Source organism: Staphylococcus sp. HMSC34C02 (assembly GCF_001838705.1).
GTDB classification, from domain to species: Bacteria; Bacillota; Bacilli; order Staphylococcales; family Staphylococcaceae; genus Staphylococcus; species Staphylococcus borealis.
In genome coordinates this window covers 99,898-141,631 of sequence record NZ_KV838592.1, presented here as the reverse complement: position 1 = coordinate 141,631, position 41,734 = coordinate 99,898, and the positions used below count along the sequence as shown (strand labels likewise).

The 41,734-nt window shown below is 33.9% G+C and carries 39 protein-coding genes; 10 read left to right on the top strand and 29 right to left on the bottom strand.

The window, feature by feature from the left end:
• Window positions 1–158 precede the first annotated feature (158 nt).
• The 12 genes from HMPREF3239_RS09375 to zapA all read right to left on the bottom strand — a co-directional run bounded on the left by HMPREF3239_RS09375 (window position 159) and on the right by zapA (window position 13,410).
• Window positions 159–668, bottom strand: a complete 510-nt coding sequence (locus HMPREF3239_RS09375; protein WP_070855427.1) for a YfcE family phosphodiesterase — start codon at window positions 666–668, stop codon at window positions 159–161.
• The gene (locus HMPREF3239_RS09370; RefSeq protein WP_070855425.1) at window positions 665–1,249 is read right to left on the bottom strand and encodes an XTP/dITP diphosphatase; all 585 of its coding nucleotides are present in this window, start codon (window positions 1,247–1,249) and stop codon (window positions 665–667) included. The genes HMPREF3239_RS09375 and HMPREF3239_RS09370 overlap by 4 nt, the downstream gene beginning before the upstream one ends.
• 15 nt (window positions 1,250–1,264) lie before the next feature.
• Window positions 1,265–2,065 carry a glutamate racemase gene (racE, locus tag HMPREF3239_RS09365; RefSeq protein WP_070855423.1) on the bottom strand — a complete coding sequence of 267 codons (801 nt, stop codon included), beginning with the start codon at window positions 2,063–2,065 and terminating at the stop codon, window positions 1,265–1,267.
• 276 nt (window positions 2,066–2,341) lie between these two features.
• Complete coding sequence (gene sdhB / locus HMPREF3239_RS09360) at window positions 2,342–3,190, bottom strand: succinate dehydrogenase iron-sulfur subunit (protein ID WP_053029176.1); 849 nt, start codon at window positions 3,188–3,190, stop codon at window positions 2,342–2,344.
• Window positions 3,190–4,956, bottom strand: a complete 1,767-nt coding sequence (gene sdhA / locus HMPREF3239_RS09355) for a succinate dehydrogenase flavoprotein subunit (RefSeq protein WP_053029175.1) — start codon at window positions 4,954–4,956, stop codon at window positions 3,190–3,192. The genes sdhB and sdhA overlap by 1 nt, the downstream gene beginning before the upstream one ends.
• Before the next feature lie 124 nt (window positions 4,957–5,080).
• A complete protein-coding gene (locus HMPREF3239_RS09350; protein ID WP_053029174.1) occupies window positions 5,081–5,695 on the bottom strand; it encodes a succinate dehydrogenase cytochrome b558 subunit in 615 nt (204 codons plus the stop codon).
• A gap of 384 nt (window positions 5,696–6,079) precedes the next feature.
• Entirely contained in the window at window positions 6,080–7,867 is a 1,788-nt protein-coding gene (gene uvrC, locus HMPREF3239_RS09345; protein WP_049395075.1) for an excinuclease ABC subunit UvrC, read from the bottom strand.
• Window positions 7,868–7,963: 96 nt separating this feature from the next.
• A complete protein-coding gene (gene trxA, locus HMPREF3239_RS09340) occupies window positions 7,964–8,278 on the bottom strand; it encodes a thioredoxin (protein ID WP_011276093.1) in 315 nt (104 codons plus the stop codon).
• A 195-nt stretch (window positions 8,279–8,473) separates the two neighbouring features.
• A complete protein-coding gene (locus HMPREF3239_RS09335; RefSeq protein WP_016930708.1) occupies window positions 8,474–10,825 on the bottom strand; it encodes an endonuclease MutS2 in 2,352 nt (783 codons plus the stop codon).
• Window positions 10,826–10,834: 9 nt separating this feature from the next.
• Complete coding sequence (gene polX / locus HMPREF3239_RS09330; RefSeq protein WP_070855421.1) at window positions 10,835–12,547, bottom strand: DNA polymerase/3'-5' exonuclease PolX; 1,713 nt, start codon at window positions 12,545–12,547, stop codon at window positions 10,835–10,837.
• A 74-nt stretch (window positions 12,548–12,621) separates the two neighbouring features.
• Window positions 12,622–13,143 (bottom strand): CvpA family protein, encoded by a 522-nt coding sequence (locus HMPREF3239_RS09325; protein ID WP_016930710.1) that lies wholly within the window; start codon window positions 13,141–13,143, stop codon window positions 12,622–12,624.
• On the bottom strand, window positions 13,144–13,410 hold the full coding sequence (gene zapA / locus HMPREF3239_RS09320) for a cell division protein ZapA (protein ID WP_016930711.1): 267 nt from the start codon (window positions 13,408–13,410) through the stop codon (window positions 13,144–13,146).
• Window positions 13,411–13,687: 277 nt separating this feature from the next.
• Here zapA and rnhC point away from each other — a divergent pair, with 277 nt between their 5' ends.
• Window positions 13,688–14,620 carry a ribonuclease HIII gene (rnhC, locus tag HMPREF3239_RS09315; protein ID WP_016930712.1) on the top strand — a complete coding sequence of 311 codons (933 nt, stop codon included), beginning with the start codon at window positions 13,688–13,690 and terminating at the stop codon, window positions 14,618–14,620.
• A gap of 220 nt (window positions 14,621–14,840) precedes the next feature.
• Here rnhC and pheT read toward each other — a convergent pair whose 3' ends face one another.
• The 5 genes from pheT to HMPREF3239_RS09290 all read right to left on the bottom strand — a co-directional run bounded on the left by pheT (window position 14,841) and on the right by HMPREF3239_RS09290 (window position 20,422).
• Window positions 14,841–17,243 (bottom strand): phenylalanine--tRNA ligase subunit beta, encoded by a 2,403-nt coding sequence (gene pheT, locus HMPREF3239_RS09310; protein ID WP_016930713.1) that lies wholly within the window; start codon window positions 17,241–17,243, stop codon window positions 14,841–14,843.
• Complete coding sequence (gene pheS / locus HMPREF3239_RS09305; RefSeq protein ID WP_016930714.1) at window positions 17,243–18,301, bottom strand: phenylalanine--tRNA ligase subunit alpha; 1,059 nt, start codon at window positions 18,299–18,301, stop codon at window positions 17,243–17,245. Before pheS ends, pheT begins: the two co-directional genes overlap by 1 nt.
• 364 nt (window positions 18,302–18,665) lie before the next feature.
• Complete coding sequence (locus tag HMPREF3239_RS09300) at window positions 18,666–19,406, bottom strand: TrmH family RNA methyltransferase (protein WP_016930715.1); 741 nt, start codon at window positions 19,404–19,406, stop codon at window positions 18,666–18,668.
• 205 nt (window positions 19,407–19,611) lie between these two features.
• Window positions 19,612–19,785 (bottom strand): 50S ribosomal protein L32, encoded by a 174-nt coding sequence (rpmF, locus tag HMPREF3239_RS09295; RefSeq protein WP_002435373.1) that lies wholly within the window; start codon window positions 19,783–19,785, stop codon window positions 19,612–19,614.
• Window positions 19,786–19,867: 82 nt separating this feature from the next.
• Window positions 19,868–20,422, bottom strand: a complete 555-nt coding sequence (locus tag HMPREF3239_RS09290; protein ID WP_016930716.1) for a YceD family protein — start codon at window positions 20,420–20,422, stop codon at window positions 19,868–19,870.
• A gap of 126 nt (window positions 20,423–20,548) precedes the next feature.
• Here HMPREF3239_RS09290 and HMPREF3239_RS09285 point away from each other — a divergent pair, with 126 nt between their 5' ends.
• Window positions 20,549–21,691 carry a nucleotidyltransferase gene (locus tag HMPREF3239_RS09285; RefSeq protein WP_016930717.1) on the top strand — a complete coding sequence of 381 codons (1,143 nt, stop codon included), beginning with the start codon at window positions 20,549–20,551 and terminating at the stop codon, window positions 21,689–21,691.
• A gap of 101 nt (window positions 21,692–21,792) precedes the next feature.
• Here HMPREF3239_RS09285 and coaD read toward each other — a convergent pair whose 3' ends face one another.
• Together coaD and rsmD are read right to left on the bottom strand one after the other, a co-directional pair.
• Window positions 21,793–22,278, bottom strand: coding sequence for a pantetheine-phosphate adenylyltransferase (gene coaD, locus HMPREF3239_RS09280; RefSeq protein WP_016930718.1), 486 nt, complete (start codon window positions 22,276–22,278; stop codon window positions 21,793–21,795).
• Window positions 22,271–22,822, bottom strand: a complete 552-nt coding sequence (gene rsmD / locus HMPREF3239_RS09275) for a 16S rRNA (guanine(966)-N(2))-methyltransferase RsmD (protein ID WP_070855419.1) — start codon at window positions 22,820–22,822, stop codon at window positions 22,271–22,273. Before rsmD ends, coaD begins: the two co-directional genes overlap by 8 nt.
• A 69-nt stretch (window positions 22,823–22,891) precedes the next feature.
• Here rsmD and HMPREF3239_RS09270 point away from each other — a divergent pair, with 69 nt between their 5' ends.
• Window positions 22,892–23,281 (top strand): DUF7147 family protein, encoded by a 390-nt coding sequence (locus tag HMPREF3239_RS09270; RefSeq protein WP_070855418.1) that lies wholly within the window; start codon window positions 22,892–22,894, stop codon window positions 23,279–23,281.
• Window positions 23,282–23,379: 98 nt separating this feature from the next.
• Here the strand turns inward: HMPREF3239_RS09270 and HMPREF3239_RS09265 are convergent, their stop codons facing one another.
• Window positions 23,380–23,631, bottom strand: coding sequence for a DUF2129 domain-containing protein (locus HMPREF3239_RS09265; RefSeq protein ID WP_070855416.1), 252 nt, complete (start codon window positions 23,629–23,631; stop codon window positions 23,380–23,382).
• A gap of 166 nt (window positions 23,632–23,797) precedes the next feature.
• Between HMPREF3239_RS09265 and HMPREF3239_RS09260 the strand changes: the two genes are divergently transcribed.
• Window positions 23,798–24,727, top strand: coding sequence for a glycerophosphodiester phosphodiesterase family protein (locus HMPREF3239_RS09260; RefSeq protein WP_053029161.1), 930 nt, complete (start codon window positions 23,798–23,800; stop codon window positions 24,725–24,727).
• Between the two features lie 290 nt (window positions 24,728–25,017).
• Here HMPREF3239_RS09260 and HMPREF3239_RS09255 read toward each other — a convergent pair whose 3' ends face one another.
• The 4 genes from HMPREF3239_RS09255 to cyoE form a co-directional block, all read right to left on the bottom strand.
• Window positions 25,018–25,455, bottom strand: a complete 438-nt coding sequence (locus tag HMPREF3239_RS09255) for a YlbF/YmcA family competence regulator (protein WP_070855414.1) — start codon at window positions 25,453–25,455, stop codon at window positions 25,018–25,020.
• Between the two features lie 25 nt (window positions 25,456–25,480).
• Window positions 25,481–26,539, bottom strand: a complete 1,059-nt coding sequence (locus tag HMPREF3239_RS09250) for a CAP-associated domain-containing protein (RefSeq protein WP_070855412.1) — start codon at window positions 26,537–26,539, stop codon at window positions 25,481–25,483.
• Window positions 26,540–26,834: 295 nt separating this feature from the next.
• The gene (locus tag HMPREF3239_RS09245) at window positions 26,835–27,296 is read right to left on the bottom strand and encodes a DUF420 domain-containing protein (protein ID WP_053029158.1); all 462 of its coding nucleotides are present in this window, start codon (window positions 27,294–27,296) and stop codon (window positions 26,835–26,837) included.
• Between the two features lie 29 nt (window positions 27,297–27,325).
• Window positions 27,326–28,237 (bottom strand): heme o synthase, encoded by a 912-nt coding sequence (cyoE, locus tag HMPREF3239_RS09240; protein ID WP_053029157.1) that lies wholly within the window; start codon window positions 28,235–28,237, stop codon window positions 27,326–27,328.
• A gap of 235 nt (window positions 28,238–28,472) precedes the next feature.
• On the opposite strand from cyoE, the gene HMPREF3239_RS09235 reads away from it, so the two are divergent.
• Complete coding sequence (locus HMPREF3239_RS09235) at window positions 28,473–29,387, top strand: COX15/CtaA family protein (RefSeq protein WP_053029156.1); 915 nt, start codon at window positions 28,473–28,475, stop codon at window positions 29,385–29,387.
• 108 nt (window positions 29,388–29,495) lie between these two features.
• Here HMPREF3239_RS09235 and HMPREF3239_RS09230 read toward each other — a convergent pair whose 3' ends face one another.
• The 3 genes from HMPREF3239_RS09230 to HMPREF3239_RS09220 form a co-directional block, all read right to left on the bottom strand.
• The gene (locus HMPREF3239_RS09230; RefSeq protein ID WP_070855410.1) at window positions 29,496–32,945 is read right to left on the bottom strand and encodes a pyruvate carboxylase; all 3,450 of its coding nucleotides are present in this window, start codon (window positions 32,943–32,945) and stop codon (window positions 29,496–29,498) included.
• 348 nt (window positions 32,946–33,293) lie between these two features.
• The gene (ftsW, locus tag HMPREF3239_RS09225; RefSeq protein ID WP_016930720.1) at window positions 33,294–34,520 is read right to left on the bottom strand and encodes a cell division peptidoglycan polymerase FtsW; all 1,227 of its coding nucleotides are present in this window, start codon (window positions 34,518–34,520) and stop codon (window positions 33,294–33,296) included.
• Between the two features lie 318 nt (window positions 34,521–34,838).
• Window positions 34,839–35,117, bottom strand: a complete 279-nt coding sequence (locus HMPREF3239_RS09220) for an Fpa/YlaN family protein (protein ID WP_016930721.1) — start codon at window positions 35,115–35,117, stop codon at window positions 34,839–34,841.
• A 140-nt stretch (window positions 35,118–35,257) separates the two neighbouring features.
• On the opposite strand from HMPREF3239_RS09220, the gene HMPREF3239_RS09215 reads away from it, so the two are divergent.
• On the top strand, window positions 35,258–35,743 hold the full coding sequence (locus tag HMPREF3239_RS09215) for a hypothetical protein (protein ID WP_016930722.1): 486 nt from the start codon (window positions 35,258–35,260) through the stop codon (window positions 35,741–35,743).
• A gap of 1 nt (window position 35,744) precedes the next feature.
• Window positions 35,745–35,936, top strand: a complete 192-nt coding sequence (locus HMPREF3239_RS09210) for a YlaI family protein (RefSeq protein WP_016930723.1) — start codon at window positions 35,745–35,747, stop codon at window positions 35,934–35,936.
• 248 nt (window positions 35,937–36,184) lie between these two features.
• On the opposite strand, the gene typA is transcribed toward HMPREF3239_RS09210, so the two are convergent.
• Window positions 36,185–38,029, bottom strand: a complete 1,845-nt coding sequence (gene typA, locus HMPREF3239_RS09205; protein ID WP_016930724.1) for a translational GTPase TypA — start codon at window positions 38,027–38,029, stop codon at window positions 36,185–36,187.
• Window positions 38,030–38,126: 97 nt separating this feature from the next.
• On the opposite strand from typA, the gene HMPREF3239_RS09200 reads away from it, so the two are divergent.
• The gene (locus HMPREF3239_RS09200) at window positions 38,127–38,318 is read left to right on the top strand and encodes a DUF5325 family protein (protein ID WP_053029152.1); all 192 of its coding nucleotides are present in this window, start codon (window positions 38,127–38,129) and stop codon (window positions 38,316–38,318) included.
• 72 nt (window positions 38,319–38,390) lie between these two features.
• Here the strand turns inward: HMPREF3239_RS09200 and HMPREF3239_RS09195 are convergent, their stop codons facing one another.
• On the bottom strand, window positions 38,391–39,206 hold the full coding sequence (locus HMPREF3239_RS09195; RefSeq protein WP_053029151.1) for an inositol monophosphatase family protein: 816 nt from the start codon (window positions 39,204–39,206) through the stop codon (window positions 38,391–38,393).
• Between the two features lie 177 nt (window positions 39,207–39,383).
• On the opposite strand from HMPREF3239_RS09195, the gene HMPREF3239_RS09190 reads away from it, so the two are divergent.
• Window positions 39,384–39,995 carry a YktB family protein gene (locus HMPREF3239_RS09190; protein ID WP_016930726.1) on the top strand — a complete coding sequence of 204 codons (612 nt, stop codon included), beginning with the start codon at window positions 39,384–39,386 and terminating at the stop codon, window positions 39,993–39,995.
• 344 nt (window positions 39,996–40,339) lie between these two features.
• Complete coding sequence (locus HMPREF3239_RS09185) at window positions 40,340–41,680, top strand: Nramp family divalent metal transporter (RefSeq protein WP_016930727.1); 1,341 nt, start codon at window positions 40,340–40,342, stop codon at window positions 41,678–41,680.
• Window positions 41,681–41,734: the final 54 nt, after the last annotated feature.

Here is a 41,734-nt window from a genome sequence, read left to right as displayed (position 1 = left end):
AATAGCTTCATTATATTATTTTTGTCCCAGCCTCCAAAGTAGTTCGTTTTTACTTCTCAATCTAATACCTTCATCCTACATGACTTATTTAAGTTGAATTCTATCCTATCTAATAATTAAAACACTTAGGCAACGACTTTTGCCTAAGTGTTTCTTTGCTAAATTTCGAATTCTATTGTATCTATAATACGGTTGTCACGATTTCTAAAGTTTAAAATCGCATTCATATTTTGTTCATCGATGAGGAGTTCTGCAAATGTTTCTTCAATATTACTGCGGGATTGTGATATACTGCCTGGGTTAATAACGTGTACACCACTAAAGTGTTCATATTTTGCGACGTGAGTATGACCATAGAAAGCAAATTGACATCCAAGTGATTTAGCCTTCTCAGCTAAGTGCATGCGCGTTTGATTAACTGAATACAAATGGCCATGTGTATAAAAGGCTTTAATACCTTTAGCTTCCACAACTTCCTCATTTGGAAATTCAGGATAAAAGTCACAATTTCCTTTTACTCTTTTAAATAGACTTAACTCTGTGTCATTGTATTCGAATTCAGAGTCACCTAAATGTAGTAACATTTCAGCGTCTTTATGTGATTCATAAATATGGTATAAAATACCAGGTTCTGTATGATTGTCACTGACGATAAGCCACTTTGTCATATTGATTCACTCTCCAAATAAGCATTTAATTTCTTAATTGCATTACCTCTATGACTAATTTCACTTTTTTCTGTTGTTGTGAGTTGTGCCATGGTTTTACCTTTTTCAGGAACATAAAATACAGGATCATATCCGAAACCATGCTCACCTTGTCTCTCAGTCGTAATTACACCAGATACTGTTCCTTTGAAAGTTTGCGTCGGCTCATTAGGTGCACTCATACTAATGACACAAACAAATTGTGCCTCACGCTGTTCAATACCATCTAAATTCTTTAATAATTTATCAATATTAGCATCATCGCTCTTATCTAGACCGGCATATCGAGCTGAATAGACACCTGGTTCCCCATTTAATGCAAATACTTCTAATCCACTGTCATCTGCGATAACACGTTTATTTAACACTTTTGCAGCTTCTTCTGACTTTAACCGTGCATTTTCTTCAAAAGTTGTTCCAGTTTCCTCTACATCGAAATCTGCGATGAGCTCTGCTATACCTATCACATTATCGTGGGGAAAGATAGATTTAAAGTCATTAATTTTACCTTTATTGTTTGTAGCGATTACGATATCTGCCATTATAATTCCTCCTCACTAAGCATCTACACTGATGCGCTCAACTTCAACATCTAATTTTAACCATTGCAAAATTATATTTTTAATATGTACTGTATCTCCAGTAGCAAAGAATCGATGCTCTGGATGGCGCGTATAACTCGCGTGTTCATTACTAAACGTTAATAAAGCACTTACTTCACGCGCTGTCTCTAGTCCAGAGGAAATAACTTTCTTCTCTCCTCCAAAGTAATCATTAATTGGTTTATATAACAATGGATAGTGTGTGCAACCTAAAATTATTGTATCTGCATCTGTGTTTCTCCATTGTTTTAACGTTTGATGAATGACAATACTTGTAATGGTAGGATCATTGTAGCGCATTTGTTCAACTAACGGGACGAAACCAGGACAAGCTACGCCATATACATGCACATTAGGATTAATGCGTTTAATATGATGTCTGTACGCTTCAGATTTTATTGTCCCTTCTGTCCCAAGAATTAAAACTTTTTGATTCTTAGTTGTCATAATAGCTGTTCTGGAGCCTGGCTCAATAACCCCAATAACAGGAATAGGCAATACTTGTTGCAAATATTCTAATGCAACAGCAGTCGCAGTATTACACGCTATAACTAGCATTTTGATATCAAACTGCATTAGTTTGTTAGCGAGTTGTGTAGTAAATGCTTTTACTTCATCTCCAGGTCTTGGACCATATGGACATCTTGCAATGTCTCCTAAATAATATATTGTCTCATTAGGTAATTGACGCATAATTTCTTTTGCTACAGTCAAACCACCTACGCCTGAATCTATAACACCAATTGGTTTATTCATTTTCATTCATCCTTATAACACATAGTATAGTTATTTTACCATATACATGTTGAGAGTTTGACTAATCCGATTGAGTAAACGTTTTTACACATTTAAATGACAACAAGAAAGTAAGGGGTAGGACATAATTCTTTTGAATTCATTGCCCTACCCCTTACATATGACTAGAACTGAGAAAAGTTTGATTTAAACATTTTCTCAGTTCTATCAACTACTGTAAATTCGTTAAGTTGTCACTAATTATGATTTTTGCTATCTTTAACTATTTAAAAAGTATTAATCAACTTTATGGTCTGAACCGAAGAATGATTTAAACATATGGAATGTTGTTTCTCTATTCATAGCAGCGATTGACGTTGTCAAAGGAATACCTTTAGGACAAGCATTCACACAGTTTTGAGAATTACCACATTCTTGTAAACCACCGGCGCTCATTAACGCATCTAAACGTTCGTCTTTGGTCATTGCACCTGTTGGATGTAAGTCGAATAAACGAACTTGAGAAATTGCTTGGGCACCAACGAATTTATTTTTAGGTGTAACATTCGGACACACTTCTAAACAAACACCGCAAGTCATACATTTAGACAATTCGTAAGCGGTTTGACGTTTTTTCTCAGGCATACGTGGTCCTGGTCCTAAATCATACGTACCATCAATTGGAATCCATGCTCTCATACGTTTCAAGTTATCGAACATTCTTGTACGATCTACTTGTAAATCACGTATTACAGGGAATGTACTCATTGGTTCTAAACGAATTGGTTGTTCTAGGTGATCAACGATTGCTGAACATGATTGTCTTGCACGACCATTGATAACCATAGAACAAGCACCACAAACTTCCTCTAAACAGTTCATATCCCAAGTAACAGGTGTTGTTTTTTCACCTTTACTATTTACTGGGTTACGTCTAATTTCCATGAGACATGCAATCACATTCATGTTTTCTTTATAAGGAATGTCGAATGTTTCTTCATATGGTTTAGAGTCTTGATTATCTTGTCGTTTAATAATCAATTTAATTGATTTTTGTTTTGGCTTTTGTTGTTCTGTCTCATTTGTTTTACTATCGTTTTGGCGAAGTTCTTCGGGAGTTTCTTTTACTGATTGATTGTCAGCCATTATTTTTTACCTCCTTTAGACTTACTTGTATAGTCACGTTTACGTGGTGGAATTAAACTTACATCGACTGGTTCATAAGTAAATTTAGGTGCTTCTTCTTTACCTTGATATTCAGCTAATGTTGTTTTTAACCACTCATCATCATTACGATCAGGGAATTCTGGTTTGTAATGCGCACCACGAGATTCATTACGATTGTATGCACCAATTGTAATAACACGTGCTAAAACTAACATATTCCATAATTGACGAGTGAAGAATACAGCTTGGTTACTCCATGTTTGCGTATCTTCCATATCAATATTTTCATAACGTTTCATTAATTCAACGATTTTTTTGTCTGTTTCTAGTAATTTATCATTTTCACGTACAACTGTTACGTTCGCTGTCATAACTTCACCAAGTTCACGGTGAAGTTTGTATGCATTTTCAGTACCACGCATATTTAATAATTTGTCAAAACGTTCTTGTTCTTCATCAACACGCTTTTGGTAAATGCTATCATCTAATTCAGTATATGTTGTTTCAACATTTTCTACATATTTAATTGCATTAGGTCCTGCGACAGTACCACCATAGATTGCTGATAGTAATGAGTTCGCTCCTAAGCGGTTACCACCATGTTGTGAGAAATCACATTCACCAGCAGCAAATAGGCCTTTAATATTTGTCATTTGATCATAGTCTACATATAAACCACCCATTGAATAGTGAACCGCTGGGAAAATCTTCATCGGTACTTTACGTGGGTCATCACCTGTGAATTTCTCATAAATTTCAATGATACCACCAAGTTTAACGTCTAATTCATGTGGATCTTTATGAGATAAGTCAAGGTAAACCATGTTTTCGCCGTTAATACCTAATTTCTGATTAATACATACATCAAAGATTTCACGCGTTGCAATATCACGAGGAACTAAGTTACCGTAATCAGGGTATTTCTCTTCTAAGAAGTACCAAGGTTTACCGTCTTTGTACGTCCAAATACGACCACCTTCACCACGTGCTGACTCACTCATTAAACGTAATTTATCGTCACCAGGAATGGCAGTAGGATGAATTTGAATAAATTCTCCGTTTGCATATTTAGCACCTTGTTGGTAGGCAATTGATGCTGCTGATCCTGTATTAATCATTGAGTTTGTTGTCTTACCAAAGATGATACCCGGACCACCTGTTGCCATGATAACTGCATCTGATCCAAATGATTTAATTTCTGAAGTGGTCATGTTTTGAGCAACAATACCTCTTGCAGCATTTTCATCATCTTTGACTATACCTAAGAATTCCCATCCTTCATATTTCGTAACGAGTCCATCTACTTCGAATGAACGTACTTGTTCATCAAGTGCATACAATAGTTGTTGCCCTGTAGTTGCACCTGCAAAAGCGGTTCTGTGATAAAGTGTACCACCGAAACGTCTAAAGTCTAAAAGACCTTCTTTCGTTCTACTAAACATTACACCCATACGGTCTAATAAATGGATAATTGATGGTGCAGCTTCAGCCATAGCTTTTACTGGTGGTTGGTTCGCTAAGAAGTCCCCACCATAGACTGTATCATCAAAGTGAATCCAAGGAGAATCCCCTTCACCTTTGGTATTTACCGCACCGTTAATACCACCTTGGGCACATACAGAGTGCGAACGTTTAACAGGTACGATTGAGAATAAATCTACATGCGCACCTTGTTCTGCAGCTTTAATTGTTGACATCAGACCGGCAAGTCCTCCACCGACAACAATAATTTTTTTCTCTGCCATAGAAAAGTCACTCCCCTAAAATATATCGATAGCTTAACGTGTTTACGTAAGCTCATATGATAAGCACCTAAATCAATTACTTATCAAAAATTTCAACGTACTATATGTGATTACTATTTATGTTTTATACAAATGCGAAAATTGCTGATACACCAATGTATCCAAGAACTAAGAATACAACTAAAGAAATCCAAGTGAAAACACGTTGAGATTGTTTAGATTGTAAGAATCCCCATGTTACAAAGAATGACCATAAACCATTAGAGAAATGGAAAATAACACATAATACACAAACGATATATACAATGACCCAAAGTGGGTTTTCAAGTGTTTTGTGCATCAATTCAAAATCAACTGCTTTACCAAAGAAGTATTTTTGAATTGTCGTTTGCCATAAATGCATGAAGATAAATATAAATGTCACAATACCTGAGAATCTTTGTAATGCGAACATCCAGTTTCTAAATAATGAGTAATGGCCGATATTTTCTTTAGCTGTGAATGCAATGTGGATACCATATAGACCATGGTATAAAATCGGAATGTAAATTAATAAAAATTCAACTGCGAGTAAAAACGGAATTGATTCCATAAAGCCAGCCGCCTTATTAAAAGCCTCTGCCCCTTGTGTTGCTTGATGGTTCACAATTAAATGAACGATTAAGAATGCACCAATTGGAATAATACCTAGTAACGAGTGTACACGTCTAAGGTAGAATTCATTTTTAGACTTTGCCAAAAGGAGTCCCCCCTGTAAAACTATTAATTTAAATCGCTTATTTCTAAGAAAGTCAATTTAATCAAGTCCATATATCACATAACGATTTACTATTTTATTTAGTACTTGTCTTATTTAAGGATCCTGACATTTCTTCATCAAGAGTCGTTCCAATCAAAACTATGTAAACAAGTAGGACTTAAAAAAGTAAATTGAGTTCGTTATTTTTTAATGATAAATGCAATTATTACATTAATCATTTCTAAAAACACTTTGATGATAATGTTTCTCAATTAGAAAACGCTTCCATACTTTCTTAAAAAAATAAACTTTTTGTTAACTGTATTGTAACATTTTTTATATGTTTTTGGGCTATGAGAATAATTCTCATAGCCCTTTTTTTAATTAATTATCTAACAAAGCTTGTTGTAAGTTATGTGCAACCTTCTCAGGTAAACCTGCTTGTTGTAAGTCGGCAACACTTGCTTCCTTCATTTTCTTAATCGATCCAAACGTTCTTAATAAACGCGTCTTACGTTTACTTCCGATGCCGTCAACAGTGTCCAATACAGATTGTAAACCTGTTTTTTGGCGTGTTTGACGATGGAACGTAATTGCAAAACGGTGAACTTCATCTTGAATTCGATGTAATAAATAAAATGCTTGACTATTCTTTTTCAATGGTACAACGTCTGCTTGTGGTCCATAAAGTAATTCTGACGTTTGGTGTTTATCATTTTTTCTTAATCCAGCAACGGGAATGTCTAACCCTAGTTCATTCTCAAGGACATCTAATACACCTGACATATGCCCCTTCCCACCATCGACGATAATTAAATCAGGCAAAGGCAATCCTTCATTCAAAACACGCGTATAACGACGACGAACGACTTCTCGCATTGACTTGTAATCATCTGGTCCATCGACCGTTTTAATTTTATACTTACGATATCCTTTTTTATCTGCTTTACCGTCAACAAAAGTAACCATGGCTGATACGGGATCTACACCTTGAATATTTGAGTTATCAAATGCTTCAATACGGATTGGTGTTTGAATGCCCATTCGTTCTCCGAGCTCTTCAATTGCTTTTATTGTACGAGATTCATCTTTTGCAATTAGCTCGAATTTATTTTCAAGTGCAACTTCGGCATTATGATTAGCCAAATCTACCATTTCTTTTTTAGCACCACGCGCCGGTTGAACAATTTTAGTATCAACTACGGATTGAATCATAGTCTTATCTAAATGTTTAGGAACATGCACTTCTTTGGGCAGAATATGTTGATTTAAGCTATAGAATTGACCTATAAATGTATAGAATTCCTCTTCTTCAGTTTGTTGTTGTAAAGGAATCATTGTCGCATCTCTTTGTATCAAATTCCCTTGTCGAATGAAGAATACTTGAATACACATCCATCCTTTAGAAACACTATAACCAAACACATCTCTAATCGTGTTATCTGACGACATAATTTTTTGTTTTTTAGTTAAATTATGAATATGTTGTATTAAATCGCGATACTCTTTCGCACGTTCAAAGTCTAATTTTTCACTCGCATCCATCATACGATCCTCTAAATTTTTGAGAATGGTTTTATCTTCTCCATTTAAAAAGTCACTTATTTCACGAGTCATTTGTGCATAGGCTTGTTGATCTACATCATAAACACATGGTCCCATACATTGTCCGATATGGTAATAAAGACATAATTTATCTGGCATTTTGTCACATTTTCTAAATGGATAAATGCGGTCTAATAATTTTTTCGTCTCTTGTGCTGAATAAGCATTAGGATATGGTCCAAAATATTTTCCAGTTCCTTTTTTTACGGTACGTGTAACAATTAACTTAGGGTGTTTCTCTTTAGTGATTTTTATAAAAGGATAGCTCTTGTCATCTTTTAATAAAATATTATAGCGAGGTTGATACTGTTTAATTAAGTTTAGTTCTAAAAGTAGGGATTCTGTTTCACTTGAAGTGACTATAAATTCAAAATTTCGGATTTCTCCTACTAATCTTGTTGTTTTCGCATCATGTGCACCGGTAAAATAGGAACGCAATCTATTTCTTAAACGTTTCGCTTTACCAACATAAATCACTTGGTCATTCCGATCTTTCATTAAGTAACAACCCGGTTCAAAAGGAACTACACTTAATTTATCTTTTATTTTAGTTTTGTAGTCTGACAATGTATCCCCTCCTTCCTAAGAGATTGACTACATATAAAAAAGACGGAGCGATTACATTTATGTAATGCCCCAGTCTCATTTATGTTTAGATTGTTCTTATAGGTGTTTATCTAATACTTCAGCTAAGTTTTCTTTAGGTTGGAAACCTACTACTTTATCAACTGGTTCACCATCTTTAAATACGATTAAAGTTGGGATACTCATTACTTCAAATTTAGCTGCTGTTGATGGGTTTTCATCAACATCTAATTTTAAAATATCAGCTTTACCATCGTAGTCTCCAGCTAATTCTTCTAATACAGGTGCGATCATTTTACAAGGTCCACACCAAGTTGCCCAGAAATCTACTAATTTAACGCCTGATTGAATATTTTCATCAAAGTTTGAATCCGTTACTTTTACGATTGCCATAAATGCCAATCCTCCTTAAATTTTGAATGATGAGCAAATTATAACAGACTTTAGTGGCACGTGCATCGACGTTGCTCATTTACTAATGATCTGTCAATAATTATCAAATCTCATTCATCTTATTTTATTTTCACTGGCTTAATTGTACGTTATTTTCTAAAAAAATCAACAACACTGCTTAGACGTCAATGTAACTTATTTAAGTTCAGCAACTGTTACGCCAAAGCCGCCCTCACTTGGCATACCACCACGATACGATTTCACACTTTTATGTTTCTTCAAGTGGTTTTGAACGGCTTTTTGAAGTGCCCCAGTGCCTTTACCATGAATAATATAAACTTGTTCATAATTGCTGAGAACGGCTTGATCAATATATTGATCTAATTCGCCTACTGCTTCTTCATAACGATAACCACGTAAATCTAATTCTGTTTTAATCGTTTGACGATTTTGTCTAGTGACCATTTTAGATGGTTTTTCTTTTTTCTTTTTAGTCTTTTCAAGATCTTCAATAGGTAATTTCATTTTAATGATACCCATTTGAACCACTGCTTCTTCTTCACTTACGAGTTCTAAGACTTCACCTTTTTGACCATACGATAACACTTTAACCTCGTCACCTGCATGGATTTCATCATATTTTTGTTTTTGAACATTTTGTTTTAACGATTTTGCTTCATATTGATCATCTAATTGTTTCTTCTTATCGATAAGCTCATGTTCTTTAACGTCGGCACCTTTTTGATCACGTAATGTTCTTAATTCTTTTAAGATTGAATCCGCTTCTTTAGTCGCAGATTTGACACGTTGATTTGCTTTTTCTTTCGCTTCATCCATCAATTTCTTCTCGTAATTTTTATATTGTTCATATTGGTGTTCTAAATCATCATGCGTTGTTCTCGCTTCTTTTAACAGTCTATCTAATTCAATTCGTTGTTCATCGACACGTTTTGAATTCTTTTCAAGAGATTCAATCATTGAATTAATTTCTTGTTCGTCCGTCCCAATCATCGTCTTAGCTTTATTAATAATACCTAAGCTAAGTCCTAATTTACGAGAAATATCAAATGCATTTGAACGACCAGGTACACCCATCAATAATTTATAAGTTGGACTTAACGTATTAACATCGAATTCTACGCTAGCGTTCATCACACCTTCACGATTATAACTATATGCTTTCAATTCTGGATAATGTGTCGTAGCCATGACTAATGAGCCAATATCGCGAACGTGGTCTAAGATACTCATCGCTAACGCCGCACCTTCACTTGGGTCAGTACCTGCACCTAACTCATCAAATAATACTAAACTATTTTTATCAGTCTCTCGCAAAATTTCAACAATATTTTTCATGTGTGAAGAGAACGTTGATAATGATTGCTCAATGGATTGTTCATCACCGATATCACAATAAACATTTTCAAAGACACTTAATTGGCTACCATCTAAAGTAGGAATGAGCAACCCTGATTGCGCCATTACGATAATTAAACCAAGTGTCTTTAATGTAACTGTTTTACCACCTGTGTTAGGCCCTGTAATAATTACTGTTTCAATATCATCAATAAATTCAATCGTATTGGCTACAACCGTATCTTTATTTAATAGCGGATGGTAAGCATTCGGTAGGTAAACCGTTCTTTCTTTAAAAAATGTAGGTTTCGTTCCCTTTATTGAACGTGCATAACGCGCTTTAGCAGTTAAAAAATCAATTTGACCCATAACAGATTCAGCAATTAGGCAACCATCTGCTTCAGCAGCAACCATACCTGTTAATTCTGTCAGGATACGCTCACGTTCAACTGCTTCGTCATTTCGTAAACGGCTAATTTGATTATTCATTTCAACAATAGATGACGGTTCAATATAAAGGGTTTGACCAGAGGCAGATTGATCATGCACAATCCCTTTAAAATCTTGTCGGTATTCCGCTTTGACTGGAATAACATTACGATCATTTCTTACAGTAATAATCGCATCAGATAATTTCTTCTGATTAGCCTGACTCTTAACGATACGATCTAAATTTTGACGAATGCGTTGATTCGTACTTGAAATCTTGCTACGTATCCCTTGTAATGCATAACTCGCGCTATCATACAAATCATGTGTATCGCATTTTTCATTTATCTCTTGAAATAGATCTGACAAAATTGGTAATTGGTTCATTTTGTCATTCAAAATTGGATACTTAACAACGTTCTCATCTTCTTCTAACAATTGATTATAAAATGTTTTAAACTGGTTCTGAACTTGTATCAAACGTTTAACCAAATTAAGTTCTGTTACATTAAGTACACCGCCAATCGTTGCTCGATGAATTAATGGTGAAATTTTGGCTAAACCACTTAAACTTGGTAAACGATGTTTATTATAAATTTGTGATATTTCATCTGTCTCATTCATTTGAAATTCTACTGTTTCAAAGTCTGTGGCTGGAGACATCTTAGACACTTTTTCACGTCCTAAGTCACTGATTGTCTCAGAAGCAACAAATGACTTAATTTTATCAAATTCTAAGACGTCTAATGTTTTTTGTCTCATACAATCCCTCTATTTCTTCAACTTTTTATTATTCTCAACAAAATCTTTAAATGCTTGACGAGACATCGTGTTTATTACTCGTTCTTTGTTTACAAATCCTTTTTGAGCAGTTGCTACACCATATTTCATAAAGTCTAAATGGTCTACATGATGTGCGTCTGTATTGATTGTTAATGTGACGTTAGGATATTTCCTTACTGTTTCAGCATTTAAATCCAAGCGTTTAGGATTTGCGTTAATTTCCATTATCGTATTTGTTTTTTCTGCTAAATGCATTAATTTTTCGATATTCGGTTTGTAACCGTCTCGTCGACCAATAATACGTCCTGTTGGATGTGCAATGTGTCGAACATATGGATTTCGACATGCATTTTCCAAACGTTTCATAATTTCTTCTTCTGATTGGTTAAAACTTTGATGAATGGCTGCAATGACGTAATCAAGTTGTGCTAACACTTCATCATCATAATCTAACGAACCATCAGGCAAAATATCCATTTCTGTGCCTGAATATATATCTATTTCTGAATACGCTTGATTGAGTTTTTTGATTTCTTCATTTTGTCGTAATAAACGTTCTACTTGTAAGCCATTAGCGACTTTTAAGCTTTGTGAATGGTCAGTAATCACCATAAATTGATAGCCTTTTTTGATATTTGCCTCAATCATGTCTCGGATAGAATACGCACCATCACTATAAGTGGTATGCATATGAATATCTCCATTGATATCATCTAAAGTAATCATTTGACTTAAATCTTTATCAAATTCGCTGCCATCTTCTCTTAGCGCAGGTGCTATCCATTCACTACCGAAATGTTGATAAATCGCTTCTTCGCTCTCTAGCTGTAGTAATGACCCATCTTGCTGTTCAATGCCATATTCACTTACTTTTTCATTTCGCGCTTTGGCCATCTGTCTAATGCGAATATTATGCTCTTTAGAACCTGTAAAATGTTGCAATGTGTGGTAAAACGCAACTGGTTCGATAAGTCGGAAATCTACACCAATCGTTTCATCATCGTACGTCAACTCTAATGATACTTTGGTCTGTCCAACAGCAACATCTTTAACTTTATTAGGTATATTTAAAAGTTGTTGTTGTACTTTGTCTGGATGCTCCGTACTGATAATATAATCTAAATCCTTACTCATTTCTTTATATCGACGGAAACTACCCGCTTCGGAATATTTCTCGATATCATCTATAGTTTCCAAATAATCGATAATAATACGATTTAAACCACGCATTGTATCTATTGGGTAACGGTCTTTTTTAGCACCTAAAGCTTTAACTGCTTCAAGTATATTTTGTTCGGTTTTTTTAGCGAAACCACTCAGTTCGCTCACTTTCCCACTTTCACAAGCTGATTGTAGACTTTCTTTATCAGTAATATTCAGTTCTTTGTATAACTTAGCTATTTTTTTGCTACCTAATCCCTGAATCTTCATTAATGGTATTAAACCTTCTGGAACAAGTTGTTGCAATTCTTTCAAATAACTTGATTCACCAGTATTACGATATTCATTGATCACATCGCCTACACCTTTACCAATTCCTTTTAACTCAGTGACATCTTCTATTTCATCAAGTGGACGCTCATCAATTTCTAAACTTTGCGCCACTTTTCTATATGCTGAAACTTTAAACGTATTGTCTCCATTTAATTCCATATAGATAGCAATTTTTTCTAATAATTGAATTACATCTTTTTTTGTCATTCCAATCACTCCATAAAAAGAAGACCAGGACATTTAACAAAGTAGCCTTGTCCTGACCTTATATCAGTTTTGTATTATAAATTTAAAATGTAAGACGAGAAAAATGGTGTATGAAATAAGATAAGTTTCCCTATGTACGCATGTTGTAAACTATGTTGTATCCACTCAATCGGATACAATGCTAACACATAAATGAATAACTGAAGAATAACGACAGCCATGACTACACTAATTAAACTACCAAAGCGTCTACTCATTTGATTTATCATTCGATACGTCACTATATTATCAAAAGTAATTATAATAAGATATAAAATCAACTTACATATTGAGGCAATGAGTAAAAATGCCATCACTTTATCAAAACGTTGCTGCAAATCATTAAAATGAAATGCATACGCCATATCATACGCAATCGTCTTTGGAAACGGTAAAAAGACAATTAGTTGTTGACTTATACGTTGGTAAAATTGATGTGCTATGATAAATGACACGATCGTCGAAAATAAATGTAAACTATTTAACCATATTCCTCTTCTATACCCCATGATAAGACTATATACAATAATGATAATGATCGTTAAATCAATAATCATCTATTCTTCTCTTTGCTTTAATTGTTGTATTTCTTGTAATAATTTACGATTTTCTTCTTCTAGTTTAACCTTTTCATGCATAATGTTTACTGCAGTTAGAATTGATTTTCTAGTGGTGTCCAATCCGGTTGATTTACGTCCCATTTCTCTTAATTTTTCATCTACTAAATGTGCTACATAACGAATATGCTCCGGGCTGTCCTCACCAATGATGGTATAATTCTGATCGTTAATCGTGACATTGATTCGATTTTTAAATTCTCCCATAGCAATAACTCCTGACATTATTTATTCTTAAAGCTATCAATGGTTACACGTAGATAACCACATCGTCTCGTACTTCAATTGAATGCAATTCTTACATAATTTATAAAGTAGAATATCACAACTAATTATACATTAGGATATGTTGTTTGGTAAGTAGCGATTACGGAATCGTTATAAATAATACATCTAACACACGTTATCTATTCTGAAGTGTAATCATAATATGTTATGCTTATCTATGTTTTATTATATTTTGAAAAGTGAGGTCAACTAGCGTATGGCAAACGTCGTTCATAAATTATCAGAATCTGAAATCCAAGACTTATTACAACACATTACATTTGAAACATCACAATTACCTCCAGGCATGAAGGCACGGACGAAATATAATCAAGCTGTAATTAACATATATAATTCAGGTAAAGTCATGTTTCAAGGTAAAAATGCGGAAGCTGTCGCACAACAGTTGCTTCCAGGACATTCTACTTCTTCTACCAAACCAACAACGTCTCAACAATCATCTGCCCAAACATTGGCCTATAATCATTTTAATTGTATTGGTAGTGACGAAGCAGGTAGTGGCGATTACTTTGGACCTTTAACTGTATGTGCCGCTTATGTTTCAAAAGAGCATATTCAAATTTTAAAAACGCTAGGTGTGGATGATTCCAAAAAATTAAGTGATCAAAAAATAATTGAACTGGCCGAACAATTAATCACATTTATTCCGCATTCTTTATTAACATTAGATAATCCCAAATATAACGATAAACAAGTGATAGGTTGGTCACAAGTTAAAATGAAAGCTGTACTTCACAACGAAGCTATTAAAAATGTAACGCAAAAAATAGACTGCAATGACTTAGACTACATCGTGATTGATCAATTTGCTGTGCGTGGTGTTTACCAACGTTACGCTTTAAGCGCACTCCCCTATCCTGATAAAACAAAATTCGAAACTAAGGGGGAATCTAAATCATTAGCAATTGCAGCTGCGAGTATTATTTCTCGATATGCTTTCGTTAAACATATGGATCATATATCACATAAAATGAAACAAGTGATTCCTAAAGGAGCCAGCAATAAAGTAGATTTGATAGCCGCGCAAATCATCGATAAACATGGGATTGAAACATTAGATGCGATTTCTAAGAAACATTTTAAAAATCGTGATAAAGCGCAACATTTAGTGACTAAAAAGTATCAATAAACATTAAAAAGGCTGGGACAAACTAAGAAGATAAAGCTACTTTGAAAATGCACAGTAGCAGACTGATTTGAAAATGCGCTTAAATCAATTTTTCAAACCTAGTCATCATTCTAGCGAGGCCCCAGCAAAGAGAATTTCACTAAAAAATCATACACGCAAAGCAAGATGGGAGCGGGACAATGAATTGATTTAAATTTCTGTCCCGCTCCCTTTCCTACGATTATCTAATTGTAGCGCCCTGTGCTTGTAATGCTTCTAAAATCTTATCGTGAACTTTAGATACGCGTTCATCAGTTAATGTATCTTCAGTATCTAAATAATTCAAACGAATTGCTATTGATTTTTTACCTTCTTCTAAATGTTCACCTTCATAAACATCAAATACTAATGTACTTTGTAAGATATCCTCACCATTATCATGAATGGTTTGTTTCAATTCTGAAGATGGCACTTCATGATTGACTTCTAACGCAATATCACGTGTTACGCCAGGGAATCTAGGAATTGGCGCGTAATTAATGTATCCTACTGCTACGTCCATCATTGCATCATAATTTAATTCGAACACATACGTACGTTTTAAATCATTATCAGCAGCAACTTGTGGATGCAATTCACCAATAAAGCCAATTTCTTTGCCTTCTAACGACACAATTGCTGTGCGCCCTGGGTGTAAACCTTTAATTTCTCCTGCTTTATAGCTCAATTCTAAGTTTAATTTTTCAGCTACTCGGTCTACAACACCTTTGGCGATAAAGAAATCAATTTCTTCTTTTTTACCTTGCCAAGCATTAACAACATATTCTCCTGTTAAAATACCACTTAGATATTCAACTTCATCTGGAAGCTCTCCTTCACCATTGCCAAAGAAAACACGACCAATTTCATATAATCTCACATCTTTATTTTTACGTGCGACATTATATGCAGTTGCCTCAATTAAATGTGGTAATAAACTTTGACGTAACGTTGCGTGTGCTTCACTCATCGGCATTAATAAACTGATAGTTGGACGTTCTTGTAATGCAAAGTCTTTCGCATGTTCTTTAGACACTAATGAATATGTGATTGCTTGGTTTAATCCAGCACCTTCAAGCGTTTCTTTAACTGTACGAGTTTTATGTTGACGATCTGTTAATTCTCCACTTGTAACTTCTCCGAAAATCGGTAATGATGAAGGGATTTCATCGTAACCGTAAATACGTGCAACTTCTTCAATTAAGTCTTCTTTAATTGAAATATCTTTACGACGTGACGGTACATTAACCGTTAATGTATCATCATTTTGTTGCGTATCAAATCCTAATTGTTCAAAGATTGCTTTAATTTCATCGCTTGATAAATCAAAACCAATCGTTTGATTCACTTTATCAGCTGTAATATCAATTGGTGTCACAAATGAACCTAAGTCACCTGCTGATACTCTATCTTGTAGTACTTCACCAGAAGCATATTCTTGTAATAAGTAACATGCTCTGTCGACCGCTTCATCGACAAATTCTGTTGCAATACCTTTCTCGAAGCGACTAGAAGCTTCACTACGTAAATTTAAACGGCGTGAAGTATGACGAATTGAAACTGGATCGAATATTGCGCCTTCAATCACTACATTGGTCGTTTGGTCTGTTACCTCTGAGAAGTCTCCACCCATTACACCAGCTAATGCGATAGGTTCTTGCCCATTCGAAATAACGATATCAGTGTCCACTAATGTGCGTTCAGTATTATCTAATGTTGTCATTACTTCTTTATCTTTAGCTTGGCGTACGACAATGTCTTGAGAACCGATATGGTCTTGGTCAAACATGTGTAATGGTTGGCCATATTCTAATAATACATAGTTTGAAATATCAACAACGTTATTAATTGGACGAATACCTGCTTTAATTAAACGTGCTTGCATCCATATTGGAGATGGTGCGATGGTTACATTTTTAACAACACGCGCACTATAATACGGCACCTTTTCAGGGTTATCAATTGTAACTGATAATTCATCTAATGCAGAAGTTGCAATTTCATTACTTTCAGTTGACGGTTTCGTCATTTCAGTTTGATATAACGCTGCCACTTCGTAAGCTGTACCAACCATACTTAATGCATCAGCACGGTTTGGTGTTAAATCAAATTCCATTACTTGGTCATTTAAATATAATGCAGTTAAAGCATCTGTACCTGGTTCAACTTCATTAGGAAAAACAAAAATCCCATTCTCATATGCTTTAGGTACTACATTGCTTGAAATACCAATCTCTTGTAATGAACAAATCATACCTTCGGAACGTTCACCACGTAATTTAGCGCGCTTAATTTTAATGCCTCCTGGTAAGCGACCACCCACTTTCGCTACAATAACATGTTGACCGGCATCTATATTCGGTGCACCACATACGATTTGAACCGCTTCTTCTTCACCAATGTCTACTTGGCAAATATTTAATTTATCTGCATCGGGATGTTTTTCTTTTGATTGAACATAACCAACCACTAAATTTTTAATATCTTTTGTATAATCAATAATGTCATCCACTTCAATCCCTGTACGGGTAATACGCTCAGCTAAATCTTCAACCGATACATTTGCGTTAACGTAATCTTTTAACCATTCATTTGAAATCAACATTATGCTTCACCTCTATCTTCAACAGCTTTAAATTGCTCAAGGAATCGAACATCATTTGTATAGAAATGACGAATATCTTCAATGCCGTATTTCAACATAGCGATTCGATCAGGCCCCATACCAAATGCGAAACCAGAATATTCATTTGAATCGAAACCGGCCATTTCAAGTACATTTGGATGTACCATACCCGCACCTAAAATTTCAATCCATCCTGTATGTTTACATACGTTACAGCCTTTACCTTTACATTTGAAACATGATACATCCACTTCAACAGAAGGTTCAGTGAATGGGAAGTAGCTAGGACGTAATCGAATTTCACGGTCTGCACCAAATAATTTTTTCGCTACTAATTCTAATGTTCCTTTCAAGTCACTCATTTTGATATTTTTATCAACTACCAATCCTTCAATTTGAGTAAATTGATGACTGTGTGTCGCATCATCTGAATCACGACGGTAAACTTTACCAGGACAAATAATTTTAACTGGTCCTTGTCCATTACGTTTTTCCATTGTACGTGCTTGTACAGGAGATGTATGTGTGCGCATCAGGATTTCATCAGTGATGTAGAAACTATCTTGCATATCACGTGCTGGATGCGATTTAGGTAAATTTAATGCTTCAAAGTTATAATAATCTTGTTCTACTTCATAACCATCAACAATTTCATAACCTAATCCTAAGAATAAATCTTCAATTTCTTCTACTGTTCGTGTTAAAGGATGTTTAGAGCCAATACTGATTTGACGACTTGGCAAGGTCACATCAATGGTCTCTTCTGCTAATTGTTGATTTAGTTTTTCATTTTTTAGAAGTGTTTGTTTTTCGTCTAATTCAGTTTGAATGGTTTGACGTAATTCATTCACTTTTTGCCCATATGCTGGCTTTTCTTCATTTGGTAAATCTTTCATGTTTTTCATCAAGCCACTTACTGAGCCTTTTTTACCTAAATATTTAACTTTTACATCTTGTAATTCGCGTTCATTTTGAGCTTCATTAATATCAACAAGTGCTTGTTGTTTTAAATCAGCCATAGAATCGTTTTGAGTCATTGACTTACACCTCTCATTTTATGTTCACTTTGTGTTTTACTATTTTATTCATAAAAAAAGACTTCCATCCCAATAACTGGGACGAAAGTCTTTCCGTGGTACCACCCAAATTTATGCTTACGCATACACTTGCAAACGTTGTTAACGAAGACATACTCCGACTTAAATTTCTTTAAGTAACCAAAAAGATGAAAGAAACTAATTCGTGTTGGAGTGAATTCCAGTCACGTTCACTCTCCCTGTACAACACGTTCTATTAGTTAAAGTCTTTTTATCGGTTATATTTTTAATTTTTATGCATTGATTTACCAATTTACATTATTCGTTGTGTATCTCTAAGTATAGCCGATTTTAATTCTCAGGGTCAACCTTTCAAATGATAAAGTAATATACTACCTGCGATGGCTACATTCAAACTTTCCGCTTTACCATAAATCGGGATTGTTAAATTTTGTGTAGTTTCATTTAACAATGCTTTGTTAACGCCTTCGCCTTCATTACCTAGTAATAAAGCAAACATTTCTTGAGAAGCTACTTCTTTATAAGGTTGTGCATTTTCAAGTGCCGTACCATACACAGGCCCGTTAAAGTCAGTTATAAACGTCTTCAAATCTGTAGTAATTACTGGGATATGGAAGACACTGCCTTGACTTGCGCGTAAAACTTTATCTTGATAAGGGTCAGCCGTGCCCTTTTCCATAACAATTAAATCAATGCCTGCTGCATCAGATGTTCGAATCAAAGTCCCTAGATTCCCTGGATCTTGAATTCTATCAATTAACAATACTTGTTTGGCTTGGTTAATGTCATATTCTGGCTTTTCAATTACAGCGAAAAACCCTTGCGGTGTAATCGTACCGGATAGTGATTCAGCCACTTTCATATTAATTTCATACGTTTCTTCCGCGTAATCTATAAGTGACTCATCTGTTCTACTTGGTTCAATCACAAATAATTGTTTAATCACGATGCCGCTATGGTATGCTTCGTCAATAAGATGAATGCCTTCAATAAGTGCTTGTCCTGTTTTATCTCGATCTCGTTTTTTCTTTAATTTATTCGCATTTTTTATTTTATTATTTTGAGCTGACGTAATTTGTTCCATAATTATCTCCATTATTGTAACTAGATTGTTTTGTTTACACATTTATATTAACATAATCGAATTGATTATAATGAAGCCTTTTATATAATGCGTAAATTCATTACATTTTAAAGCACATTGTATTTAACGCTTTAATTATCGATAAAAAAAGGAAGCAATGAACAAAATAAAAATTGTTCATGCTTCCTTCAAATTCATACGTCGATTATTTAGAAACGACTTCTTCACCATTGTAAGAACCACAGTTTTTACATACGCGGTGAGATAATTTGTATTCGCCACAGCTTGGGCATTCAGTCATACCAGGTACTGAAATTTTGAAGTGAGTACGACGTTTGTTTTTTCTAGTTTTAGACGTTCTTCTTTTTGGTACTGCCATGATATATCCTCCTTAATATTAAACACATATCTTAAGTGTTAGGTCATTAAATCATTATACAATAATTTAAAACAACCTGCTATTACTCTTTATCGTATAATTGTTGTAATTTTTGAAGCCTAGGATCAACTTGTTGCGTTTGGGAATTATTATTGTCTTTTTCTTTTTCAAGTTCGATCATTTGATCTTCGTCAATAACTTCCCAACCATTACCTTCTGTAAGCATTTGATCGCTATTCTCAGAATATGCTCTCATCGGTTTCTCAATGATAACCAATTCTTTAGCAATGTTTCGAATGTTAATCATACCATCAGTCGCTAGATGATAATGTTCATCTTCTTCAACTTCTTCATCGGTATAACTATCATAACCTTCTAAATCAAATATTTCAGATGTACGCACGTCTAAAGGAACTTCTACAGGTACAAGCGTACGTGCACAAGGCATTGTATACGTTCCAGTTAAATGCATATCTGCAATAACTTCATTTGATTTAACGGTTAATTCACCTTCAACATTGATTTCTGATAAATCAATCAAGCCTAAGGGTTCTATTAAATGTTCAAAATTCGCCGTTTGATTAAATTCAAATGGTTTATCTTGATATTTTCTTAATTGCGTTATTGACCATTTCATATGGCTTCACCTCTAACAAACACAAAATTTATTTTAACTTTACAAGTATAAGTTGTCAAGATTTTTTCTTAACATACTTTCTTCTGTTACAATACTAATAATGAATACTGAGAGGATGAATTGCAAATGAAAAGTGTTGGACTGATTTCAGAATATAATCCATTCCATAACGGTCACTTATATCATGCCCAACAATCTAAGATACAGTCTAATGCTGAAATCGCTATTGCAATCATGAGTGGCAATTTCGTTATGCGTGGCGAACCCGCAATCTACAACAAATTTTTACGTACTAAGATGGCTTTATCAGGTGTTGATTTAGTCGTTGAACTCCCAACCATTGCCAGCCTATCATCTAGTGATTATTTTGCAACATTTGCAATTAAAGTCGCTCACTATTTAGATATTGATACGATCGCATTTGGCAGTGAAATTGATAATCTTGCACGCCTTGAAAAGGTAGCAACAAACATCAACGCACTTGAGCAGTCATCACTTTTTCAAGATTTAATTAAGCAAGGCAAACATTATGCCAAAATTATTGATGACTTGGTTGAAGACCCCGATGTCTTACGCTCACCGAATAATATACTAGGTGTCGCATACATAAAGGCAATCAATACCATTGATCCGACGATTAATAAAATTGCTATTCAACGCCAATCTGCCACGCATCATGATCAAGACATTAAACATGACACATTTGCAAGTGGCTCAGCTATAAGACGGGCCTTAATAAATAACAATCATATTTGGAAGGATGTTGTACCATCCAATATAACTTGCCTATATGAGAAACCACACCTTTTAAAGCAACAGACATTTAATTTTATTAAATATAATATTTTGAGTCGTTCTTCTACAGAATTGTCACAAATTTATACAATGTCCGAAGGCTTTGAACACCGACTTAAAGCAAATATTCAAAGTGCACCAGATTTTGACACATTGATGTCATTAGTTAAGACCAAGCGTTTCACATATACGCATATTCAACGTGTATTGATGCAATTATTGTTGAACATAAAGAAAGATGCGTTCAAAGAGGATATTGAGGCCGTACGTATTTTAGGAATGACACCTCAAGGCCAACAATATTTAAAGTGTTTAAAAAAGAAATTCCCAAATCGTTCTTATGTGACAAATGTAAATAAGAAGACGGCCACTTTATTTGAAAATGAAATTAAAGCGACACATATTTATAATTTAATATCTGGTAAGGAAGCTAATGATTTTAATACACCTGTTATAATTAACAAAGATGACTAGAAATGAGAAAAGCTTAATCAAAATAACTTCTCAGTTCTAGTCATCTTTGCGGGGGTGGGACGATGAATCTAAAAAAGAATTCTGTCTCACTCCCTCAACTATTATTTTTTAAACTTTTCTTTCAAAGCTTTCTCTACATTAGGTGGTACAAAATCTGAAATATCAGCTTTATATTGTGCCACTTCTTTTACAACGCTTGAACTTATAAAAGAGTAGTTCGTACTTGTCATCATATACATCGTCTCTACATTACTATTTAATTTCTTATTCATTGATGTTAAACGTAATTCGTACTCAAAATCACTAACTGCTCTTAGTCCTCTAATGATTGTTTGAGCACCGATTTTATCACAAAAATCTACTAACAAGCCGTTATAATTATGTACTTGAACATTAGATAAGTGTTTAACAGATTCTTCTATTAATGCCATTCGCTCATCAATATTAAACGTTCCAGTTTTATTACTATTCTTTAGCACACAAATATGCAATTCATCAAAGCGCCCTGCACTACGCTCGATAATATCAATGTGTCCATATGTAATAGGATCAAAACTACCTGGAATGACTGCTTTCGTTTTAGCCATTTTGCTCTCCTTTTTCTAATAACAAAGTATCAGTAAGACCATAGTGATATTGTTTAATCACTTTGAATCCATTTGTGTTGATTTGTTCATGGTTGCTAAACTCACAAATGATGATACCATTTTCTTTTAATAAATTAAACTCTGCAATCTGCTCCAAAGCTTTATCAATTAATCCTTTATTGTATGGTGGGTCAAGGAAGATATAGTCAAATTGAATGTCTCGTTTTTTCAAAGCTTTTAATGCTCGATCCGCATTGTTTTTGTAAACTTCCGATTGTTCACGTAAATCTAATTGCTTTAAATTTGCTTGGATTACTTTAACAGCTTTAAAATTTTGGTCGACAAAAATGACCTTCTCCATACCACGAGATAATGCTTCGATACCTAATGCGCCACTTCCGGCGAACAGGTCTAATCCCAAACCGTGTACGTCTTGTAAACTATTAAAAATCCCTTCCTTTACTTTATCCATAGTTGGACGTGTATTACGACCTTCTAAACTTTCTAGTGCTTTACTTTTATGTTTACCAGCAATAACTCTCATCTTGACTTACACTTCCATTTCTCTAGGTTATTTATTATAATTTGTTGTAAAAAGGAGAAAGATTATATTATGAAACAGTCATTTATTGTTTTAGGTGAAGGATTAACAGACCTATTTGAATTTAATACATTAATCGAATACAATCATCTTCGAATCAATAAAATAGTGTATTTTCATACACCACAATCTTCAAAACAACTTTCGTCAGTAGCGTTGATTATGAACCCTACTTCAGGCAATCATTTCCAGGCAATGTACATCATGCTTAATGCACTTAAATATCCATATCCTAACAGTAATAAAAAATTTGAACTCATAAATAATCAAGCAAATCAATATAATATCCCTATATTGGGCGTAGATGTACAACCACCAGAAGCGTTCCACACTTTGGACCAATATTTTAAATATTTAATTAGTGTCTTACGACTACAAAATTGGATTCCACCTATGCAGTAACAACGTAAGCTTTGTCATTATGTAGTCAGAGAACCACTAAAATGAGACATCCGATGATTGTAATTGTCGCGATTTAAAATAATAATTTAAATAACGATTTATAACATTTCATGCTTTTCTTTCTCGTATGTTTTTTTCAAATATTTATAAGGTGATCCGTCTATATCAACAACATACTTAAGTTTCATTAATTTATGAACAATTGCGTCTGCGTCGTTCTCATTAACATACAACACTACATATTTACGTTGTTTATTTGTATAAATGATATGACCATACTTTCTAATTTGACGTTCATGTTTAATATGTTTTAAATAGATAATCAAACTCACTCTAGGAATTAATTCCATACTATACACACTCCATTTATTATGCATAATAACTATACCATGTCTATTTATTTTATAAAATCCTTAAAACGATATCTTGCATACCTGTTGATTAAATATCTATTTACTTTTGCGTTAGTGCAAAGTTTGGTACGCTTAGTTCAATAATTACGAGGAGGCGTTATAAATGACGAATAAAAAAAGATGGGCGCTTAATTTAAGTTTAGCGAGTGTTAGTTTTTTAGGTAGCTTATTTTTTATAAATAAAAGCAATAAAACAGAACATACGAAGGAAATACCTAAGTTCTTTAGTGGTCAAGCACCATATATCTTTGCTCATAGAGGTGGCATGGCGGTAAGACCTGAACAAACTCAATTAGCATTTGATAACGCCGTTGCATACAACTTGGATGGTTTTGAAACGGATGTTCGACTGACTAAAGATGAAAAATTAATCGTCTTCCATGATGCAACTGTAGATCGTACTACAAATGGTTCTGGCAAAGTGAGCGACCATAGTGTTGCAGAATTGAAACGCTTAGATGCTGGTTATCATTTCAAAGATATAAATGGTTTATTCCCATATCGTGGTCATAATGAAGCTAAAATTTTAACTTTTGATGAGCTGTTAAAAATGTATCCCAACATGTATATTAATGTTGATTTGAAAGACGCACCTGATAGCTATGAAGGAACCGTTGCACCTACAAAAATGTATGAAGATATCATTAATAACGACGCACAAGATCGCGTACTTGTAACTAGTTTTTATAAAGAACAAAATGATCGTTTTAGAAAGATAAGCAATGGCCAAGTAGCGATTGGTGCGAGTCAAAAGGAAGTAGCAGAAGGCTTTATTAAGTTTAACACTGGATTAGGTAACACATATCAACCTGTTGCTGATACATTTCAAATGCCTACGCAATTTAAAGGCATTCCCTTAACTTCTAAACGTTTCATTCAATGGTTAAATGTTTTAAATATTGTACCTGGTTTTTACGGCATCAATAGTACTGACTTGATGGTTGATTTATATCGTAAAGGGGTTCATACATTAGTGACTGACCGTCCTGATTTAGGTCAACAATTTAAAGCAAGCCTTCAAAACAATAAATAAAATACTTTAAGATAATGTAAATGGGAGTGGACAGAATTCTTTTGAATTCGTAGTCCGCTCCCAGCTTGCTTTGCTTGTAGAATTTCTTAATGAAATTCTCTTTTTTGGGGCCCCGACTCCCAGCTTGCTTAGCTTGTAGAATTTCTTGATGAAATTCTCTTTGTTGGGGCCCCGCCCGCAAGGATGACTAGAACTGAGAAAAGCTCGATTTAAGCGCCTTCTCAGTTCAGTCAGCTACTGCGAAATTGCACAATAGCATATTTATATTATTTATGTCCCAGCCTCATCTTTTATTTCAAACTACAATTGCATGTGCCACCCGTTGCACAACCATCATGACCGGTCTTAAAGAATGGATTTCCCGCTTCTATTTTTACATTTTGCGAAACTGACAGTGCAATCTTGCTTACTACTTCATCTATTAAATTCTGTAGTGATACTTCTTTAGATTTATAATCCATAACCACAGGCAACATTTCATAAGCTCTTTTACGTCGTCTTGTTTCTAACATGACTTTTTGATAATCGGGGTGATATTTTCCAAATCGCATTACCTCATCATAAGCAACTTTAGATTTCAAGAAGGCTTGATACATGAGATGTGCTTCATCATCTTGATTCAATCTCTCTTGAGCTTCCCGAAAATCATGAAACAGTTCTGATTGAACAATCATATCCGAAAGACCTTCGATGTCATCAAGAATTGACATTGTTTCTTCTGTATACAATGCATAGTCTCCTTTCTAAATTAGATTATTTTTCTAAGAAAATAAGTGAATAGTAATCTTTCATGACTTCTCCACCCATTTCTTCATATTTAGTATTTAACATTCTAGAACGGTGCATATCAGAATTCATCCAACTATGAATTAATGTTGGTACATCATCAAAATCATACCCAACATTTTGACTTGTCGTAGTAAATGAAATATTCTCATTACTTAGTTGGCTTTTTAACGCATCCTCTGTAAACTCAACATCATTAGAACCAGTTGCTTCGTATAAATTTACTGATGCAATATGCGCAATATCCGAGTTAACTTTTAACGGTTTAATGTTTTTTAGCTCTCTCATCTCATTAGTAATTTCGTATAGCGTCATTAATTGGTTCGGGTTTTGTTCATAAGGCAGTTTATCTTTCTGAGCATTATCAAAATTGTCTCCTTTATCATCTTCTTCAGTCTCATTAGCTAAAGGATACGGTTTAAGAAATGCTAGTGCCTCTTTATCTAGAAAGCGAATGCCCATAATTTGATTAGATTGTTGATCAACATACACTTGTGCATACACATTCCCATATTTTATTAATGTTTGTGTCTTGATATCTTCATCAGATAGTTCAAAATTATATCGTTGACCATCCACTTTAATTGAAGGATCGGGATTAATACTTGTATTTTCAAAGATACGTGACGCACTCTCGTTAATCTTTAAAGGTGCAACATTTGCTTTATTACCTGTAGCATAAACTGACTTTATTTTATGTTTTTTAGTTGAAACGATATAATATTGATTATCTTTTTTAAAGACATAGTTCATATAATGGCCTCTAAACGGATATGTACGACTTGCTTGGCCAAATTTATCAGTTAGCGTATCTATATCTTTTCCAATCCATGTACCTACCCCTTCCTTAGGTGCGGGATTTTCAGTGGTATTATGCATCTTAGGTGTTTGATCTGAATGATTGGTTGACACGGTTTTATTTGGGTTCTCTAATACATCAAATTTAAGTCTTGGTGAGTAAAATAAATAAATAAGAAATAAAACTAAAAATATTACACCTAAAACTTTAATAACTAATTTTGCCATCTTTCACCCACCTATTTTGAATTATATCTATTGTACAAAATAACTAATTTATTAATCAAGATATCCTACTTAAGATGACACTTGTGGCATACCCCGTTTTCTTTTTGTCATTAACATTATCATATTAAAAAAGGGAGCAGGGTAGAATTCTTTTTGAATTCATTGCCCCACTCCCGCAAGTATGTCCAGTATAAAGAAGCGCTACTTTAAAGTGCTTTCTCTTACAGTATACTGCTACGACATTGCTAAGTAGTCACCACAAATTATGTTGTCTGCTTATAGTGATATGAATTGATTATAGGCCTAATGTAGCTTTAATCAATGACGTTGTTTCTCCACCTGGGTAAAATACATATAGTAGTAAGTAAACTGCTACACCAGTAATCGCTGTAAAGAACCAAATAATTGATGCAATTGGTCCTGCTTTTCTATGCCAATTAAACTTATCTTTGAATGCTGTAATGATTTGAACTAACCCAAGAACGCCACCAATTGTAGCTAAATTAATGTGGAATATTAAAAATATCTTATAATACGTTCTAACTGAATCTGGTCCCCCAAAATCTGTATTACCTATAAATATCGTTCTTGATGCATAGATAATAAAGAAAGTTAATGCAAAAATTGCTGCCCATAACATTGTTTTCTTGTGCTTATCTATATCTTTATGCCAAATTTGCCACCAACCAATGGCAACAAAAATAGCACTTATCACAATACAACTTGTACTAATCGTTGGTAGAATTGGTAAATTCATATGTTTCATCCTTATTTAATTTGTATATTTTAAATCATTTTTATAAGTGAGATAACAACAACTAAAACGAAAAATACTACTAAATAATTTAGAGAGTATATAAACATTTTTGTTGCCCATTTAGTTTGGTCTGTATTTCTCTTAAATGACGTTAAACCTATATAAAGCCAACCTAAATTGAGCAATGTTCCTAATACTACAAATGTTGTTCCAAGACTTGATAATAGGAATGGTAATGGAAGTAAAAATATTAACCATATAAACATACTTACTCTAGTACGTTTAAATCCTTTAACAGATGGTAACATAGGAATATTAGCTAATGCATATTCATCACTGCGTTTAATTGCTAAAGCATAAAAGTGAATTGGTTGCCAACAAAAAACAACTAAAAATAATGCAATTGCAACGAGACTTATATTTCCATCAATTGCAACCCATCCAATTAATGGTGGTACTGCACCTGGAAAACTTCCTACTACTGTATTCCAAGTTGTATGTCTTTTAGACCAAATTGAATAATAAGACACATAACCTACGATGCCGATAAGTCCTAGTACGCCTGATGGTACATTTAATAAGAATAAACAAGCTTCTCCTACTAACATCATACCAAAACTTAAAAATAATAAATTTTTATCTGAAATTCTATCATTAACTGTTGGTCTATTTTGTTTACTTGGCATTATACGATCAATGTCCTGATCATAATAATTGTTTAATGCACAAGCACCACCCATAATTAATGTTGAACCAATCAACATTAATAGAATTTGAGGTATTGACGATAGGAAGGAATGATTGGTCATCACAACTGCTAACCAAGCGCCTGCAAATGCAGGAATTAAGTTACCTTGGACCAATCCCATCTTGATAATCTGTTGTAACTCTTTAAACGATACACGGCTCGATGGTTGTGACAAAGTTTGCTCTTTGCTCATGATCCCCCTCCTTAAATTTTCCATATAATACTATGATATAGTAATTACTAAAAATTGACTAGTTTATATCAAATTTAATTGTGACACTTTAGCGACATTCTACTACACTAATTTTTTGTTAGTTCTTATTGTTGTATAATTATTTTAATAATATAATTTCAATAAAATAGACATTAATTAAGCGTAATCAATTGTATTTAGAAGATGCACTTAATTAATGATGGGGTGTATAACATTGTTTAATAAACGAAACCTTAAATGGTTATCTGTATTAGCAACTATCATAATGGCATTTGTACAACTTGGTGGTGCATTAGTTACTAAGACTGGCTCAGAAGATGGATGTGGATCATCTTGGCCTTTATGTCACGGTGCATTACTCCCTGACAATTTACCAATAGACACTATTATTGAATTAAGTCATCGCGCTGTCTCAGGTATCTCATTAATTGTTGTACTGTGGTTAGCTATTACTGCATGGAAACATATCGGCTATATTAAAGAAGTAAAGCCATTAGCTATTATTAGTATCGCATTTTTACTTGTTCAAGCATTAATTGGTGCAGCAGCTGTTATTTGGCAACAAAATTCATATGTATTAGCGCTGCATTTCGGCATATCTTTGATTAGTTTCTCTTCAGTATTCGTTCTAATGCTGATCATATTTGAAGTTGATAAGAAATATGAAGCCGATGAATTATATATCAGAAAGCCTTTAAGAAGATTAACATGGATCATGACAGGAATTGTGTATGTAACCATTTATACTGGTGCGTTAGTTAGACATGCAAAGGCAAGTTTAGCTTATGGTGGTTGGCCATTACCTTTCCATGATATTATTCCACATACTGAACAAGATTGGGTTCAATTTGCGCATCGTGGCATGGCATTTATTACATTTATATGGATTATGATCACATTTATTCACGCAGTTAAGAATTATTCTGAGAATAGAACGATACGATATGGATATACGACTGCGTTTATTCTTATCATATTGCAAGTCATTACTGGTGCTTTATCTGTAATGACGAACGTCAATTTATTCATTGCACTTTTACATGCATTATTTATCACACTATTATTTGGTATGATTGCCTACTTCATTATGTTAATGCTACGTACCATTAGAAGTGAAAATAACAAATAACCTATCAAATTAAAAAGGAGATGTGAACCGTGTTATCACATCTCCTTTTTATATTTATTGAATTGTTTTCTAACGTCAAAATGTCTTATTTTCAAACAACTATTTAATTTAATCTGCTTTTTCAATCTCGATCAGTAGATCCCCTGTGGCAATTGCATCACCACTAACAACGGTTACTTGTTTGATTGTACCATTGAACGGTGCCTGAATTGTCGTTTCCATCTTCATCGCTTCTGTAATTAGTAGTGGTTGATTAACTTTTACTTCATCGCCAACTGCAACTTTTACCTCAGTAACCGAACCTGGCATTTGAGCACCGATATGACTAGGGTTTGATTTATCTGCTTTAGGTTTTAAGTTCGTATTTGTTTTAATATTTTCATCTTTAATCGAAATACGACGCGCTTGTCCATTCATCACATAATAAATCGTTCTATAACCATTTTCATCTGGCTCACTAATCGTTTCAAGTTTAATGATCAAGCGTTTACCCGTATCTATTTCGATTTCAACTGTTTCACCATTACGCATACCGAAGAAGAACGTTGGTGTATCTAATAACGATAAATCACCATATTGTTGTTTCGTTTGAATATATTGATCAAATACTTTTGGATACAATACATAACTGATAACATCTTGTTCAGTCACTTCACCATAAGCTTTTGCTTCAAGTTCTTGTCTTATATCATCAAAATTTACAGGGGCTAAATATTCACCTGGACGTTCTGTTAATGGTTGTTGGCCTTTAAGGATGACCGCTTGGAGCTCTTTATTAAAACCATTGACCGGTTGACCGATGTCACCTTTGAAATAAGATACAACAGATTCAGGGAAATCTAACTTATGTCCTTCATTGATTACTGTTTCTTCATCCAAATCATTTTGAACCATATAAAGTGCCATATCACCTACAACTTTAGATGATGGTGTCACTTTCACAATATCTCCAAATAAGAAATTCACACGACGATACATATCTTTGACCTCGTGGAAACGTTCACCTAAGCCTAAACTTTTAGCTTGTTGACTTAAATTTGAATATTGTCCCCCAGGCATTTCATGTTGATAAATTTCAGTATTAGGAGATTTAATGTCACTTTCAAAGTCACTATAGTAAGGGCGCACAGTACTCCAATAATGACTGAGTTCTTCTAAGCCTTCAATATCTGCGCTTAAATGACGATTAAAGCCATTCAGTCCATAATAAAGTGAATTAGCACTAGGTTGACTTGTCAAACCACTCATAGATGCAACAGCAGTATCTATGATATCAACACCTGCATCTATCGCTTCTTTATAGATAAGCAGGCCATTTCCACTCGTATCATGAGTGTGTAAATGTATTGGTAAGTTTATCGCTGATTTTAATTCGCCGATAAGTTCATAAGCTGCTTTAGGTTTTAATAATCCAGCCATATCTTTAATTGCTAAGATATGGAATCCTTCACGTTCTAATTCTTTAGCTAAATTAACATAATATTCAAGTGTAAATACATTTGAACGTTCAGGATTTAAGATATCTCCCGTATAGCAAATTGCGCCTTCAGAAATTTTACCTGCCTTTTGAACCGCTTCATTTGCTACTTTCATTTGGTCTACCCAGTTTAATGAATCGAAAATTCGAAAGACATCTACGCCTGCATTTGCACTTTCTTTTACAAACTTTTCAATTACATTATCGGCATAGTTTTTATAACCGACTGCATTTGAAGCGCGTAATAACATTTGGAACAAAATATTTGGAATGGCTTTACGTAATCTTTCAAGTCGTTCCCATGGATTTTCCTTTAAAAAGTTATATGCGACATCAAATGTTGCGCCTCCCCACATTTCTAAAGAGAAACTATCTTTAAATACTTCAGCTGTTTTAGAGGCAATATTCATCATATCTTTAGTACGTACACGTGTTGCTAAAAGCGATTGATGTGCATCACGAAATGTAGTATCAGTTACCAATACATCTTTTTGTTCACGAACCCAATTCGCAACTGCTCTTGGTCCTTCGTTATCAAGTAACTGCTTTGTACCATTCAATGAATTAATTTTTCTGTGAGACACTTGAGGTATCGTTGTTGATTCATAATCAGGTTTAGGTCTCTTTTCAACATTTGGGAAACCATTAATTGTGACATTACCGATATATTCAAGCGTTTTAGTACCACGGTCAAGTGTAGGTGCAATATTAAATAATTCAGGCGTTTGTTCAATAAATTTAGTTGTATAATCTCCACTGCGGAATTGATCATTTCGCATCACATTAATTAGAAACGGAATATTCGTTTTCACACCACGGATACGCATCTCGCGAAGTGAACGTTCCATCTTTTCTTCAGCTTGTTTAAACGTAACCGCGTGTGTCGATAATTTAACTAGCAATGAGTCGTAATACGGAGATATCTCTGCACCTTGGAAACCATCACCTGCATCTAATCGTACACCAAAGCCGCCACTTGAACGGTACGCGATAATTGTACCTGAATCTGGCATAAAATCATTGGTTGGGTCCTCAGTCGTAATACGACATTGAATGGCATAACCTAATGATTGAATGTCTTCTTGTTGAGGCATAGAAATACGTTCATCAAACAAACTAGCACCATCAGCAACTAGAATTTGAGTTTTAACAATATCTATACCTGTAATCATCTCAGTTATTGTGTGTTCTACTTGTACACGAGGATTAACTTCGATAAAGAAGAACTCGTCGCCTGATACTAAGAATTCTACAGTACCCGCATTCACATATTTGATATTATTCATCAATTGTAGTGCCGCATCACAAATTCGTTCTCTTAAATCATGAGATAATCCTACTGAAGGGGCTACTTCTACAACTTTCTGATGACGACGTTGTACCGAACAATCACGTTCATACAAATGCACAATATTACCATATTCATCACCAATAATTTGTACTTCTATATGTTTCGGATTGTCTATGTATCTTTCAATATAAACGTCACTGTTCCCAAAAGATTTTTCCGCTTCAGATTTGGCACGGTGAAACGCATCCTCCAATTCTCTTTCTTCACGAACAATACGCATCCCTTTACCACCGCCACCACTAGTGGCTTTAATCATTAAAGGAAAACCAGCATCTTTAGCAAATGCTTTGGCCGCTTCGAAACTCTCAATTGGTCCATCAGTACCAGGAATGACTGGTAAGTTAGCTTTAATCGCAGTCGTTCTCGCTTTAACTTTATCCCCAAACATATCCAAATGCTCTAAGTGTGGACCAATAAATTTAATACCTTCTTCTTCACAACGATGTGCAAATTGTTCATTCTCACTTAAGAAGCCATAACCAGGATGAATTGCATCCACACCAGCTCGTTTCGCCACATCGATGATACGTTCAATGTTCAAATAACTCTCAGCTGGGCCCAAATCTTTGCCCACTAAATAAGATTCGTCAGCTTTATATCTATGTAAAGCATTTTTATCTTCGTTCGAATAAATTGCCACGGTTTTAATATTTAATTCTGTTGCTGCCCTAAATATTCTGATTGCAATTTCGCCACGGTTTGCTACTAATAATTTTTTTATATTTTTCAAAAAAGGCACTCCCCTTTTAAAGTTCGAATATTCTAACTAATTAGATAATAAAATTTTATACTAACTCAAATAATAAAGCTATCTTTATTTATGAAATGTGAGTTATAAAAAAATAGTAAAGTACTAATAATGCTTGAAAATAAGTATTGCATATATACCCTTTTCTAAAACGCATGCTCAGAGTATCATCAGGAAAAATTATCATTAGTCATAACTTTATATTATCACTTTAATAGATAATACTCCACCGACATCGACGTTTTATAATAATTTTCATAAAAATGTAAAAAACCTTTACATGAACTCTAATTATATGTTCATGTAAAGGTATCGTTTATATTATTATCTTTATCTAGTTAAACCAATTTTTTGTTTTTTAGCTTTTTGTGATCGTTTTTCGTCCATTTTAATTTGTTTGGCAACTAGCAATAATAGACCCATTGCGATACTTAAACTTAACATTGATGAACCTCCAAAACTTATAAATGGTAATGGAACACCTGTTAATGGGATAGTTGCTGAAATACCACCTAAATTAACAAACGTCTGACTTCCGATATAACTTGCAACACCTACACAAATTAATTTATAAAAATAAGATGGCGTTTTAGTAGCTAATACGAAAGCGCGATAAACGATAAAGAATAATAAGCAAATTACAAATAATCCACCTACTAAACCAAGTTCTTCACAAATGACTGCGAAAATAAAGTCAGTATGTGCCTCTGGCAAATAGCCAAGTTTCATAATACCATTACCTAATCCGCGTCCAAATAAACCACCATTACCTATTGCCATTAATGAATTGGTCAAATGGTAACCTGTACCAGCTTCAGAACTGAATGGGTTCATTAGGGTACTAAAACGGGCTTTCAAATAGTGTGGCATCATACCGCTTGCTACAAAGAGTAAAGCAATACCAACGAAACTACCAACGATAAGTAAGACGGGTCCTTTGACTATTTTCTGAACACCTATGCCAGCAAAAATAAACATAGATACAATGATTATCATGATGAGCAATGTCTGTCCAATATCACCTTGTAACAATACTAAAAATAGACATACAACGATCAACACAAGTGGTGCAGCGATAACTTTAATCTTCTCTCTTACTTGTGGTAATTTTCGACTGATCACATAAGAAATATATAATATGAATGCAATTTTCAACAATTCTGATGCTTGTAAGTTCATAAATCCAAGATTTATCCAACTCTTAGAACCGTTAATATTTTTACCTACGATAAGTGTTAAAAATAGTAACACGAAGATGATTATCATGATCCACTTCTGTGTTTTCGCTTTTTGTAATATTTTAATATTCAGCATAAAAGCGATAAAGAATACGACAATAAAACTCATAATAACGTATATAAGCTGTCTATTGTAGAAATACGTACCAGATACTTCAAGTCCACCTGTTAGCGTCCCTTTAGTTGCTGCAACCATACTTGCACTATATACCATAATCAAACCAAAGAGACACAAAATAACGTATGTAATTAATAATGGATAATCGATGAACTTAGCAGTTCTACCTATGTATCGAAATATATTTTTTAAATTACTCATAAAAATGATCATCCAATTCTAGATTTTTAAAACTATGGTCAATACTATTACGTTTAAACATAATTTCTGTCTAAACTATTATATACTTTGTGCACATTATTTAACAAATATAAACTGATTAGAGATGCATCTAATTAACTTACAATTTCAGTCTTCAATTTGAAAAAGCGCTTAAAACATAAAATGACTGAAAATATTATAAACATAATATTTCAGTCACTATGGTGAGATAATTTATATGTAGTAAATATTACAATTAACTCAATTTATAAATGAAAAAGCAAATCATTAAAATTCACTTATATATTTAATCGATAGTTATTTTACATTAGTAAATGCTTCATGAAGTTTAGATAATTCTTTTTCTAAACGTAGCATTAAATTTTTGCCGTCTTCTTTATTGACTAAACCAAGTTTAACCGCAAAGTCAACTTCTTTTTGTAAACCAAACATTTGTGTGTCGAGAACTTCTTCATATAACGGGCACGAAGGTAAAGTTAAATTATCCATTTGAACTTTAATTAAATGTAAGATTCTATCAGCATCTTGATTTAATTGCTCATAAGCCACGTTACTCATTTTCGTTTGCTTCGGCATCACATACTCCCCCTATCATTAAATATCTTCATATCAAAAGTTTATCTTACTACTTTTTAAAAAGCAAGTTTATTCAGTGAATACATGAATTTAATTGTGATAAAATAATGACTAGAACGAAATTAGGGAGTGGGCAAAAAATGATTCAAATCAAAGGCTTAGTCAAGTTCCCTATCACTTTAGATAGTACAACTTGGATATTCGATGATAGAAAAGTAAAGATCGAAGATATTGAAAGCGGTGTGTTTGAAGGAACGAAACCTATTAAATTTGAAGATAATCGTGAATGGAACAGAGCCATTCTTGAAGGACAAACGAATCCGCCAACTTTAAATTCAGAGATAAAATATCGTAAACGTTCTGTATTAGAAGATTCTTTCGCTATCAATATGACACCTTTCTTCAAAAATGCAGAACCACAAGACAATGCGACTGCAATTAAATTATTTAATGAAAATGATGCCATTGAAGTGCCAATTGACTTGTTACCTTATCTGTTCTTCCAATTTGCGAAAGACGGTAAACGAATGTATGATGATAACGCTGTAGATAGCTTTGTTTATAACCCAGATGAGAAAGATTACACGTATGAATTTAAATATGTTACGCATATAGAGGTGATCTAATTTGCGTGAAGTACAATGTATAATTTGTGATACGAAGGTTTTAATTGATGAACATACGGTTGAAGCCAAACGACTTCGCAATAATCCAATCAGAACATTTATGTGTGATGATTGTAAAAGTCGCCTAGATAGACCAAAGCAACGTCTGAATACACACCACACAGTAAACTTTAATCCAAATGATGGATTGTAATTATCTATAATTGATTAAAAAACTTTTATTTCTCAAAACAAATCAGTCTGGGACATAAATAATATAATCATGCTACTTAGCAAATTCGCAGTAGCTGACTGAACTGAAAAGGCGCTTAAATCAAGCTTTTCTCAGTTCTAGTCATCCTGTAAAATACACAAACTAAAAAACCAGTAAATGATGCTTAGCACACATTTACTGGTTTTTGCATAAAGTACTCTAAATTATACTTTAGATTTCAACGATGCTTATTCTTCTTGCATCATTTGTTTCACACGTTTAGCTTCTTTTTCACGTAATGATTTATTTAAAATTTTCTTTCTTAGACGAATACTTTGAGGCGTTACTTCAACTAATTCATCATCATTAATATATTCTAACGCTTCTTCAAGTGTAAGAATTCTTGGACGGTTCATTGTTTGTGTTTGGTCTTTAGTAGCTGAACGTACGTTTGTTTGATGTTTTGCTTTAGTAATGTTTACTGTTAAATCATTTTCACGGTTATGTTCACCAACAATCATACCTTCATATACTTCAGTACCTGGTTCCATGAAGTTTACACCACGATCTTCTAAGTTGATGATCGCATATGCTGTGGCTTGGCCTTGGTCCATAGAAATTAATGCACCATTACGACGACCACCAATTTGTGCTTTAACACGAGGTCTAAATTCTTCGAAAGTATGGTTAATAATACCATATCCACGTGTCATAGACATAAATTCAGTTGTATAACCAATCATACCACGTGCTGGTACCATAAAGATAAGTCGTGTTAACCCATTATCAGTTGTTGACATATCTAACATTTCACCTTTACGTGCACCTAGAGATTCAATGACTGATCCTGCATTTTCAGAAGGTACTTCACATTGAACGCGTTCAAATGGTTCACTTAGAACACCATCAATTTCACGTAAAATAACTTGTGGTTTAGATACTTGAAGTTCAAATCCTTCACGTCTCATATTCTCAATTAAGATAGATAAATGTAATTCACCACGTCCTGCAACTACCCATGTATCTGGAGAGTCAGTTGGTGTTACTTTTAATGAAACGTCTGTTTCAAGTTGTTGATCTAAACGTTCTTGGATTTGACGTGCAGTAACATAGTCACCTTCACGGCCAGCAAATGGTGAATTATTTACTTTGAATGTCATTTCAAGTGTTGGTTCATCAATACGTAACACAGGTAATGCTTCTTGATGATCAGTTGGTGTCACTGTTTCTCCGACGTTAATATCTTCCATTCCTGAAACGGCAATTAAATCACCCGCTTGTGCTTCTTCGATTTCTTCACGTTTCAAGCCAAAGTAACCAAAGATTTTAGTTACACGGAAATTCTTAACAGTACCATCTAATTTAATAAGCGATACGTTGTCACCTACGCGCATTTTACCTCTGAATACACGTCCGATACCAATACGTCCTACGTAGTCATTATAATCCAATAATGCGACTTGGAATTGTAACGGTTCATCATGATTGTCGATTGGTGCAGGTACATAATCAATAATTGTTTCATATAAAGACTGCATGTTTTCATCTTGCTTTTCTGAATCAAGACTAGCAGTACCATTAACAGCAGATGCATATACTACTGGGAAATCTAATTGTTCATCATTTGCTTCTAACTCGATGAATAAATCTAATACTTCATCCACTACGCCTTCAGGTCTTGCTGATGGTTTATCAATTTTATTTACAACCACAACAGGTTTTAAGTCTTGTTCTAGTGCTTTTTTAAGCACAAAACGTGTTTGAGGCATTGTACCTTCATAAGCATCGACAACAAGTACAACACCGTCTACCATTTTCATAATACGTTCTACTTCGCCACCAAAGTCAGCATGTCCAGGTGTATCTAAGATGTTTATTCTTGTACCTTTATAATCAATCGCAGTATTTTTAGCAAGAATTGTAATACCACGTTCTCTTTCTAAATCATTAGAGTCCATTGCTCTTTCGTCAACATGTTCGTTCTCTCTGAAAATACCAGATTGTTTAAGTAATTCATCTACTAATGTAGTTTTACCATGGTCAACGTGCGCAATGATTGCAATATTACGTACATCTTCTCTTCTATTAGTCATTTTATAATTCCTTTCTCGAGTAAACTCCCACTTTTAATTACAACTTTTTTATTATATCATATTATTAGTAAAAGATAACAAAAAGGTGGGGTATGGGATGGAAAAACCTAAGTCTAAAGGTATATTTTGGTTGCTATCAATTATAGCAGTAATATTTTTAGTGCTTTTTAGTTTCAGCGTTGGTGCTGGTAGTATTCCAATGATGATTTTAACATTTATACTTTTCATTGCAACTTTTGGCGCTGGTTTCACGCTTAAAAAGAAGTATCGTGAAAATGACTGGCTTTAATATAATAAAAATGTCTCGGTAGTACCATTTGGAAGATGCACATCTTTCAAAGTTGACTGACCGAGACATTTTTTATTTTTTGAAACGTTGATGCAATTCTGTTAAAACGGCGTTATTCGGATTTAAATAATCAACCAAAATTTCATTATGCGTCGTCTTATTTCCAACTAGAACAGAATTAGCACTTTCTATTGTCAGTGGTTCACCTAATAAATTACTTCCAACGCCATCAACTTCATTTAAAATAATTAAGCCACCTGCAAAATCCCAAGGTTGCAACCTTGGCGTAATATATGCAGCCAATTGTCCCTTAGCAACACTTATAATTTCTAAAGCTGCACTTCCAAATGCTCTACAACTTCTTGCTTGATTTACAATTTCTGAAAAGATTGGCCCCATTTTAGGTTTGGTAATCCAATTGGGATTAATACCTATTAAGCTTTGCTTTAAATGCGTATCATTTAATGGTTTTAATTCATGTTTATTCTCAAATGCGCCTTCGCCCACTTTCGCATGATAGAGGACATCTTTCATCACGTCATAGACTAATCCAGCATATGGCTTACCATCACGATAAATACCTATTGATATCGCAAAGCCTTCTTGCTGGTGAACAAAATTGAGCGTTCCGTCAATTGGATCGACAACCCATACTACACCTTTGACGTCTTCCATATTATGACCATGTCCTTCTTCACCAATTACACGATGATCAGGATAATTTCTTAGTATGGCATCATAAATATAATTCTCAGTTGCTTTATCCACATTCGTAACTAGATCATTTGGGTTTGACTTCGTTTCAATACTCAATTCTTCTTTCATCATAAATCTTACTTTATTACCCGCTTCTAATATCAAACCTTGAGCAAATTCGTATAGTGACATATCATCATCTCCTGTTGTTTCCTATTATACAGAATTTTAGTCAATATAATCTATACATCTTTGTATACCTTATTATAATGAGTTTAAACGCAAATAATCTCAATTCAGCATTTGGATAGATTCAGTCATTCTGTGCTACAATAACGGTAAATTATTTTCTGAAAAGGAGCAACGCTAATGACGCAATATACATTTAAACCTAAAGATTTCAAAGCGTTTGAAGTTGAAGGCTTAGATGCTCGAATGGAAGCATTAAATGAGTACGTACGCCCACAACTTCATCAATTAGGAGATTATTTTAGTGAATATTTCACCTCTCAAACTGGAGAAACTTTTTATGCTCATGTTGCAAAACATGCACGTAGAAGTGTAAACCCACCTGTAGATACGTGGGTTGCTTTTGCTCCTAATAAACGTGGATATAAAATGCTACCTCATTTCCAAATTGGTTTATTTAAAGACCATTTATTTTTAATGTTTGGCGTTATGCATGAAGGTAAAGATAAAGCTGAACGTGTGAAAGTATTTGATAAACACTTTGATACGCTTAAACATTTACCTGAAGATTATCAAGTAAGTTTAGATCATATGAAACCTGAAAAATCATACATTAAAGATTTAAGTGATGATGAATTACACCAAGCGATTGATCGTGTGAAACATGTTAAAAAGGGAGAATTTTTTGTTGCACGTACACTCTCTCCTAATGATGCTGAATTAAAATCGGATAAGGCATTTTTAGCTTTCGTAAAAGAAACGTTTGATGAATTTTTAAAATTCTATGAATAAACTCAAAGTTTAACGCTATTTTAATTGTTGTCATTATGATATCAGCGTATGTAATAAGTGAACTAGGTAGTACAGGCGCAGTAGCTGACTGAATTGAGAAGATGCTTAAATAATTGCTCTTCTCAACATACATCATCCGTACTGGCGGAAACTAAAAAACATTATATGAAGCAATTTAATAATCGAAGTAACTAGGGAGTGGGAAGACGAATGTGATAAGCGTTCTAACCCACTCCCTTAATTTTTTACTTTAAATTTATTAGGTTGACTTAAAAATAAAGTTGGATTATTATAAAACATATAGTTGGATTATTATAAAACATATAGTTTGAAGGAGTTTTATCATGGGTATAAAAGACAACAATGAACAACGTAGTTTAGATGAAATTAATAGCACAATCGAATTTAATGGTACACAACGTACGAGTCAAAAATTTTTAGCATTTCTAGGTCCAGGCTTACTTGTAGCAGTAGGCTATATGGATCCAGGAAATTGGATTACATCAATGCAAGGTGGCGCACAATTTGGTTATACCTTACTATTTATCATTTTGATTTCAAGTTTGTCAGCAATGTTATTGCAAAGTATGACTGTTCGCTTAGGTATCGCAACTGATAAAGATTTAGCACAAATGACACGTCATTATTTAAATAAACCGACTGCAATTATATTTTGGATTATCGCTGAGCTTGCAATCATTGCGACTGATATTGCCGAAGTAATTGGAAGTGCTATCGCTTTAGATTTACTTTTTGATATACCTTTAATCATCGGCGCATTGATTACAGTTTTGGATGTATTTTTGTTACTTTTTATAATGAAGTTCGGTTTTCGTAAGATTGAAGCAATCGTCGGTACATTAATTTTTACTGTACTTATGATTTTTGTATTTGAAGTCTTCATCTCATCACCGAATACAATTGAAATACTTAATGGCTTTATTCCTCATCATCAAATTATTACTGATCATAATATTCTGTATATTGCATTAGGTATTATTGGCGCTACGATTATGCCTCATAATTTATATTTGCATTCATCAATCGTGCAATCACGAAAATATAATCGTCACAGCCTTACTGATAAAGCCCAAGCGATTAAATACGCGACGATTGATTCTAATATACAATTAAGTATCGCATTTATTGTAAACTGTTTATTACTCGTTCTTGGCGCCGCCCTATTTTATGGTGTCAATTCGAATAATTTAGGTGGCTTTTATGATTTATATCACGCATTAAGAACGCAACCTGTCTTAGGTGTTGTGATGGGGAGTATTATGAGCACTTTATTCGCAGTAGCATTGTTAGCTTCTGGTCAAAATTCAACTATCACTGGTACACTTGCAGGTCAAATAGTGATGGAAGGTTTCTTAAAATTATCCATTCCAAATTGGATGAGACGACTAATCACAAGAAGTTTAGCCGTCATCCCTGTTTTAGTATGTCTTATTATTTTTCGGGGTAACGAATCTAAAATGGAACAATTGCTCGTATTTTCTCAAGTCTTCTTAAGTATTGCATTACCCTTCTCATTAATACCGTTACAATTAGCCACTAGTAATAAAACATTAATGGGACCATTTCAAAATAAAAAATGGGTAAATATATGTGCTTGGAGTTTAATCATTATACTAAGCTTCCTTAATATTTATCTGATTATAGAAACATTTAAAGAATTATAAAATTAAACGGCAAAATGAATAAGGGAGTGGGACAGAATTCTTTTTAAATTCGTT

What these genes read in the sequence shown, in the direction of transcription:
- HMPREF3239_RS09375 (WP_070855427.1), bottom strand. Translation starts at nt 668, where the DNA reads ATGACAAAGTGGCTTATCGTCAGTGACAATCATACAGAACCTGGTATT.
- HMPREF3239_RS09370 (WP_070855425.1), bottom strand. Translation starts at nt 1,249, where the DNA reads ATGGCAGATATCGTAATCGCTACAAACAATAAAGGTAAAATTAATGAC.
- racE (WP_070855423.1), bottom strand. Translation starts at nt 2,065, where the DNA reads ATGAATAAACCAATTGGTGTTATAGATTCAGGCGTAGGTGGTTTGACT.
- sdhB (WP_053029176.1), bottom strand. Translation starts at nt 3,190, where the DNA reads ATGGCTGACAATCAATCAGTAAAAGAAACTCCCGAAGAACTTCGCCAA.
- sdhA (WP_053029175.1), bottom strand. Translation starts at nt 4,956, where the DNA reads ATGGCAGAGAAAAAAATTATTGTTGTCGGTGGAGGACTTGCCGGTCTG.
- trxA (WP_011276093.1), bottom strand. Translation starts at nt 8,278, where the DNA reads ATGGCAATCGTAAAAGTAACGGATTCAAACTTTGATGAAAATATTCAA.
- HMPREF3239_RS09335 (WP_016930708.1), bottom strand. Translation starts at nt 10,825, where the DNA reads ATGAGACAAAAAACATTAGACGTCTTAGAATTTGATAAAATTAAGTCA.
- polX (WP_070855421.1), bottom strand. Translation starts at nt 12,547, where the DNA reads ATGACAAAAAAAGATGTAATTCAATTATTAGAAAAAATTGCTATCTAT.
- HMPREF3239_RS09325 (WP_016930710.1), bottom strand. Translation starts at nt 13,143, where the DNA reads ATGATTATTGATTTAACGATCATTATCATTATTGTATATAGTCTTATC.
- zapA (WP_016930711.1), bottom strand. Translation starts at nt 13,410, where the DNA reads ATGGGAGAATTTAAAAATCGAATCAATGTCACGATTAACGATCAGAAT.
- rnhC (WP_016930712.1), top strand. Translation starts at nt 13,688, where the DNA reads ATGGCAAACGTCGTTCATAAATTATCAGAATCTGAAATCCAAGACTTA.
- pheT (WP_016930713.1), bottom strand. Translation starts at nt 17,243, where the DNA reads ATGTTGATTTCAAATGAATGGTTAAAAGATTACGTTAACGCAAATGTA.
- pheS (WP_016930714.1), bottom strand. Translation starts at nt 18,301, where the DNA reads ATGACTCAAAACGATTCTATGGCTGATTTAAAACAACAAGCACTTGTT.
- HMPREF3239_RS09300 (WP_016930715.1), bottom strand. Translation starts at nt 19,406, where the DNA reads ATGGAACAAATTACGTCAGCTCAAAATAATAAAATAAAAAATGCGAAT.
- rpmF (WP_002435373.1), bottom strand. Translation starts at nt 19,785, where the DNA reads ATGGCAGTACCAAAAAGAAGAACGTCTAAAACTAGAAAAAACAAACGT.
- HMPREF3239_RS09290 (WP_016930716.1), bottom strand. Translation starts at nt 20,422, where the DNA reads ATGAAATGGTCAATAACGCAATTAAGAAAATATCAAGATAAACCATTT.
- HMPREF3239_RS09285 (WP_016930717.1), top strand. Translation starts at nt 20,549, where the DNA reads ATGAAAAGTGTTGGACTGATTTCAGAATATAATCCATTCCATAACGGT.
- coaD (WP_016930718.1), bottom strand. Translation starts at nt 22,278, where the DNA reads ATGGCTAAAACGAAAGCAGTCATTCCAGGTAGTTTTGATCCTATTACA.
- rsmD (WP_070855419.1), bottom strand. Translation starts at nt 22,822, where the DNA reads ATGAGAGTTATTGCTGGTAAACATAAAAGTAAAGCACTAGAAAGTTTA.
- HMPREF3239_RS09270 (WP_070855418.1), top strand. Translation starts at nt 22,892, where the DNA reads ATGAAACAGTCATTTATTGTTTTAGGTGAAGGATTAACAGACCTATTT.
- HMPREF3239_RS09265 (WP_070855416.1), bottom strand. Translation starts at nt 23,631, where the DNA reads ATGGAATTAATTCCTAGAGTGAGTTTGATTATCTATTTAAAACATATT.
- HMPREF3239_RS09260 (WP_053029161.1), top strand. Translation starts at nt 23,798, where the DNA reads ATGACGAATAAAAAAAGATGGGCGCTTAATTTAAGTTTAGCGAGTGTT.
- HMPREF3239_RS09250 (WP_070855412.1), bottom strand. Translation starts at nt 26,539, where the DNA reads ATGGCAAAATTAGTTATTAAAGTTTTAGGTGTAATATTTTTAGTTTTA.
- HMPREF3239_RS09245 (WP_053029158.1), bottom strand. Translation starts at nt 27,296, where the DNA reads ATGAATTTACCAATTCTACCAACGATTAGTACAAGTTGTATTGTGATA.
- cyoE (WP_053029157.1), bottom strand. Translation starts at nt 28,237, where the DNA reads ATGAGCAAAGAGCAAACTTTGTCACAACCATCGAGCCGTGTATCGTTT.
- ftsW (WP_016930720.1), bottom strand. Translation starts at nt 34,520, where the DNA reads ATGAGTAATTTAAAAAATATATTTCGATACATAGGTAGAACTGCTAAG.
- HMPREF3239_RS09220 (WP_016930721.1), bottom strand. Translation starts at nt 35,117, where the DNA reads ATGCCGAAGCAAACGAAAATGAGTAACGTGGCTTATGAGCAATTAAAT.
- HMPREF3239_RS09215 (WP_016930722.1), top strand. Translation starts at nt 35,258, where the DNA reads ATGATTCAAATCAAAGGCTTAGTCAAGTTCCCTATCACTTTAGATAGT.
- typA (WP_016930724.1), bottom strand. Translation starts at nt 38,029, where the DNA reads ATGACTAATAGAAGAGAAGATGTACGTAATATTGCAATCATTGCGCAC.
- HMPREF3239_RS09200 (WP_053029152.1), top strand. Translation starts at nt 38,127, where the DNA reads ATGGAAAAACCTAAGTCTAAAGGTATATTTTGGTTGCTATCAATTATA.
- HMPREF3239_RS09195 (WP_053029151.1), bottom strand. Translation starts at nt 39,206, where the DNA reads ATGTCACTATACGAATTTGCTCAAGGTTTGATATTAGAAGCGGGTAAT.
- HMPREF3239_RS09190 (WP_016930726.1), top strand. Translation starts at nt 39,384, where the DNA reads ATGACGCAATATACATTTAAACCTAAAGATTTCAAAGCGTTTGAAGTT.
- HMPREF3239_RS09185 (WP_016930727.1), top strand. Translation starts at nt 40,340, where the DNA reads ATGGGTATAAAAGACAACAATGAACAACGTAGTTTAGATGAAATTAAT.